General features: G+C 50.0%; 49 protein-coding genes, 2 pseudogenes and 1 other annotated feature (2 of these 52 only partly in view). Of the genes and pseudogenes, 36 read left to right on the top strand and 15 right to left on the bottom strand.

Features of this window, described 5'->3' with window-relative positions:
* A protein-coding gene (locus ACL02P_RS03350; RefSeq protein ID WP_260071629.1) for a YktB family protein crosses the window boundary here: on the bottom strand, positions 1-297 show its start. Its footprint begins 327 nt before the window's first position; only the first 297 of its 624 coding nucleotides appear in the window; its start codon is at positions 295-297; its stop codon lies beyond the left edge, outside the window.
* A 175-nt stretch (positions 298-472) separates the two neighbouring features.
* Between ACL02P_RS03350 and ACL02P_RS03355 the strand changes: the two genes are divergently transcribed.
* From ACL02P_RS03355 to ptsP, 6 genes are all read left to right on the top strand, one after another.
* Positions 473-1,069 (top strand): hypothetical protein, encoded by a 597-nt coding sequence (locus tag ACL02P_RS03355; protein ID WP_412836824.1) that lies wholly within the window; start codon positions 473-475, stop codon positions 1,067-1,069.
* A 173-nt stretch (positions 1,070-1,242) separates the two neighbouring features.
* Entirely contained in the window at positions 1,243-2,652 is a 1,410-nt protein-coding gene (gene gndA, locus ACL02P_RS03360; protein ID WP_412836825.1) for an NADP-dependent phosphogluconate dehydrogenase, read from the top strand.
* A gap of 155 nt (positions 2,653-2,807) precedes the next feature.
* The gene (locus ACL02P_RS03365) at positions 2,808-3,317 is read left to right on the top strand and encodes a shikimate kinase (RefSeq protein ID WP_412836826.1); all 510 of its coding nucleotides are present in this window, start codon (positions 2,808-2,810) and stop codon (positions 3,315-3,317) included.
* Positions 3,318-3,347: 30 nt separating this feature from the next.
* Entirely contained in the window at positions 3,348-4,640 is a 1,293-nt protein-coding gene (gene aroA / locus ACL02P_RS03370) for a 3-phosphoshikimate 1-carboxyvinyltransferase (protein ID WP_009225198.1), read from the top strand.
* Between the two features lie 59 nt (positions 4,641-4,699).
* A complete protein-coding gene (locus ACL02P_RS03375; protein WP_009225199.1) occupies positions 4,700-5,128 on the top strand; it encodes a CoA-binding protein in 429 nt (142 codons plus the stop codon).
* Positions 5,129-5,316: 188 nt separating this feature from the next.
* Complete coding sequence (ptsP, locus tag ACL02P_RS03380; protein WP_009225200.1) at positions 5,317-7,059, top strand: phosphoenolpyruvate--protein phosphotransferase; 1,743 nt, start codon at positions 5,317-5,319, stop codon at positions 7,057-7,059.
* 56 nt (positions 7,060-7,115) lie between these two features.
* On the opposite strand, the gene ACL02P_RS03385 is transcribed toward ptsP, so the two are convergent.
* A complete protein-coding gene (locus tag ACL02P_RS03385; protein WP_157273436.1) occupies positions 7,116-7,256 on the bottom strand; it encodes a hypothetical protein in 141 nt (46 codons plus the stop codon).
* A 519-nt stretch (positions 7,257-7,775) separates the two neighbouring features.
* Complete coding sequence (locus ACL02P_RS03390) at positions 7,776-8,303, bottom strand: type 1 glutamine amidotransferase domain-containing protein (RefSeq protein ID WP_036645242.1); 528 nt, start codon at positions 8,301-8,303, stop codon at positions 7,776-7,778.
* A 347-nt stretch (positions 8,304-8,650) separates the two neighbouring features.
* Between ACL02P_RS03390 and ACL02P_RS03395 the strand changes: the two genes are divergently transcribed.
* The 4 genes from ACL02P_RS03395 (at position 8,651) to ACL02P_RS03410 (ending at position 11,579) form a co-directional block, all read left to right on the top strand.
* Positions 8,651-9,094 (top strand): hypothetical protein, encoded by a 444-nt coding sequence (locus ACL02P_RS03395; RefSeq protein ID WP_009225202.1) that lies wholly within the window; start codon positions 8,651-8,653, stop codon positions 9,092-9,094.
* A gap of 122 nt (positions 9,095-9,216) precedes the next feature.
* Positions 9,217-9,558 (top strand): bacillithiol system redox-active protein YtxJ, encoded by a 342-nt coding sequence (gene ytxJ, locus ACL02P_RS03400; protein WP_009225203.1) that lies wholly within the window; start codon positions 9,217-9,219, stop codon positions 9,556-9,558.
* A gap of 113 nt (positions 9,559-9,671) precedes the next feature.
* Positions 9,672-10,676 carry a catabolite control protein A gene (ccpA, locus tag ACL02P_RS03405; protein ID WP_009225204.1) on the top strand — a complete coding sequence of 335 codons (1,005 nt, stop codon included), beginning with the start codon at positions 9,672-9,674 and terminating at the stop codon, positions 10,674-10,676.
* A gap of 183 nt (positions 10,677-10,859) precedes the next feature.
* On the top strand, positions 10,860-11,579 hold the full coding sequence (locus tag ACL02P_RS03410) for a 5'-methylthioadenosine/adenosylhomocysteine nucleosidase (RefSeq protein ID WP_009225205.1): 720 nt from the start codon (positions 10,860-10,862) through the stop codon (positions 11,577-11,579).
* 36 nt (positions 11,580-11,615) lie between these two features.
* Here the strand turns inward: ACL02P_RS03410 and ACL02P_RS03415 are convergent, their stop codons facing one another.
* Both ACL02P_RS03415 and ACL02P_RS03420 read right to left on the bottom strand, forming a co-directional pair.
* On the bottom strand, positions 11,616-12,794 hold the full coding sequence (locus ACL02P_RS03415) for an acetoin utilization protein AcuC (protein WP_412836827.1): 1,179 nt from the start codon (positions 12,792-12,794) through the stop codon (positions 11,616-11,618).
* 28 nt (positions 12,795-12,822) lie between these two features.
* Entirely contained in the window at positions 12,823-13,455 is a 633-nt protein-coding gene (locus ACL02P_RS03420) for a GNAT family N-acetyltransferase (RefSeq protein WP_009225207.1), read from the bottom strand.
* A 312-nt stretch (positions 13,456-13,767) separates the two neighbouring features.
* On the opposite strand from ACL02P_RS03420, the gene acsA reads away from it, so the two are divergent.
* A complete protein-coding gene (acsA, locus tag ACL02P_RS03425; RefSeq protein ID WP_036645245.1) occupies positions 13,768-15,492 on the top strand; it encodes an acetate--CoA ligase in 1,725 nt (574 codons plus the stop codon).
* Positions 15,493-15,833: 341 nt separating this feature from the next.
* Here acsA and ACL02P_RS03430 read toward each other — a convergent pair whose 3' ends face one another.
* Positions 15,834-16,955 carry an IS4 family transposase gene (locus ACL02P_RS03430; RefSeq protein WP_412836828.1) on the bottom strand — a complete coding sequence of 374 codons (1,122 nt, stop codon included), beginning with the start codon at positions 16,953-16,955 and terminating at the stop codon, positions 15,834-15,836.
* Positions 16,956-17,746: 791 nt separating this feature from the next.
* Here ACL02P_RS03430 and ACL02P_RS03435 point away from each other — a divergent pair.
* Both ACL02P_RS03435 and ACL02P_RS03440 read left to right on the top strand, forming a co-directional pair.
* Positions 17,747-17,809 (top strand): hypothetical protein, encoded by a 63-nt coding sequence (locus ACL02P_RS03435; protein WP_371859541.1) that lies wholly within the window; start codon positions 17,747-17,749, stop codon positions 17,807-17,809.
* A pseudogene (locus tag ACL02P_RS03440) lies at positions 17,784-17,909 on the top strand (IS630 family transposase); the annotation flags it as partial. The gene ACL02P_RS03435 and the pseudogene ACL02P_RS03440, both read left to right, overlap by 26 nt.
* An 18-nt stretch (positions 17,910-17,927) precedes the next feature.
* Here ACL02P_RS03440 and ACL02P_RS03445 read toward each other — a convergent pair.
* Positions 17,928-18,133 (bottom strand): annotated as a pseudogene (locus ACL02P_RS03445) (DUF423 domain-containing protein); the annotation flags it as partial.
* Between the two features lie 175 nt (positions 18,134-18,308).
* Between ACL02P_RS03445 and ACL02P_RS03450 the strand changes: the two are divergent.
* The 7 genes from ACL02P_RS03450 (at position 18,309) to ACL02P_RS03480 (ending at position 25,041) form a co-directional block, all read left to right on the top strand.
* Positions 18,309-19,436 carry an ABC transporter substrate-binding protein gene (locus tag ACL02P_RS03450; protein WP_412836829.1) on the top strand — a complete coding sequence of 376 codons (1,128 nt, stop codon included), beginning with the start codon at positions 18,309-18,311 and terminating at the stop codon, positions 19,434-19,436.
* Positions 19,437-19,505: 69 nt separating this feature from the next.
* Complete coding sequence (locus ACL02P_RS03455; RefSeq protein WP_412836830.1) at positions 19,506-20,378, top strand: branched-chain amino acid ABC transporter permease; 873 nt, start codon at positions 19,506-19,508, stop codon at positions 20,376-20,378.
* A gap of 9 nt (positions 20,379-20,387) precedes the next feature.
* Positions 20,388-21,347 (top strand): branched-chain amino acid ABC transporter permease, encoded by a 960-nt coding sequence (locus tag ACL02P_RS03460; RefSeq protein ID WP_028539446.1) that lies wholly within the window; start codon positions 20,388-20,390, stop codon positions 21,345-21,347.
* Complete coding sequence (locus tag ACL02P_RS03465; protein ID WP_412837314.1) at positions 21,347-22,126, top strand: ABC transporter ATP-binding protein; 780 nt, start codon at positions 21,347-21,349, stop codon at positions 22,124-22,126. Before ACL02P_RS03460 ends, ACL02P_RS03465 begins: the two co-directional genes overlap by 1 nt.
* Positions 22,127-22,161: 35 nt before the next feature.
* Positions 22,162-22,875, top strand: a complete 714-nt coding sequence (locus ACL02P_RS03470) for an ABC transporter ATP-binding protein (protein ID WP_323079102.1) — start codon at positions 22,162-22,164, stop codon at positions 22,873-22,875.
* Positions 22,876-23,243: 368 nt separating this feature from the next.
* Entirely contained in the window at positions 23,244-23,819 is a 576-nt protein-coding gene (locus tag ACL02P_RS03475) for an L-2-amino-thiazoline-4-carboxylic acid hydrolase (RefSeq protein ID WP_009225215.1), read from the top strand.
* Complete coding sequence (locus tag ACL02P_RS03480) at positions 23,809-25,041, top strand: Zn-dependent hydrolase (RefSeq protein ID WP_260071633.1); 1,233 nt, start codon at positions 23,809-23,811, stop codon at positions 25,039-25,041. The genes ACL02P_RS03475 and ACL02P_RS03480 overlap by 11 nt, the downstream gene beginning before the upstream one ends.
* A 74-nt stretch (positions 25,042-25,115) precedes the next feature.
* Here ACL02P_RS03480 and ACL02P_RS03485 read toward each other — a convergent pair whose 3' ends face one another.
* Positions 25,116-25,310 carry a hypothetical protein gene (locus ACL02P_RS03485; protein WP_412836831.1) on the bottom strand — a complete coding sequence of 65 codons (195 nt, stop codon included), beginning with the start codon at positions 25,308-25,310 and terminating at the stop codon, positions 25,116-25,118.
* A gap of 266 nt (positions 25,311-25,576) precedes the next feature.
* Entirely contained in the window at positions 25,577-26,365 is a 789-nt protein-coding gene (locus ACL02P_RS03490; RefSeq protein WP_009225218.1) for an IclR family transcriptional regulator, read from the bottom strand.
* A gap of 802 nt (positions 26,366-27,167) precedes the next feature.
* Here ACL02P_RS03490 and ACL02P_RS03495 point away from each other — a divergent pair.
* From ACL02P_RS03495 to ACL02P_RS03510, 4 genes are read left to right on the top strand one after another with little or no spacing between them, the layout of a single operon-like run.
* The gene (locus tag ACL02P_RS03495; protein WP_412836832.1) at positions 27,168-28,937 is read left to right on the top strand and encodes a fibronectin type III domain-containing protein; all 1,770 of its coding nucleotides are present in this window, start codon (positions 27,168-27,170) and stop codon (positions 28,935-28,937) included.
* A 15-nt stretch (positions 28,938-28,952) separates the two neighbouring features.
* Positions 28,953-29,834 carry a hypothetical protein gene (locus ACL02P_RS03500; protein WP_127576417.1) on the top strand — a complete coding sequence of 294 codons (882 nt, stop codon included), beginning with the start codon at positions 28,953-28,955 and terminating at the stop codon, positions 29,832-29,834.
* Positions 29,835-29,844: 10 nt separating this feature from the next.
* Entirely contained in the window at positions 29,845-35,055 is a 5,211-nt protein-coding gene (locus ACL02P_RS03505) for an RHS repeat-associated core domain-containing protein (protein ID WP_412836833.1), read from the top strand.
* 41 nt (positions 35,056-35,096) lie between these two features.
* Positions 35,097-35,486: a DUF5071 domain-containing protein gene (locus tag ACL02P_RS03510; protein ID WP_028539437.1), complete on the top strand. Its 390-nt coding sequence runs from the start codon at positions 35,097-35,099 to the stop codon at positions 35,484-35,486.
* Positions 35,487-36,305: 819 nt separating this feature from the next.
* Here ACL02P_RS03510 and ACL02P_RS03515 read toward each other — a convergent pair.
* Positions 36,306-37,670 carry an ISNCY family transposase gene (locus ACL02P_RS03515; protein WP_019007868.1) on the bottom strand — a complete coding sequence of 455 codons (1,365 nt, stop codon included), beginning with the start codon at positions 37,668-37,670 and terminating at the stop codon, positions 36,306-36,308.
* Between the two features lie 503 nt (positions 37,671-38,173).
* Between ACL02P_RS03515 and ACL02P_RS03520 the strand changes: the two genes are divergently transcribed.
* Together ACL02P_RS03520 and ACL02P_RS03525 are read left to right on the top strand one after the other, a co-directional pair.
* Positions 38,174-38,890: a hypothetical protein gene (locus ACL02P_RS03520; RefSeq protein WP_127576415.1), complete on the top strand. Its 717-nt coding sequence runs from the start codon at positions 38,174-38,176 to the stop codon at positions 38,888-38,890.
* Positions 38,891-39,480: 590 nt separating this feature from the next.
* Positions 39,481-40,038 (top strand): NADAR family protein, encoded by a 558-nt coding sequence (locus ACL02P_RS03525; RefSeq protein WP_232228354.1) that lies wholly within the window; start codon positions 39,481-39,483, stop codon positions 40,036-40,038.
* A gap of 399 nt (positions 40,039-40,437) precedes the next feature.
* Here ACL02P_RS03525 and ACL02P_RS03530 read toward each other — a convergent pair whose 3' ends face one another.
* Entirely contained in the window at positions 40,438-43,557 is a 3,120-nt protein-coding gene (locus ACL02P_RS03530; protein WP_412836834.1) for a transglycosylase domain-containing protein, read from the bottom strand.
* 171 nt (positions 43,558-43,728) lie between these two features.
* Positions 43,729-43,997, top strand: a binding site (T-box leader).
* A 69-nt stretch (positions 43,998-44,066) separates the two neighbouring features.
* On the opposite strand from ACL02P_RS03530, the gene tyrS reads away from it, so the two are divergent.
* The gene (gene tyrS / locus ACL02P_RS03535; protein WP_323076900.1) at positions 44,067-45,320 is read left to right on the top strand and encodes a tyrosine--tRNA ligase; all 1,254 of its coding nucleotides are present in this window, start codon (positions 44,067-44,069) and stop codon (positions 45,318-45,320) included.
* A gap of 115 nt (positions 45,321-45,435) precedes the next feature.
* A complete protein-coding gene (locus ACL02P_RS03540) occupies positions 45,436-45,648 on the top strand; it encodes an HIT family protein (RefSeq protein ID WP_412837315.1) in 213 nt (70 codons plus the stop codon).
* A gap of 113 nt (positions 45,649-45,761) precedes the next feature.
* On the opposite strand, the gene rpsD is transcribed toward ACL02P_RS03540, so the two are convergent.
* Positions 45,762-46,361, bottom strand: a complete 600-nt coding sequence (rpsD, locus tag ACL02P_RS03545) for a 30S ribosomal protein S4 (RefSeq protein ID WP_009225221.1) — start codon at positions 46,359-46,361, stop codon at positions 45,762-45,764.
* A 468-nt stretch (positions 46,362-46,829) separates the two neighbouring features.
* Here rpsD and ACL02P_RS03550 point away from each other — a divergent pair, with 468 nt between their 5' ends.
* The 5 genes from ACL02P_RS03550 (at position 46,830) to ACL02P_RS03570 (ending at position 51,955) form a co-directional block, all read left to right on the top strand.
* The gene (locus tag ACL02P_RS03550; RefSeq protein ID WP_412836835.1) at positions 46,830-48,824 is read left to right on the top strand and encodes a sensor domain-containing diguanylate cyclase; all 1,995 of its coding nucleotides are present in this window, start codon (positions 46,830-46,832) and stop codon (positions 48,822-48,824) included.
* 184 nt (positions 48,825-49,008) lie between these two features.
* Entirely contained in the window at positions 49,009-49,881 is an 873-nt protein-coding gene (locus tag ACL02P_RS03555; protein WP_412836836.1) for a hypothetical protein, read from the top strand.
* Between the two features lie 157 nt (positions 49,882-50,038).
* On the top strand, positions 50,039-51,154 hold the full coding sequence (locus ACL02P_RS03560) for an aminopeptidase (RefSeq protein WP_009225224.1): 1,116 nt from the start codon (positions 50,039-50,041) through the stop codon (positions 51,152-51,154).
* A gap of 82 nt (positions 51,155-51,236) precedes the next feature.
* A complete protein-coding gene (locus ACL02P_RS03565; RefSeq protein WP_009225225.1) occupies positions 51,237-51,482 on the top strand; it encodes an HPr family phosphocarrier protein in 246 nt (81 codons plus the stop codon).
* 182 nt (positions 51,483-51,664) lie between these two features.
* The gene (locus ACL02P_RS03570) at positions 51,665-51,955 is read left to right on the top strand and encodes a YlaN family protein (RefSeq protein WP_009225226.1); all 291 of its coding nucleotides are present in this window, start codon (positions 51,665-51,667) and stop codon (positions 51,953-51,955) included.
* Positions 51,956-52,036: 81 nt separating this feature from the next.
* Here ACL02P_RS03570 and cax read toward each other — a convergent pair whose 3' ends face one another.
* Entirely contained in the window at positions 52,037-53,107 is a 1,071-nt protein-coding gene (gene cax, locus ACL02P_RS03575) for a calcium/proton exchanger (RefSeq protein ID WP_009225227.1), read from the bottom strand.
* Between the two features lie 138 nt (positions 53,108-53,245).
* On the opposite strand from cax, the gene ACL02P_RS03580 reads away from it, so the two are divergent.
* Together ACL02P_RS03580 and ltrA are read left to right on the top strand one after the other, a co-directional pair.
* A complete protein-coding gene (locus tag ACL02P_RS03580; protein WP_036645252.1) occupies positions 53,246-53,608 on the top strand; it encodes an Asp23/Gls24 family envelope stress response protein in 363 nt (120 codons plus the stop codon).
* A 677-nt stretch (positions 53,609-54,285) separates the two neighbouring features.
* Positions 54,286-55,542 carry a group II intron reverse transcriptase/maturase gene (gene ltrA / locus ACL02P_RS03585; RefSeq protein WP_412836837.1) on the top strand — a complete coding sequence of 419 codons (1,257 nt, stop codon included), beginning with the start codon at positions 54,286-54,288 and terminating at the stop codon, positions 55,540-55,542.
* A gap of 86 nt (positions 55,543-55,628) precedes the next feature.
* Here ltrA and ftsW read toward each other — a convergent pair whose 3' ends face one another.
* The gene (gene ftsW / locus ACL02P_RS03590) at positions 55,629-56,882 is read right to left on the bottom strand and encodes a putative lipid II flippase FtsW (protein ID WP_412836838.1); all 1,254 of its coding nucleotides are present in this window, start codon (positions 56,880-56,882) and stop codon (positions 55,629-55,631) included.
* A gap of 11 nt (positions 56,883-56,893) precedes the next feature.
* Positions 56,894-57,235 (bottom strand): YugN family protein, encoded by a 342-nt coding sequence (locus ACL02P_RS03595; RefSeq protein WP_412836839.1) that lies wholly within the window; start codon positions 57,233-57,235, stop codon positions 56,894-56,896.
* A gap of 230 nt (positions 57,236-57,465) precedes the next feature.
* On the opposite strand from ACL02P_RS03595, the gene ACL02P_RS03600 reads away from it, so the two are divergent.
* A protein-coding gene (locus ACL02P_RS03600) for a M20 family metallopeptidase (RefSeq protein ID WP_260071660.1) crosses the window boundary here: on the top strand, positions 57,466-57,671 show its 5' portion. The gene runs 964 nt beyond the window's last position; the window shows 206 of its 1,170 coding nt (coding positions 1-206); its start codon is at positions 57,466-57,468; the stop codon falls past the right edge of the window.

Consider the following 57,671-nt stretch of genomic DNA (forward strand, 5'->3'; position numbering starts at 1 on the left):
GATAAACAGGTGCGTGGAGAACATCCCGACCTGAAAATGCGGCAACGCTTTATACCCGCGCTTGCTGGCCGCCCAGGCGACCCACGTGTCATTCGGCGGGTTCACCGTCCGGCGGGCATGCTTGGCCACATGCGGGAACATCTCTTCTCCGCATAAAGCGGACAGGTAGGGGGCCATCTCCGCACCCAGCGTCTCCAATTTAGGTCTAATGTGACTAATAATCGCTTCCATTCGGGACTCCAGACCCGGGACGGTAAGGGCGTCGAAATCTTGTGTCGTAAATCCTTCAAAGGCCATCGTGCAGTACCTCCAACTTTCGGCATGGATCTGATTAGGTTCGATGTGCAACGGTACTAGTATATCATATTTTCCGCGGCAACTCCGGCCTGAACGAGGCAAAAATAATCAATAAACCAAGTTCCATTACATAAGATGAAGTATAAGATATGGTAAACCGTTAGGAGGGAGTGCCGTGAACAAAAGTTACGAAGTGGAATACTGCAACCTGGAACTCCGATTCGACCGCCGGCACATACAACAATTGATCCGCGACTTGATCCAAGACGGGTATTCTTTATATTGGAGCGAAAACGAATCGCTCTTCATCATCTCCGTTCGCACCGGACGCAAGCTGACCAAGCTGCGGTTTCAGCGTCTCGCCAAAGGATACAAGCTGGTAGGCGATTATGTCATCCGGGATGTCAAGCTGGCGGAATGGCTGGAGAAGCTGATCGGCGACCTGCGCGGTCATGCGGTGGTCAAACGGATTAGGGATCGTCAGATCTTAGTCGAGAACATTTTATTTGGAGAAGTGATTCGGCTGGTAGAAATTTCGGGGATGGAGCATCGGGTTATTTTTCAAAAAGGGCCCATCGTCGACATGGCGCAAATGGCCGAGATGTTTGCATCCGAAGCGGCAGAGGAGCGGCTGGCACAGCTGCAGAAGGAGCTGGACACCGAGCTGGAGCGGTTGTTCGAGGCCATCCAACAGGGGGACACCGAAGCTTCGGAGGCTTGCAAAGAGCGGCTGCGCAAGCTGAGAATGGAACTAATGCAGCTTGAATGGTAATGATGGAAACGGCTCATCCTAAAGGAATACCCACAACCTAAAATCGAATGGCAAGCCCTTGGCTCCCACGGCGTTGGGGGTTGTTTTTTGGGCTAACGGCCAGGGTTCACTTCTGTACACAAAAGAGTTAAAATGATAATATTGAAAAAAATAGTGTGCAAAGGATGGAGACCATGTCAAAACAACAAATCGGCGTCATCGGCTTGGCCGTCATGGGCAAGAACTTGGCCCTGAATATTGAAAGCCGGGGCTTTACTGTGTCCGTATATAACCGTTCCCCTGAGAAGACGCATGACCTGCTTAACAACGAGGGCAAGGGGAAAAACCTCGTCGGCACGTTTTCCGTTGAAGAGTTCGTGAACTCGTTGGAATCGCCGCGTAAAATTTTAATTATGGTACAAGCTGGTCCGGCGACCGATGCTACGATTGAACAGCTGCTGCCTTACCTGGATCAAGGCGACATCATCATCGACGGGGGCAATGCGCACTTCCCAGATACGCAACGCCGCAGCAAAGAGCTGGAAGCCAAAGGATTCCGCTTCATCGGCACCGGGGTATCCGGCGGTGAAGAAGGCGCTTTGAAAGGGCCTGCGATCATGCCGGGTGGACAAGAATCCGCTTATAGGCTGGTTGAACCGATTTTGACGGCGATTTCCGCAAAAGTAAACGGCGATCCTTGCTGTACATATATTGGTCCGGACGGAGCCGGCCATTACGTAAAAATGGTGCATAACGGCATTGAATACGGCGATATGCAGCTGATCTGCGAAGCTTATCATCTGTTGAAAGACGTGCTGGGCGTGGATGCCAAGGAACTGCACGAAATTTTCAGCGAATGGAACAAAGGCGAGCTGGACAGCTATCTGATCGAAATTACCGCCGACATCTTCTCTCAATACGATGAAGAAACCGGCAAACCGATGGTCGACGTGATTCTGGATGCTGCCGGTCAAAAAGGTACTGGAAAATGGACAAGCCAAAGCGCCCTCGACCTTGGCGTACCGCTCTCGATGATCACCGAATCGGTATTCTCCCGTTTCCTCTCGGCGATGAAAGAAGAGCGCGTAGCCGCCAGCAAAATCCTGAGCGGACCAGCGAAACCGGCGTTCAGCGGCGACAAGAAGGAATTTATCGAGAACGTGCGCAAAGCGCTGTTCGCTTCGAAGATCGTTTCGTATGCCCAAGGGTTTGCGCAAATGCGCGCCGCTTCCGAAGAATACGGCTGGGATTTGAAATATGGCAACATCGCAATGATCTTCCGCGGCGGCTGCATCATTCGCTCCCAGTTCCTGCATAACATCAAGGAAGCGTATGACCGTGACCCGGCGCTGAAGAACCTGCTGCTCGACCCTTACTTCAAAAATATCGTGGAAAGCTATCAGGACGCATGGCGCAACGTGGTTTCCACCGCCGTGGCGTACGGAATTCCGGTTCCTGGCTTTGCCAGCGCGCTGTCCTACTATGACAGCTACCGTACGGAACGCCTGCCGGCGAACCTGCTGCAAGCGCAACGCGATTACTTCGGCGCGCACACGTTCAAACGCGTGGACAAGGAAGGCGTCTTCCACCATCAATGGTTCTAAACTACAGGTTAGGTTCAACCCGAGGCCGGAGGGACGAAAGCGTTCCTTCCGGCTTCTTTTTTCATGGTGAAAATAGGACAGCCTGTGTTATGATATGAAAAAGTTTACTCTGAGCGAGTGCCTTTAGGATCTATGCAGAGCAAGCAGGTGATAAAATGTTGCATTATAACATCGTGCTCATCGGCATGATGGGAACGGGGAAGACAACCGTCGGCTCCCTGCTGGCCGCCGAAACCGGCTTAAAGCTCGTTGATCTCGATCAGCGGATTGCCATGGAGGCCGGGCGGTCGATTCCGGATATTTTTGCGGCCGAAGGAGAAGCTTATTTCCGTGATCTTGAGACCGCGGCGCTGCGGAGAACGCTGCAGGAGCAAGGGATTGTGCTGGCCACCGGCGGCGGTGCGGTACTGCGCGAGGAGAATCGCCTGGCGATGCGGGACGGCGGTCTGGTGGTGGCGCTTCAAGCGACGGCCGACGAGATTCTCGTGCGGGTCGGGGAGGATCCGGGCCGGCCACTCTTGGCCGGAGGCGCGAAGGAGCGGATCACCGCGCTGCTGGAGGAACGGAAGGATGCTTATGCTTTTGCCCATCTGACCGTAGACACTTCGGGGAAAAGCGCGGAGCAAGTGGCGGCTGAAATTTTAACGCATTACCGCGGTTCTTGATTAATCACAACAAAGGGGAATGTGAACACTATGGACGTTATCGTTAGGCCTACGCCGGAGTTAAAGGGCGAAATCGGAGCATTATCCTCCAAAAACTATACAACCCGCTACCTGCTGGTTGCGGCTTTGGCGGAAGGGACAAGCACGGTTTATTACCCGGCGCACAGCGAGGACAGCGACGCCATGCGACGCTGCATCGCCGATTTGGGCGCGGTGCTGGAAGAGGACGAGGAGAAGATCGTCATCACCGGCTTTGGACGGCGGCCGAAGGACGTCAAGGAGCTGAACGTTGGGAATGCCGGGGCGGTACTCCGTTTCCTGATGGCAATCGCGTCGCTCTGCCCGGAGGTGACGTTCGTGAACACGTATCCGGATTCGCTGGGCAAACGGCCGCATGATGACCTGATCGACGCCTTGGGGCAGCTTGGAGTGGAAGTTAGCCATAACGAAGGGAAATTGCCGATTACCATTCGCGGCGGCGCGCCAAAGGGCGGGAAGATCCGCGTATCCGGATCGGTCAGCTCGCAGTACCTGAGCGCTTTGCTGTTCCTGACGCCGCTGCTTGATGAAGACAGCGAAATCGAGGTGCTCAACGATCTGAAATCGAAGGTCGTTGTAGGGCAAACGCTGGAAGTGCTGGAGCAAGCCGGGATCGTGATCCATGCCAGCGACGATTATATGCATTTCCGCGTGCCAGGACGGCAAAGCTATCAGGCGAAGACGTATACCGTGCAGGGCGACTATCCCGGCTCGGCGGCGATTTTGGCTGCGGCAGCCGTGACGAAGTCGGACGTGAAGGTTCACCGGCTGGCGGAGCACAGCAAGCAGGGCGAGCGTGCCGTGGTGGACGTGCTGCAGATGATGGACGTGCCGCTGACGCATCAGGACGGTACGGTGCACGTTCAAGGGAATGGCCGTCTGCGGCCGGTGGAATTTGACGGCGACGCGGCAACCGACGCTGTGCTGGCGATGGTAGCGGCTGCGGTGTTCGCCGATGGGACGTCCCGTTTCTATAACGTGGAAAATTTACGCTACAAGGAATGCGACCGGATCACCGACTTTTTGACCGAGTTGAAAAAAGCCGGCGCGAACGTCGAAGAACGCCAGTCGGAAATTATCGTACACGGGCGTCCGTCAGGCCTCGAAGGCGGCGTGACAATCAATGCGCATTATGACCATCGCGTCATTATGGCGTTGACCGTCGTAGGCCTTCGCTGCCGGGAGCCGCTGGTGATTAAGGATGCGCATCATGTGGCGAAATCGTATCCGCAATTTTTTGATCACATCACTTCGCTTGGTGCATCTATCGAACGGGTAGAATAAACTTGAACTAAGAGGCAAGGCGCTGGCTGGGCCGGCGCCGACAAAGGAGGATGGCCAAAATGGCATTTGCGAATCCAAGCCGTGAGGAAATCAAGGAGATTCTGTTAAACGCCGGTAACATTGCCGTCGTGGGTCTGTCAGACAAACCTGACCGGACTTCGTATATGGTTGCTCAAGCATTACAGCAGAATGGTTACCGCATTATCCCGGTGAATCCGATGGTCAGCGGTGAAATTCTGGGGGAGAAGGTATACCCGAGCTTGTCGGATATCCCGGAGCCGGTTGATATTGTCAACGTATTCCGCCGCAGTGAGCAGACGCCGCCGGTCGCGGAGGAAGCAGTGAAGATCGGGGCCCGCGTACTTTGGCTGCAGCTGGGGATCTTCAGCGAAGAAGCTTATGAGATCGCCTCGAAAGGCGGACTGACCGTCATTATGGACCGCTGCATCAAGGTCGAAGATAGCATTCTGATCGGAAAACGCAGTTAAGCTAAGCCTATCCAAGAGGACCCGTCCGAGTTCGGAGGGCCCTTTTTGGGCTGCGCGTTTTTTCTTTGACAAATTTAAGGGGCTAGGATTACCATAATGAAATAGATAGAGGGCATCCTATAGAGAAAGTTCAAGAATGAACAGTGCCTTGGGTTAGGAACTTACAAGCAGGACTAGGGGGTCACTACATGATACAGGGGATCGGAGCAGCAGGGGGAGTCGCCATCGGCAAAGCTTTTGTGCTGCCCGCCTGGGAATGGGACGTACCGGATCGCCGAATGGAGAAGGTGGATCTCGCCAAGGAATTCGAGCGGTTGTACGAAGGTATTCGCACGTCCAAAACCGAAATCGAAGTGATGAAGAACGAGATTAAGGAGACGGTGGGTGCGGAGGAATCCGGTATCTTTGATGCCCATCTGGCGATCCTGGAGGATCCCGTATTTATGAGCGAGATCCAGGGGATTATCGAACGCCAATACAAGGCGGCGGAGGTCGCCGTCAAGGAAGCGATCGATCATTTTGTCACGATGTTTGACCTGCTGGATGACGAATATATGAAAGAACGGGCGCTCGACATCAAGGATGTCGGCAATCGCCTGCTGAAGCATCTGCTGGGGACGCCGGACATCACCTTGCCGGCGGATACGCAGCCGTATATTTTGGTGGCGAAGGAGCTTTCCCCCTCCCAATTGGTCCATTTGAACCCGGACAACGTCTTGGGTATGGTCACGATGGCCGGCGGGAAAACGTCGCACTCGGCGATCATGGCGCGGGCCCTTGGCATTCCGCTTGTGTCGGGGCTGGAGAACAAGCTGACCGAGCCGTTACAAACGGGCGATCTGCTGGTGATCGACGGCGACGAAGGATGCGTATATCTGAATCCAGAGCCGGAGATCATCGCCCGGTATACGGAGCTGGCGGAGAAGCAGCGCCGCCGCAAAGAACAGCTGCAGCTGCTGGCTGCAGTGGAAGCGGTGACCAAGGACGGCGTACGCATGCGGCTCGCCGGCAATATCAGCTCCGTGAAGGACTTGGAGCTGGCTTTAAAGCACGGCGCGGAAGGCGTTGGCTTGTTCCGCACGGAATTTTTATATATGGACCGGTCCACTTTCCCTGGGGAAGATGAGCAATTTGAAGTGTACCGGCAGGTCGCGGAGAAGGCAGGTCCGCATCCGGTCGTCATCCGGACGCTCGACATCGGCGGCGACAAGCAGCTGGAATATTTCGAGCTGCAGGAAGAGGAGAACCCGGTGCTGGGTTATCGCGGAATCCGCATCAGTTTGGATAGCCGCGAGCTGTTTCAAACTCAACTTGCCGCTATTTTGCGCGCCAGCGCTTACGGCAAAATGAAAATCCTGTATCCGATGATCTCCTCGCTGGAGGAAATCCGCAAGGCGAATGCGATCCTGGAGGAAGCCAAGCAGGATTTAACCCGGCGAGGAATCGCTTACGACCCCGATATTCAGGTCGGCATTATGATTGAAATTCCGGCCGCGGCGGCGATTGCCGATCTGCTGGCCCAAGAGGTGGACTTCTTCAGTATCGGCACCAACGATCTGGTACAGTACGTGCTCGCCGTTGACCGGATGAACGAGCAGATCGCCCACATGTATCATCCGTTCCATCCGGCCGTCTTGCGACTGCTGCGTCAAACGGTACAAGCGGCCAAGGATGCCGGGATCACCGTGAGCGTCTGCGGCGAAATGGCCGGGGACGAGAAAGCGGTGCCGTTATGGTTGTACCTTGGCGTCACCGATCTAAGCATGTCGCCGCAGGCGCTGCTGCGGGTGAAGCACCGCATCTTGAACTCCGATTCGCGGGAGAGCAAAGAAGTGGGCGCAGCCTGCTACCGCTTACCGACCAGCGATCAGGTCGAAGCCGAGCTGGTCCGCTACGCGCACGAGCTGGAGCAAGAGCGTTTGGGCAAATAAACAATACAGGCCGTCCCTTCGGGTCAGGATCGACACCAGGGACGGCCTTGTTTTGTTTATGCTGCGCCTTGGCGTGCGGTTGCGCTGCAATGCTTCGCGCTCGCTTCGGCGATGGCTTCGCTCGCTTTGCGCTGGCTCTGCTCGCATCGTGCTCGTTTCGCGCTCGATTCGCTTGTTTGCACTAGCTTCGCACTCACTCCGCACTAACTTCCCTCGCTGAGATGTAAAAGTGCAGGCGGTTTTTGTCGAACATGCCCCGAACGGCTAGTTGAAATGCAAAAGTGCAGTAGATATTGAGGAAATCGGGCCTAATATGAGCTTTTAAGCCGATCTGAACTGCACTTTTGCATTTGAATCTCGAAATTCGGGAAGTTCGAAGGGATTAGACTGCACTTTTACACTTGGCGGAAGCAGGCGAAGGTTAGTTGCAGGCGAAGGTTAGTTGCAGTATCCTTCCGCCACTAGCTGCTGCTCCGTGCTTGGTGCCACAGCTCCCAACTGCTTAACCATAGTAGGGTGCCGGCGGGGAGCGGCACATCACTGCCGCACGCCACTACCGCTCACCGCACCGCACGCCGTTCCACACACGGCATCTACACGCCACTTCGGCGCACCGTTAGCGCACGTGGCTCCCGTACGCCGTCACCGCACACCGCACCGCACCACACGCTTCTACCTCACACCGCACCCGCTCACTCACTGCCTCACACACACCGTTACCGCTGCCTCACCACCGCATCCACGAACGCTTTGCCGTAAGCCGGCAAGTCCGGCGGGCGGCGCGCTGAGATGATGTGTCCGTCCACGACGACGGGCTCGTCGACCCAAATCGCGCCAGCGTTTCGCATATCGTCGCGGATGCCTGGCGTGGACGTTACGGTCACGCCTTTCAAGATCCCGGCGGAGATGAGCACCCAGCCGGCGTGGCAGATTTGCCCGATCGGCTTCTTCGCTTGGTGCAGCTCGCGGACGAGCTGGAGCACCTTGTCGTAGCGGCGAAGCTTGTCCGGCGCCCAGCCGCCGGGGACAAGAATCCCGTCATATGCGCTGGCATCGATTTCCTCGAAGGCAAATTCCGCTTCGGCGGGGACGCCATATTTGCCGATGTATTTTTTGCCTTTCACCGGGCCGGCCAAATGCACCTCCGCTCCCTCTTCGCGAACGCGGTAAATAGGGTACCATAGCTCCAAATCCTCGAACTCTTCATCTACTAAGGCAACGATCTTTTTGCCAATTAATCTCAAATCCAACTCCTCCTGTCTTTTATGGTACTTGACGAAAATTCGATTCAATATTTTAATTGTATCAAAAATGATGACTATTCCTATGCCCGGCGGCTTCTGAAAGCCTTCCAAATATGGCAATTTAAAGTACTTTTTGCTAACAGAAGGAGATTCTCGCAGACGGGTCGAATAAGAACCATATCCTATCAAAAACGTCTATCGGTGCACGTCAAAAGTCACGAGCTGCAAAGAGCGGTGTGGAATATTCTAGCAATCTAAGGCAGCGGAGGCTCCGATACGAAGGGCTTACTTATATCTAACAAAATCATCGGAACTAAAAATGCAGAGGACTAAGATGAGGTGGTACTGTGCGTAAGCACTGTCAGTGCGGGAAAATGATGAACCTGGGCTTCAGGCTGGTCATTTTTGAAGGAATCTATGAAATCGAGCGCGTTCCAATTTACGAGTGTGAAGACTGCGACTTCTACGAGGTGCTTCCCGAGGTGAAGTCGAATTTGACGGACCTGCTGACCGAGCTCAAGAAGGAGCCGCCGAGCGGCCGCATTTATTTTACCGAGCGGAACGAGCTGGCTGACTTGATCTTCAGCATCTATCGTCAGTGGGACGGGACGGATAACGAATCCTTTGAAGGTCTGCTGGAGCAGCAATGCGAAGAACGAATCAACATGCTGCTGGATCTGTACGGCGGAGCCAAGAACCTGGGCGATCTGGACTGGATGAACGAAATCTCCAAACGTCTATCCCAATTGTCTAAATATGTCAAGAATCGACAACTTTCCAAGGCTAATTGACGATTTTACTCGATTTTTGCAAATCATTTTGTAAATAAAAGTTGTATTTTCATTTCTCTTTTTGTTAAGATATCAACAGAACATCTGGAGATTCTTATTCGAACAAAAAGGGATGAGTTGTCATGTCCAAATGGATGAGAATACAATCGATCCAGGAGCTGAACGATGCTTTGGAACGCTCCTCAAACCAGCCGTTGTTGCTATTCAAGCACAGTACCCGCTGCCCGATCAGTGCCGGGGCGCATAAGGAAGCGGAGGCTTATTTAAACGGGACTCCGCGCGAAGACGTTACATACGGGCTGATTTACGTCATCGAGAACCGAGACGTATCTAACGAGGCAGCCGAGCGGCTTGGCGTCAAGCATGAATCCCCACAAGCGATCCTGATTAAAGATGGACAAGCCGTTTGGCACACGTCCCATTCCAAGATCACGAAGTCGGCGTTGGAAGAGATTTTGCGCTGAGTGAAGCGTTATCATTGCATTAAGTAGTATTTTGTCGTATCATAAATTTAATTGAAGCTCTGGATCTTTACCGGATGAATGAGTGAAAATCTATTGGCAATGGAGAGAAGAATGTGACGGTTACCATTTATGATGTGGCACGTGAAGCAGGCGTCTCGATGGCCACGGTTTCCCGGGTTGTCAATAACAATCCGAATGTGAAACCGCAGACCCGGAAAAAGGTTTACGAAGCGATAGAACGGTTAGGCTACCGGCCCAATGCCGTAGCCAGGGGGCTTGCCAGCAAGAAGACCACCACTGTAGGCGTGGTTATCCCCGATATTTCGAATTCGATTTTTGCAGAAATCGCTCGGGGCATCGAAGATATTGCGAACATGTATCACTATAACATTATTTTGTGTAATGCCGACAAACGGAAAGAGAAGGAGATTCGCGTCATCAACACCTTGCTCGAGAAGCAAGTGGACGGGCTCCTGTTCATGGGCGGAACCGTAACGGAGGAGCATATTCAAGCGTTCCAGACGTCTGCGGTACCCATTGTGCTGTGCGCAACGAGTGACGAGAACGGCCAATATCCATCCGTGGATATTGATCATGAAGCCGCAGCGTTTGACGCAGTTAGCACGCTGATCCGCCATGGGCACCGCGAAATCGCGATGATTAGCGGAACGTTGCAGGATCCGGCGAACGGCTATGCCAGATTCCAGGGGTACAAGCGTGCGTTGGAAACAGCGGGCATTCGGTACCAAGAGGATCTGGTGCGGATCGGCAACTATCGTTATGAATCCGGCGTGGAAGCGATGAAGTATTTCCTGGGGCTGAAGAAACGGCCGACAGCGATCTTCGCCGCAACGGATGAAATGGCGATTGGCGCCATCCACAGCATTCAGGACGAAGGCTTGAAGGTGCCGGATGATTTCTCGATCATCAGCGTGGATAACATCCGTATGGCTTCGATGGTGCGTCCTCAGCTGACGACGGTCGCTCAGCCGATGTACGACCTTGGTGCGGTAGCGATGCGTTTACTGACGAAGCTGATGAAGAAGGAAACGGTTGAGAACCCTCGGGTGATTTTGCCGCACGAGACGATCTTACGCTTGTCTGTTAGCCACCTGTAAGGCTTCGGTTGCTATAGGTGTTTCGGCTTAGAGAGATATGTAACACATAGATATATATGAAAAAGGTTAACAACGGACAAAAAGCTCCTTGCATAAGGAGCTTTTTTGAGCATTTTGAGGAAATACAGGGCGATACAACTTGTCCGCACGGATGAACGGGAGTATCGGAGGGAGTAATGAACCATGTACAATACGATTGGCCTGATGGGGGCCATGGATGAAGAAATTGCGTTGCTGCTCGAAAAGGTGGAGCACCAGGAGGCGGTTGACGCGGCTGGGGCACGTTTCGTCAAGGGCGTACTCCATGGGCAGGACGTGGTGGTGTGTAAATCCGGCGTCGGCAAAGTGAATGCCGCAGCCACAACGCAAGTCCTGATCGACCGTTTTGGAGCGGATACGATCTGGTTTACCGGGGTGGCTGGAGCAGTGCATCCCGAGCTGAACGTAGGTGACATCGTCATCTCTTCAACTTGCCAGCAGCACGATATGGACGTGCGGCCGCTGGGCTTTGCGCGCGGCATTACGCCGTACCAGGACGTCTCCGACTTTCCGGCTGACCCCGGGCTCATCCGCTTGGCAGATCAGGCCTGCGCCCGACAGTGCACGGACCATCAATATCGGGTCGGACGGGTGCTGTCCGGCGACCAGTTTATCGCGGATCCGGAATTTGTTAGCTCGGTTCTATACGGGGAGCTGGACGGCGCTTGCGTCGAAATGGAAGGGGCGGCGCTCGCCCAGGTATGCCAACGGAACGGGGTGCCGTTTATTGTACTCCGCTCCATTTCGGACAAGGCGGACGGCTCTGCGGATGTGAATTTTGCTGAGTTTACCGCGCTGGCGGCCCAGCGTTCGTTTGCTATTCTCAATGACATGGTCCAGCATGTGGGTGAGCTGAAAAAATAAAAACTCAGGCGGGGTTCAGCCAGCCCCACCTGAGTATTAGGGATAATCCTGTAAAGCGACCGCGAGACTCTCGCGGTTTTTTGCTGTAATTTCCGCCCGGCGGGGGATGCCCTCCCAATGGGACAGGTCGTCAAGCCAAGCGGCAGGAAGCTGGAACGGGGTCTGCGGCTGCCAGCGGTCGATCCAGGCTTGCGGCAGCGGAAGCAGCGGGTTGCGGCGCAGGGAAGCGATCAACGGATGATCGCTCATCTCCAGCCACAGCAAGCTCCACGCCCGCGGGACGACCCGCCATAAATCATAACCGCCGCCGCCCATCGCAACCCAGCGTCCCTCGCAATACGTATGGGCCAGCTCGTGCAGGATCGCCGGCATATCGCGGTAGATCGCCATGCTACAGTGCATATGCGACAGCGGGTCCAGCGCGTGGGCGTCGCAGCCGTGCAGGCTGACGATCACATCCGGCCGGAAATGCGCGGCTAATCGCCGGATCGACTCCTCGAAGCATTCCATCCAGGAGGCATCTTCCGTATAAGGCTGGAGCGGCAGATTCATGCAGGCGCCATAGCCTTGATGCTCGCCGCGCTCCGGCAGGAAGCCGGTGCCTGGGAATAAATATTTTCCCGTCTCATGGATGGAATAAGTGCAAACATCGGGGTCTGAATAGAAGCTCCACTGCACCCCGTCTCCGTGGTGGACGTCCGTATCGACGTACAGGACGCGTGCGCCGTACTTGCGGCGGGCATAGTCAATAGCCACTGCAGCATCGTTGTAGACGCAGAAGCCGGCGGCTTTAGCCGACAGGGCGTGATGCAGGCCGCCGCCGAGGTGCAGGGCGTGGGTTGTGGAGCCGGAGAGCACGGTCTCTACGGCTGTAATCGTTCCTCCGACGACCCAGGTTGCCGCTTCATGCATGCCGGGAAAATACGGCGTATCCTCGTCCAACAGCCCGAACTGCTCGCCGCGCGTGATCCAGTCCGCCTCAGGATTCGGGCGGCTCAGCTGCTTAACCGCTTCAACGTACGCCGGCTGATGGATCCATAGCAATTCCTCGTCGGTTGCCGGGCGCGACAGGTGCATTTGCTGCGGCGTTAGCGCGCCCAGATCCTGCAGCAAGTCCATCGTCAATTCCAGCCGGATCGGATGGAAAGGATGGCCGTCGTGAAACCGGTAGTTCATCGCCTGTTCATGGTGGACAAATAAAGCGCTTCCAGGCATGGATTCATCACGCCTTCCTTTTTAACTGTCAGTACATGAAACGCTGCTGAAAACGAATCCGGTCAAACTGCTCCTCGGAGGACAAAGGAACCTCCTTACCGATCCGCACCATCAGGCAGTTAGCCGGATGGGAGCAAATTTCCGGGTCGTCGGTAGCATACCAGACCATGTCGACCGTCTTCATCAGCCGTTCCATCATGCTGCGGTATTCCCATACGGATAGCCCGCTGTTTTTCAAATCCCAATGCCAATAATATTCGGTCGTAAAGACGATGTATTTCTCCATCTGTTCGTCTTCAAATGCCGTGCGGATCATTTTCGATCCGATTCCGAGCGACCGATAGTCGTCGGCCACTTCGATGGCTCCCAGCTCGATCAGGTCGGGCATATTGCCCTGGGACCACCTCTCCATCTCGTCGGGATAGTGAAAGGTGACGTATCCTACAATGGTCGAATCCTCCCGGGCCAGGATGATACGTCCCTCTGGAAGTCCGGCAATTTCCACCAGCGCGGCATGTTGATCTGCAGGCTTGCGGAATGCGTCCAGATCGGGATGCATTTTTAAGGTTTGGAGATGGGAAGGGGATACGGGTCCTTCCACAACAATCTCACGTTGCTGATGGGGCAGGGTGTGGCGGATATACGTTTTTTTATGTTCCATGGAACCGCCTCCTTTGCTCGTTCCCCTCACTTATAACAGAAAAAAGAAAAAATGAAAAGTGTAGCCTGTGCGCGAAAACGTGTGCTATAATGTTCTCCGACATAAAATTTTCACATTTTCAGTCCGCTGATGTGATCGTTGTCCTCGAAAACCACCTCAATCGTTTAAGTTCTGTCGTTGCTTTTTCGATCAAAACGGATGCCCTCACCCATGACGCTGAACAAAGCTTTCAACTTACGTTGCTATGTATCCGTTTTCATAAACTTTGATCTATTGCTTGGAGATTTCCAAAGATTAAGGGAGGATGAAACGATGAGTCAACTGCAAGGGGAAGTCATTTCATCGGGCGTTCCGTCGTCCAATATGGGCAACTACGAAGAGGCGTATAAGAACTTTAAGTGGGAGGATGTCGAGAAGAAGTTCTCCTGGTACGTCACTGGCAAAGTCAACATGGCTTACGAGGCGATCGACCGCCATGTCGATGCGGGCAAGGGCTCGCGCGTAGCGCTGTTGTTCAGCGATCCGACACGCGAGGAGTCGTATACGTACGAGGACATGCAGGGGCTGACGAACCGATTTGCTAACGTGCTGCGCAAATACGGAATCACGAAGGGGGATCGGGTCTTCGTCTTTATGCCGCGGACGCCGGAGCTCTATGTGAGTGTATTGGGCACGCTTAAAGTTGGTGCGGTTGTTGGTCCGTTGTTTGAGGCGTTTATGGAAACGGCGGTCAAGGATCGCTTGGAGGACAGCGGCGCGGTTGTGCTCGTCACGACGTCGGCGTTGCTGCCGCGGGTGAAGCGTGAAGAGCTGCCGACGCTGCGGACGATCATCGTTGTAGGCGACGATGTGAAGGCTGGGGACGGTATTGTAGATTATAAGGCGGAGATGGAAGCCGCATCCCCTGAGGCTGAAATCGAGTGGGTGAACCGCGAAGATGGCTTAATTTTGCATTATACGTCGGGTTCAACCGGCAAACCTAAAGGCGTTTACCATGTGCATAACGCAATGATTCAGCATTATCATACCGGCAATGTCGTGTTGGACCTGAAAGAAGACGACATTTACTGGTGTACGGCGGACCCTGGATGGGTAACCGGCACATCTTACGGTATTTTTGCCCCGTGGCTGCATGGGGTGACCAACGTCGTGCGCGGCGGTCGCTTCAGCCCGGCGGATTGGTACGAAACGATTCAGAAGTACAAAGTCACCGTTTGGTACAGCGCGCCTACTGCGTTCCGGATGCTGATGGGTGCAGGACAGGATATCATTAAGCAATATGATCTGTCGTCGCTGCGTCACGTATTGTCGGTCGGTGAGCCGTTAAATCCAGAAGTTGTTCGCTGGGGGATGAAGGTGTACAACCGGCGCATCCACGACACCTGGTGGATGACGGAAACGGGCGGCCAGCTCATCTGCAACTATCCGTCGATGCCAATCAAACCGGGGTCTATGGGCAGACCGGTGCCGGGCATTCAGGCGGCGATTATCGACGATAATGGGAAGGAGTTGCCGCCGTATCGGATGGGGAACCTGGCGATTCGCACCCCATGGCCGTCGGTGATGCGGCTCATCTGGAACAACGCGCCGAAGTATGAGGAGTATTTCCGCATCCCGGGCTGGTATATTTCCGGCGATACGGCCTACATGGACGAGGACGGGTACTTCTGGTTCCAGGGCCGGATCGACGACGTGATCAACTCCTCCGGCGAACGGATTGGTCCGTTTGAGGTCGAGAGCAAGCTCGTTGAGCACCCAGCTGTAGCGGAAGCAGGGGTTATCGGCAAGCCGGATCCGGTGCGCGGAGAGATCATCAAGGCGTTTATCTCGCTGCGCGAGGGCTTCACACCGTCCGAGGAACTGAAGGCGGAAATCGTCAAATTCGTCAAGGAAGGGCTGTCCGCCCACGCCGCTCCGCGCGAAATCGAATTCAAAGACAAACTGCCCAAGACCCGCTCCGGCAAGATCATGCGCCGCGTGCTCAAAGCCTGGGAGCTCAACCTCCCAGCCGGCGATTTGTCGACGATTGAGGATTAAGGATAGAAATAGAAAGTCCCTTCAAGCTGAGGCTTGAGGGGACTTTTGTGTTTGAGAAGGAGAGGGGATTCGCTCTTGGGTTGGGTTCGGTTGGGGGCGCGACCTCTCTCGACGAAACAGAAATATATATGAAAAATCGAATATATTCGCTCAAATATGGCTGATTTGGCACTAGCGTTGCATTAAGACTTCTTTCTGCTTTGATTCAGACAAATACAGAACAACGATATAGTATATATAAACCATATTAGTATATATTTTACAGACACACTTTGCTTAAATTTGAAAAAGTTTAGAGGGGATTAAACCCGCACGTTACCCATTTTTTAAAATTTAAGTATTTAGTTCAATACTTCTACAATGATTCGTGGCTTCATCGATTTGTTCGCCTGCTTGGGGGGCCGACCGTTTCGCTTCGTTCGTCCTTTTGAACTCCGTGTGGGCTTTTTGAATAAGGCTTCATGCAGCCTAGTCCATGACCGATCGGCATAGAGTCGAATCAATCGAAGTAACTGCCAAACGGTTTGCTTGCACTCTAGCTTCAGGCGTAGCAACAGGCACAGAGCATAGGATATCAACGCGATATACATCTGGTTCCAGATGGCTTCTGCGGTGTACCCATGAGGCTTCACTAAACGGAGGTGTTGCTTAATCCATTTAAAGAATAGCTCGATTTGCCAACGATGCCGATATACATCTGCAATTTGGTGCACGGATAAATCCATGCGACTTGTCACAAGGCGATATAAACGACCTTGCTGATCCTGAAACTCAATGAGTCGCAACTTCATTTGCTGCCCTGGCAGAGTTACATCCGCATCCCGAATGAAATCTCCCCGCTTGGGAAGAGCCCGTTCCTTGAGGATCGTCAATCGGGTATTATCCTTAACCCGAGCCACAAACTTCATCCCTTGGTCCACCCAGGCTTGAAAATGCTTGTGCACCTGATAGCCCCGGTCCATCACATAGGTCACTTCTTTATCGACCGTAAAGTTTGGGGCAACTTCGTGGTCTGCGACATCTTTGGTTGAGGCGATGATTTTATCTGGAACCATCGTCTTCGCGTCGACGACTAGAAGTGAAGTGTGCATTTTCACGCCGTGATTGGATGCAGAGCAGTAAGCCCATTTGGAAAGAATCGCTGGCAAGGTGATTTGAGTAGAATCCATGATCGCGAGCTTTCCGATCTTAGTCGTGATTCCTGGCTTATTCTCCGTTAGTTGTTGGATTTGTCTCGTTACTTGCATGAAAAGCAGGTGAAGGTTCTCTAGGGGAAGCTTCTTCATTTTCCGCGAGAGTTGGGATGGGCTTATGCTTTCAAGTCCACCAAGTATCGCTTGAAAGTCTTCATTGGCTTCAAGATGCTCGGACATTTCAGCATAAGACTCTCGTTGCTGTAACTGGGCTTCAATGAACAGCAGTAGGGAAGAACCGACAAAAAGCTTGCGAGCACGATAATCCAAAACGCTATCTCGGGAAGAATTAATATTTAACATTTGTAGACATTGACATATGACACTTAAATTTGTACTGTTATCCATAGAAATCTCCTTTTGTTGAGAGGTTGATGGATAACCTTTGGATCAACTCAACATTAGGGGATTTCTTTATTTTTGTACATGAAAACCAGCCTATAATTTGCAAATTTAGTAAATTGTTGATTTGAAATATCGTTTGAAAAGTTAATGCAACGCGAGTGCTGATTTGGCCCAATCTATATGAAATTTCATATAGAATCGCCCTCTTGAAGCCCAAAACTTGAGATTTTATATGAAAAATCGAATATATTTCCGCCAATCGAGTGGTTTGCAGTGAATTATGTTCGAAAAATCATATATATTTTGACGAGTTTTGTTTCCTACAAATGCTGGTGTTTAATAATTGAATTGCAAAATATTTATTCAATAGTAAATTTCTCCTACATAGATTCATTTGGATGGCAGATCATCTCAACCCCCGAAACGATTAAATTCTACGAGATTTATTGCAACGACCAGTTGGTCGGGATCGTTTCCGGTGACCAAAGCAAATTTACGGCAACGGGGTTGGCACCGGCAACTACATACGCATTTATGATCAGGGCGCAGGGGCAGGACAATTCCTTTTCAGATTATAGCGAGGCCTTATCATCTTCATCACTTCAGCAAGCAGTTACACCACTGACTCCACCCACTCAGCTTAGATCAGAAGTCCAATCGGATACGACGATCAATTGAAATTTGGTTATATCTATTCGCTTCGTGGTGTCTCGAAAATGATGCATCGTCAAGAGCTGAGCTATACGAAATCGACATACACCTTTACTCAACCTTGTTGAAGGTCTATGAAAATGGCTGAAATCCGATGTGATTAACAATGTGTTCTACCATACCGTTGCCGGGATCCGAAGTAATGTTCAGCAGTTTATGGACGAAATCATGTCCCTGGAATGCCTGTATGACCACCAGCAGCCAACCCGTGAGAAAGCAGAGGCCGCCAAGCGGCGTAATGGCCCCCAGTTTCCGGATGCCGGTCAAGCTTATGAATACAAGCTCCCAGAGAAGAGCACGATTCCTGCGAACAGAAGCCAACCGGCTGTTACGATCAGCGAAGCATTGTCGAGCTGGCTGGAAAGAAGGCTGAGCAGCAGCAGCCCGAGACTACAATCATCCAGATCATTCAATATGGCACTAAGGGCATTTGCAGCCCGCTGTATTATTTGACATTATCGAAACTTATATGACTATACAAAAATTTGTGTTGCAATTTCAAAACGATTCATTATAATAAAGCCATACTTAACTCATAGGATTAATTCATCTTTAAGGGGGATTACAATGAAACGATTTTTATCCGCACTTGCGATCACCGGCTTGGCAGCAGGGCTGCTGAGCGGATGTGGAGCAAGCGACGATTCCCAAGCTAACAGGGATACGATCCGGATCGGTCTAGCAGCACCGATCTCAGGCACGCAGGCCCAATATGGAACAGCATTCAAGAACGGCGCCGAGCTGGCGGCTGCACAGATCAATGAGACTGGCGGCATTGACGGCAAGCAAATCGAAATTGTAATTCAGGATGACAAGGGAGATTCGAACGAAGCGGTGAACGTCGCCAATAAATTCGTAACCGACAAGAGCATTCTAGGCGTGGTCGGCCATTTCAACAGCTCGGCGACGCTGGCAACGGCACCGATATACAACAAGAACAAAATTGTTCAAGTATCGCCTTCTTCCAGCGCTCCTGCTGTGACGAATGCCGGGGAATATACCTTCCGCGTTATTACGACCGATGCGTTCCAGGCCGACTACCTAGCCGGCTGGTCGAAGGAACTGGGCTACGGCAAGGTAGCTCTCATCTATGAACAATCTGACTTCGGACTCGGGCTGCTTGATGTTTACCAGCAATCGGCGCCGGAGAACGGCATCGAGGTTGTGGCTGCTGAGGCTTTCAATCCGGGCGATAAGGACTTCAGCACCGTGCTAACCAAGATCAAGGAGAAGCAGCCGGACGCCATCTTTATCGGCGGTTTCTATAATGAAGCGGCGCTGATCGCCCAGCAGGCGAAGAAGCTGAACCTGGACGTTGATTTCATCGGTGTCGACAGCCTGTATTCTGAAGCGCTGCTTGATCTGGGCAAGGAATCTGTGGAAGGCTTCAAGCTGATCGGATTCTTCTATCCGGGCGGCGACAATGCCGAAGCGACCCGATTTAATGAGGAGTACCAGGCCAAGTACAACAGCAAGCCGGATACGTATGCTGCTTACTCGTACGTGGCAACCTCGGTCATTATCAAGGCGATCCAGGAGCAGGGCGCAGATCGTGAAGCAATCAAGTCTTACCTGGAAACACTGAAAGATTACAACAGCGCCACGGGCGTTATCAGTTTTGATGAGAATGGGGACGTTATTACAGAGCCGTCCCGGCTGACGATTAAGGACGGCAAATTTGAACTTTATAAATAATAGTCATTACGTGAACCTGGAACAGGAAAGCTCGTTTTCCTGTTCCTCGGCTTTGAAGGGGTGTTACGCATGTTCCTCCAGCAATTGACCAACGGGCTGACCATCGGTGTCATTTATGCCTTGATCGCACTCGGATATACGATGGTGTACGGCATACTGAAAATCGTTAACTTTGCGCATGGCGACATCTTTATGATCGGCAGTTTTCTGGGACTCTTTTTTATGCAGGAATTTCAGCTTCCTATATATCTCGCTTTCTTATTATCCGCTGCCGTTACGGCGGGAATTGGCATGCTTATCGAGCGGCTCGCCTACCGGCCGCTGCGTCTGGCGGACCGGATCGTGCCGCTGATCAGCGCTCTCGGTGTGTCCACGCTCCTGGTCAGCCTGGCGCAGAAATTGTGGGGGACGGAGATGCATCCTTTCCCGACCGCTTTTGGCAGCCGGACTTACACATTCGGAAGCATCACATTTTCTGAAATCCAAATTTTGATATTGCTGCTGTCCATCTTGCTGATGCTGGGTCTGCAACTGTTCGTAACCCGGACCAAAACAGGGACGGCGATGCGGGCGACCTCGATGAGCTTGACCAACGCCGCACTGATGGGGATCAATACGAACCGGATGATCAGCCTTGCCTTCGCCATCGGCTCTTCGCTGGCAGCATGCGCCGGCATTATGGTCGGCATTTATTACAACGCGGTTTATCCGACAATGGGGTATATGGCAGGAATTAACGCATTTACGGCTGCGGTACTCGGAGGAATCGGAAACATCCCGGGCGCGATGCTGGGCGGCGTGCTGCTTGGTCTCGTCGAAACGCTCGGCGGCGCTTATATTTCGACCCAATACAAGAGCGTTATCTCATTTTCAATTTTGATCATTGTACTGCTGATCAGACCTTCGGGCATCCTTGGCAGCAAAGAGATCAACAAGGTATAGGTGATAGGTATGAACAAGAAAGCGGCCATGGCCGCCGCGGCTGTGCTGGCCATTGTCCTTCCGATTGTGCTTCAGCTGGTCAATGATTATTTGCTGCATGTTGTCATTATGATCGGTATTTTTTCCATGCTGTCCTTGAGCCTTAACGTCATTATCGGGTATGCGGGGCAGTTTGCGCTTGGGCATGCGGCCTTCTACGGGATCGGCGCGTATGCCGCTGCGCTGCTGATGCTGCATTTCCATCTGTCCTTCTGGATCGCGCTTCCCGCCTCGGCTGCCATTGCCGGGCTGTTCGGCTTCTTGCTTGGCAGTCCTGTCATCCGGCTGCGGGGGGACTATTTAGGGATCGTGACCCTCGGCTTCGGAGAAATTGTCCGGCTTATTTTTGTCGGCTGGGTCGATCTGACCCGTGGCCCGATGGGCCTGCCGGGCATTCCGGCGCCTTCGCTCTTCGGCTTTGTGTTCAGGGACAAGCTGGAGTTTTACTACTTGATTCTGCTGCTGGTGCTGATCACTTATGTTGTCATCCATAGACTGGTGCATTCGGGCGTCGGCCTCAGCCTGCTGACGGTACGCGAAGATGAAACGCTGGCTCAATCGGTCGGCATCCGTCCGAATTATTACAAGCTGCTGGCCTTTACCGTCGGGGGATTTTTCGCCGGTGCCGCCGGTGCATTTTGGGCGACCTATATTTCGTATGTCAGTCCAGATGCATTCCGGTATTTGGATTCTGTGAATATCCTTGCGATGGTCATATTAGGGGGAGCTGCAAGTCTGCCGGGCTCTGTGCTTGGTGCGGTCATTCTGGTGGCGGCACCCGAAATCTTGAGATATGTGAGCGATTATCGAATGATTCTGCTTGGCCTGGCCATCGTGCTAATGATGATATTCAAGCCTTCGGGATTCTGGGGCGAGCAATACCGGAAACGTAACTTTTACGGAAACGTGAAGAAGGTTGGGAACAAATGATGGAGAAGGTACTCGAACTGAACAACGTGTCGGTGAATTTCGGAGGCCTGACGGCTTTGAGCGACATTAACCTGGAGGTACGCCGCGGCGAGATTTTATCGATTATCGGCCCGAACGGGGCGGGAAAAACGACCCTGTTCAATCTGCTTACGGGCATCTATCGCCCGACCTCCGGCACGATTCGCTACAAGGATGCCGTGATTAACAAGCTCAAGCCCTACCGGAGAGTAGAGCTCGGTCTGGCAAGAACTTTTCAGAATACGAGACTGATCAAGAACATGACGGTGCTGGAGAACGTGCTGGTTGCCCATGCCGAGTGTAATAAAGAAGGGATGTTCTCGGCCATTTTCAAATCCCGGGCGGCACTCCAGCGCAGACGTGAGGCGATTGTGCAGGACTGTGTGGAGAAGCTGGCCATCGTCGGTCTGGAGCACAAGCTGGATATACTCGCAGGCGGTCTGCCATACGGTGAGCAGCGACTGCTTGAAATCGCCCGCGCGCTCGCGACTGGCTGCGAGGTGCTGCTGCTGGATGAGCCGGCGGCCGGAATGAACGCTGTCGAGAAGGCCGAGCTGATTCAGAAAATCAAGCGTCTGTCCAGCCAGTACAGCATCGAGATTATACTGATTGAGCATGACATGGGCCTGGTGATGGACATTTCCGATCGCATCGTTGTCCTGAATTATGGGGTGAAGATTGCGGAGGGAAATCCGGCGCAGATTCAGAACGACCCGAATGTTATCGAGGCATATCTGGGCGGGGAGGTCGAGGAACGATGACGGAGAGACAACATGCCGGCCAGAAGGGAAAAAAGATGCTGGAAATCCAGGGATTGCAGGTGAATTATGGCGTCATTCAGGCGGTGAAGCAGCTGAATCTGGATATATACAGCGGAGAAATTGTGGCGCTGATTGGAACGAACGGTTCCGGCAAAACAACGACGCTGCGCAGCATTTCCGGCTTGATCAAACGTGCGGAGGGAAGCATCCGGTTTGAAGGACGGGACATCACCAAGCTGGAGCCCCATCGCATTGTGGAGCTGGGCATTTCCCAGGTTCCCGAGGGGCGCGGCGTGTTTCCCGATCTGACCGTGCTGGAGAATTTGCGGCTTGGCGCTTATGTTCGGCGCGACAAGGCCGAGATTGCCGCCGATATTCAAAAAATGTACGGGCTGTTTCCGCGGCTGGAGGAACGGCAGAAGCAGCTGGCCGGAACGATGAGCGGCGGCGAGCAGCAGATGCTGGCGATTGCCCGCGCATTGATGGCCAGACCGAAGCTGCTGCTGCTGGATGAGCCGTCCATGGGACTGGCTCCCCTGATCGTGAAGGAGATTTTTGCCGCCATCCGGCAAATTAACGAAGAGGGCGTGTCCGTCCTGTTGGTAGAGCAGAATGCCCGCATGGCGCTGGCAACGGCTCATCGGGGCTATGTGATGGAGACGGGCCGGATCGTCGTGCATGGCGCAGCGGCGGACTTGAGAAACAACAACGTTGTCAAATCTGTGTACTTGGGGACGACAAAACATTAAGCTTGCAACTATATAACTTAACTTTTATCAGCACCTAAGTCAGCTTGAGCCTTTGTAGGACATAAATACTCGCTATTGCTGTATGCTTTGCACAATATCCCGTTTGATCAGGCAACAAGGAGACCGACAAACTCGGAAGAAGGACATTTCTTTGCATATGGAAGCAGCTCTCCAAGATGCGAGATCAATGGCGCGCCGGGAATGAGACACGAGAATCAAAGATGAGACACGAGTATCAAAGACAGGGGCGCCAGGAGAAGTGAAAAGACAGAGCTTGGCCTGCAACCTGATCATAAGGGATAATGGTGCTAAGGCTAAGGTAGAAGGTAGAGACACCGACACACTTTTGAACCTGGGAGGTATTCATAATGGGACAACAATCGACAGACAAGCAATCCAATACGACAATTGATCATGATGAAAGTCTGGAGCCGGTAGATCCGTATACTATTATGGCGAAACTGTTTGCTCATCTCTCGAAGGCGGTTGTTGACCGCTTCGGCGAAGAGGGCAAAGACGCCATTCGCGAAGGGGTTCGCACATTCGGTGAGGAGCGGGGCAGAGATATCGCCCGGCGTGCGGCTGCGGCCGGACAGCCTAATGACATTCACAGCTACCTGCCGAATTACGATATGGGACGCAGCGACCTGTTTGAATATGTGACGGAGTACCATCCGCTAGAGATCGAGCAGAACTTTACCCGCTGCGCGTTTGGCGACCAGTGGAAGAAGGACGGCATGGAGGAGTACGGCATTCTGTACTGCCAAATGATCGATCCGGCCATTGCGAGAGGATATAATCCGAATTTTGAAGTGGAGCATGATAAATATTTGCTCAAGGACGGGCACTGCCATTTCCGATTTAAAATGAATGAAGCAGACAACGAGAACAATACAGACGCCGATAAGAAGGAAAAGGCCGGAGGCGAGGGCGATGATCATTAATGCCGGACGCCTGTGGAAGCGGCTGATGGAGCTTGGCGAGATCGGCGCGCAGGAGAGCGGGGGAGTCACCCGCTTTTCGTTTACCGCCGAGGAGCGTGAGGCCAAGGAACAGGTTGCACGCTATATGAAGGAAGCGGGCCTTGCCGTGCGCGAGGATGCGGCAGGCAATCTGATCGGACGGCGGGAAGGAAGCGACCCGGCAGCGCCTGTTGTGCTGACAGGATCACATATCGATACGGTGCCGTCCGGGGGCAAGTTTGACGGTCCTTTGGGCGTGCTGGCCGCCATAGAGGCGCTTCAGACGATGCAGGAGCAGGGCATCGCTACCGCACATCCGATTGAGGTGATTGCCTTCACCGATGAGGAAGGCTCCCGATTCGGGTTCGGCATGATCGGCAGCCGCGCTGTCGCCGGCACCCTGCGTCCCGAAAATTTGAGACATGCGGATGCGGACGGCATTACGATTGCCGAGGCGATGAGGTCGGCCGGCCTGGCGCCTGAGCGGGTGCAGGAGGCGGCCAGAGAGCCGGATCAGGTCAAGGCATACGTCGAGCTTCATATTGAACAGGGGGTCGTGCTGGAGAGCCAGGGTCAGCCCGTCGGCCTCGTAACCGGAATTGCCGGACCGCTGTGGCAGCAGTTCACGATCAAAGGCCAGGCTGGTCATGCGGGCGCGACGCCGATGAACCTGCGCAGAGATCCGCTGCAGTCGGCAACGGAACTGATGAGCTACATCTATACGGAGACCCGGAAATTTCCGAATGCTGTCGCCACCGTGGGCAAAATTCAGGCCCAGCCCGGAGGCGTCAACGTTATACCGGGGCAGGTGCAGTTCTCGCTGGATCTGCGGGATGTGGGAGAGGCCGACCGGGATGTGCTGGAAGAGCGCATCCGGGATTACGCGGGCGAAGTGTGCCGAAAGCATGGCACGGAGCTCACCCTTGAGTTGCTGCAAAGAGTCGCGCCGGCTCCGAGCTCTCCGGAGGTAAAGGAAGCGATCGCTGCTGCCGGGAAGCTTGCCGGGCTGCCGGACCCTCTGCCGGAGCTGGTCAGCGGCGCCGGCCATGACGGGATGCAGTTTAGCGGCCTATGGCCGCTTGGGATGATCTTTGTGCGTTCCCGGAATGGAATCAGTCATCATCCGCAGGAGTGGAGCTCCAAGGAGGATTGCGGGCTGGGAGCCGAGGTGCTGTATCATGCTTTGCTGCTTCTCGCGAAGTAGATTCTCTATTCTGCCGTACCATCAAGACCTTTTGACCAGTCTGGCCGGAAGGTCTTTTTCAATGTTAACCGCCTTTAGCCGGCCGCAAACTCATGTACCGTCAGCAGCGAGGTGAGATCGTTGATCGGTGCGGTGATATGTTTGTTCTTGGATAATACAATCTGTGAATAAAATGGCTGCAGCTCTCCCCGAGCAACGGAGAAGCTGGATAGTGCATGCTGAATACGCTGATCCTTGACGGCGATTTTAGGAATCAGCGCAACGCCCATGCCATAGATGACGCACTGCTTGCGCGACTGAAAGAACGAAGTTCGAGGTAATCGAGGGATCCAGCCCGCTGATTGCCAAGTATGAAGCGCTCCTGGAGCAGAACGGGATCAGCTTCGCCGGAATTGAATGTATTACCGACGCGGTAGGCAAAACCGATACGTATGACATAAACACAAACACCAATTATAATCCGGACGCCGAGTCTCTGGCTGATGTATCCGGAATGCGGGAAATCGCAAGGGCTGCTTCTGCGCGTGTATGCTATTTATTCTGTAAAAGAATGAACACGGTACCCGAATTGGCCGGAGATCGCAGCTGCGGCTTCTAGCAGGTCGGCTCGAATCTCGCTCTCCTGCCCCTTGATTCGTGTGATCGAGCCCACTACACTGATCGTGCCGACGATGCGGTGTGAGGCATCCCGGATCGGAGCGGCGATACTGTAAGCGCCTGTTTCAATCTCTTCATTCTCAATTCCGAAGCCTTGCTCCCGAATTTGTTGCAGGTTGCTGAGGAGCTTTTTTTTGTCCGTAATGGTATGGTCGGTGAGCGCTGTCAGTTTGTTATTGCTCAGGAAATTTTGAAGTTCAGCCTCGGACATGTAGGCCAGGAACACTTTCCCTGAGGCAGAAGCATGGAGGGGCAGCTTATGGCCGGCTCTGGAACTGATGATGAAGTAATTGTTGGGCGATTCGACTTTATCCACGCAAAAAATCTGCTCATGCTGGTATATATATAAATGAGAGGTTTCGTGATATTTTTTTGTCAGGTCGGTTAAATAAGGATGTCCAATCTCCTTCAAATCCAGACTCTGTGATACCAGATTCGCCTTGAGCAAAAACTCCAGCCCCAGTCTGTATTTGCCATTGTCCGGATTTTTATCGATATATGAGTATGCGATTAACGTATTAATCAGGCCGTGTACCGTGCTGATGTTCAGATTCAGCTTCTGACTGATCTCCGTTAGCGACAGTTGGACGTGCAGGGAATCAAAGCAGTTGATGATATCCAGGGCGCGCTGGACGGATTGAATCATTCGAGGATTTTTTTGGCTCACAATAGGTGCCTCCTGTAAAAACAATAAATGGCTACAATACTATATTTCATTTATATTATGATCATGTCAATAGGACTTTGTTAATGTTGAATCGTTAAGCGGGATCAGTCAGATCCTGCTGACGCCAAGCGTATGGAGACATCGTTTTCGCGGTGCAATGACTTGGTTCAACCTGAGCCTAGAAGGCTTGCGCTTCACCAAATTCGTCGATGCGGATCGATTTGAATGTGGACTTAGTGGCCTATGAAATGAAATAGGACGTCGAAGAGCGCAGGAATACAAAAAAGAGCAGGCTAGCGCCGCCTTTAGGCGCAGTTTGGCAACAAGGGGTTATACCCCAAGAGCAAATTACCCGTTGGACGGGTGGTTATGATTTGAGGAGAGGGGTATACGCCTTTGGGTTGGGCTGGGCTGGGGGCGCGGCTCTGCCGCCGAAACGGAATTATATATGAAAAATCGAATATATTCGCTCAAATATGGCGGATTTGGCCCATTCTATATGAAATTTCATATATAATTGCTCCCTTGCAGCCCGAACTTTGAGATTTTATGTGAAAAATCGAATATATTTCCGCCAAATGGGTAGTTTGCAGCGAATTATGTTCGAAAAATCATATATATTTTGACGAGTTTTGTTTCCTACAAATGCAAATATTTTAACAATTGAAATACAAAATATTTATTAAATAGTGAAATTATCCCAAATTATTTAATATACACTATAACCCAATGAAAGAATAGTATTCTAAATAAAATATAATATGATATTATAGGAAATATATTACAGAAAGGGTGATGTTATTTGTCAGTATTTGCTAGGAGAATAGCTGTTGTTTTAGTTATCGTTCTATTGACGCTATCGTCCACCAGCGTATTTGCGGACAAGTCAAAAGTACGACAAATTACTACTATAGCAGCAAAAAGCCAGAAAGCAATTTCAGTGAAAGAGACGGGTACGCAGGAGCTGCCATTAGGTGAGGAGCGACTCGAATCCAATCCTCAGACCGAAAACGCGCCCGAGTTTCCTCAACAAAACCCGACTCAAAACCCTCAAGAAGCACAACCAGACATAAATCCACAAGATCCGCTCCCAGAAACTACAACAATCCCAACACCTACCCTACTTCACGCACGAACGATTTCGGATACAGAGATTCATTTGGAATGGCAGATCGTCTCAATCTCCGAAACAATTAAACTCTATGAGATTTTTTGTAACGACCAGTTAGTAGGGACAGCTACCGGTGATCAATACAACTTTACAGTCACCGGGTTGGCTCCAGCAACAACTTACATCTTTAAGATTAGGGCGCAGGGGCAGGACAATTCCTTATCAGATTATAGCGAGGCCTTATCAGCTTCAACCCTTCAGCCTGTAGCTATACCACTAAGTCCACCCACTCAGCTTAGATCAGATGTCCAATCGGATACAACGATCAATTTGTCTTGGAAAGTTTCGACAGATGTGCCTACCACCACAAGTGTAACCTATGAAATTTACATGAATGACGTATTAGCTGCTTCTGTTCCTGGAAATGAGACTTTTTATACCTTGACTGGGTTAACACCTGGTACTAGCTATTCGCTCAAAATGAGGACGGTTGCTGAGGACTCAGCTGTATCTGATTTTAGTGAAAGTATCATTGTAAGCACACTCTCAGGAAAAGTGGTGTACGAATTTGAAAATATGCCAGCTGTAACCAATACTGGCGAAGCCCCAAATTTGTTGGAAAACAGCCAATTTAGTGCGGGTTTGCTTGCTAACTATCCTGCCGATCAATTAGGTGACTTTGTGGAGTTTCCATTCACTGCAACACAAGGAATTTACGATCTAGAGCTAAGAATGGAGAAGTCTTCGGAAGGTGGAATCATCAAGATCCTGATTGATGGCGAGCCTGTAACGCAGACTTTGGATTTATATGAAATTGAGGAACGTACGGATTCGGTAGTAACTTTACCGATCAGATTAGATGATAAAGCGGAACATACGATACGTTTTGAAGTGACAGATAAAAATGCAAATAGTGCTGGTTATTCTTTGGGTCTTGACGCGATGTACCTTTCTGTATCGTCACTTGATACCTATGAACCAAACGATGCACCGGAAACAGCAACCGTCATGAATGTTTCCCAGCTCTATGAATCGTATATCTCAAGCTCTACTGATCGAGATTTTTATAAATTATCGGTTGGACAAAGCAATACTTATTTCTTGACATTGTTAGCGCCTAACGGAACTAAGTACAGACTGGACCTGTTCGATGCAAATTTGCAACCACTAGCCGTTAAGCAGATTGTTAATGGCCAAGACACCGATCTTTCGGTTTATTTGGTTCAGAATTCTGTGATATATCTCAAGGTTTCAGTGGCGGATGGAATGCCGATTAGCTCTGACCCTTACCGATTGCGTTGGAGTATTTCCCCCCTTAAACAATACACCTATGACGATGCGAACCGGCTAGTCCGGACGGAATATGAGCAAGGGCTCTATCGCTATCAAACTCAATATGATTACGACCGAAACGGGAATTTGCTCAAACGTACGACGGTAAAAACGCAGTTAAATCCATAAAGGGGTGAAAGAAGGATGAAGATGAACAAAGCAAATCGTAAATGGCTAGCACTGCCGCTTTGCGCGGGGTTAATGGCCTCCTTAATTGGCCCGGGAACGATCGGCTTTGCCGAGGAGGTCGTAGAACAATGGAATCAAGCTCTTCACGGGGGACCGTCTACTGAACACATCGTTCAGGTACCGAATCAAGAACCGTCAATCACAGTGGAGCTTAATAACGATCTATCCCCATTTGAGAATTTCCAAAGTGAAGAACAAGTTGTGTATGAAAGTGTGGAAATTCAGCCCAAGGTTAACCCAAGTATAACGAAGTCGTTGGCGGTGGATGTTGATGCCAAAGATCTTTATCAAGTAACTCAAGATCAGATGGAACAACTCCTTTCGGAGGGATACGCAATTGAAGATTTGTATCGATTAGATGAGTTAGCGAATAAGCAGTTCATAGATCCGATAGCACTGGCGAAACGCAAAGCAGACAGCGGACTAGATTGGGATGAGTTAGAGGTGATTTTGGTACAGGAGATGGAGCAGAAGCAACTTAACGAGTTAGCCAAAGCTCATCCTCAACCGTATGCGCAATTCAAAAAGGAACAATTAAAAGATGAGGATATCCTGAATTTGCTCATTGCATACGACACCGGAAAAGGAACAGTGGCTGAGTTGCTTGGTGCCTACAAAACCGGAGGGGAAAAAGCTGTCGCCAGTTATCAATCGAAATCGGAAAAACAACTGATGCAAACCAATAATGCTAAGACAATAACATCTTCTGTAGATACGGATACCCTTGAGCGAATTCGTTCATTATCCAAGGAAACAGGCATTTCTGAAACGGAGCTTCTCCGTCAGTTACAAGCTGCGAAAGAGGCTAGTAAACAAGCTTTGGCAGGGAAGGAGTAGGGGTATTTTGATGAGACAAGCCATATCATGCTTCAAGAATATTGTAGTGGCTATTTTGATTTTTATTATTGGCTCGCAAGTGAGTGCCCCCAGCGTTCATGCCCAAATCGATAATAAGCAACTGGAAAAGGTGCTTAACGGGCTTGTAACCCCAAAACTAGTCAATGAATCGAATAAACCAAATCTAGCTGACCGCAGCGGCGTCAGCGAAACCATTGATCCAGCGACTGGAACTCTTACGCTCTCTGAGATTGACTTAACTCTTCCTGGGAAGGATGGCCTGGATTTAACTTTGGGACGATTGTACAACTCCAGTCAGGCCGAAGTGGGTACAAAGCGAGTAACCGTTACTTCCGGTTCGTCCCAAACCGTCGGTTCCGGAGCAGGTTATTATGTAACGCTGCTCTATTGGGATATCGCGACAAATAAATACGCAACGTATTTTCCGGGTTATTATGCCGATCAAACCTCAGCGTATAACGTTGCAGATCATTATTTGAAAAATCAACCGGACAGCGGTAGAAGATACATTGACTATAACATCGAGTATAAAACGGTTCAGTATGTGCAGAACTCGTATACGACCACAACGAAAATTTATCCTGATGAAAACTCCTATAGCCGACAACGTTACGACTTAGGCGGAGGTTGGTCGATGGCATTCCCTTCTTTGCAAATCGAGGGGTCATATATTCATTACCATGATGGTACTGGTGCAGCCTATGTTGTGAAGTTTGACGCCAGTAATAAAGGCAAACTGGAGGACTACGGTCGTACTGATGTTGAGCTTTTAAGAGACTCAACTTATACGAACGGTCAAATGACTTCAACTTATGTGCTTGTGGATCAGAACAAAAAGAAAACCTACTTTGGCTCTGATGGAAGACTATTAGGAATTAAGGATCGTTTTGGAAACGAGATTAAATTCACACATGTCAATCGCTTGATGAACGGAAAAAATTACCCAGTAATATCGAAAATCGTGGATTCGATTGGACGCAATATTGATTTTGCTTATCAGAGTAACTTGAGTGATCCTAATTTCGACAAGCAGAATATGACCGAGAACATCACGATAACCGTTAGCCATCCCTCCACGACGGAGAAGAAAACAATCACTTATGCCAAGAAGAGGGAAGAAGTCAGCATTTTTGAAAACGGGACATTGATAGGTAAACGTTATGAACCTTACTTGTATCGAGTTACGGACTTAAATGGTTATAACACTTACTACAACTACTATTTGGCTTCTGAAAAATTCAGTGCGATAAGTAAATCATTAGGCGGTTCAGAGGCGGGGACTGCAGTTTATTTGCTGCAGTATGCGATGTACCCTCATTCTACATCCTTCTATGAATATCAGGTTATTACCCGGAACTGGGGTGGGGAAGGGGCATATCAAGCATTTCAAGTTACATCTAGATTTGATGGCTTGAACCGTTATAACTATGATGACCCAAGTAAAGGGATCTATGCTCAAGGGTTGTATAATAAATTGGATTACACGTATTTCGGTGATGTCACCGGTTACCCAACTTATAAAGTCGAAGAGGTTATCCCGGAGAGCTATCGTTTCGGTTCAGAGTCGTTGAATCAGGATGGCTTGAAAATTAGAACTACGTTTAACGGGAAGAAGCAGCTCTTGATGACCGAGCATACAGCATCAAACGGAGAGAAAATCACCGAAACTGTTCAATCCTATGATACAGCATTCAAGTATAAGCCAACGAAAGTTGAAACAAAAACAACCAGTGGAACCCGGGAGAACAAGCTGTACCAAACCTATAAATATTATAGTTGGGGCGACCTACAGAGCGAAACGCGTCCGTTAACGGCGACTCAGCTTAATGATGCTGCAATGGTCACACAACACACGACGACCTATGAGTATGATGCCAATTTCAAACTACCAACCAAGATCCAATACTATAAAGATGCCGGTACGGTATTAACCGAACTTTATACGTATGATGCTCAGGGCCGCCTAAAAACGGAGCAAAATGCAAATGGCGAAGTCACAACCTATAATTTCACGCAGGCTGCTGACGGTAGAACCTTGGAAACTTTAATCCCATTGGAAAATGGTAAAACAGCAAGAACTGTCGCTTATTACAGTCAGAGCGGTTCATATCAATTATTTCCGACTTCAATAAAATCCTATTATACCAATGATTCTGGGCAAATTACCGAAACAGCAGTTCAACGAACATATAACGTTTTACTTGGACTCATGACTTCAGAAACAAACGCAGATAACAAAACGACGCAATATCAATATGATGTGTATGGGCGTTTGACCAAAACGATTTATCCGGTGAATAACAATCAAAATGGTGAGCGTTATCAGATTGAAGACGTCATCGAATACCATGATCAAACTGTAGATAACAGCCCGGAATATTTTGACGATGAAAATAAATACCTGATCACGACTCGGATCGATTCTTATACGAGGTCGACACGCTTAAATGATAACGCGGTTAATTATGAAAACATTAAACACGAATTTTACGATGGGTTCGGAAATGCCGTATTAATCGGTCAACTTGACAACTATACGATGCGCGAGTTAGTTCTGGCCCAATACCACTATGATATTATGGCCCGGCCAGAATACGTGATCGACACCGTCGGCAATGTATCGACGGCAGACTATGATCCATGGGGACGTGCCTTTGAAGCGATTGACCCGTTCGGTAACTTGTATCGAAGCGATTACGACCTGATTGACCGGAAAACGACGTCCTATTTGGTTGCTGCCAGCGATCTCGCTGCCTTCCGCAGTAACCCCCAGGATACTTTGAAGCGGAATGTACTTGAGTCTTACACCGACCAATGGGGACGAGAGATAACATTAAAGGCATTTCCTAACTGGCCAAATCGTACGACAAGCGTAGTCCAAGAGGATTTAGCTTATGATCACTTGGGCAATGTAACGACGTATACAGATCCGAATCGCAATACGACCCGTTATCAATATGACAAGCTTAGCCGGTTGACTGCGGTGCAAGATGCATTAAATCAAACCACCAGCTATGCATACAACAAACTGGGGCAATTGCAATCAACCACACAGACCGACGGCACGAGAAATTGGACAACGACCAAAGCTTATGACGAGACGGGATTCCTGAAAACGAGTACTGATCCGGCTGCCAATCAGGATGCCTTTTCCCGTAATAAACTGGGGCAGATTACGCTCCGCAAGGACGCGAACAATAATCTGATCAACTACCTTTATGACGATATCGGCCGAAACATTGCGAAAGTCGCGGGTTCGACCACACTCAAGAATATATATCAATTTACGCTGTTTGGACCTTCACGGCAGGAAGAACAACGCAGCGGATCGAATTTCATGACCATATACAACAGTTACAACTTCTATGGTTCTCAGACCTACAAAGCCAACGTGTATGACGGTGTGGTTACCATCGTTCGCCACGAATACGACGATGCGAATCGTCTAAAAAACGTCGCTGACGCGTTTGATTACTTTACGCATTACAGCTACGATAAGACCAGGATCAATCGTGTTCAAACTAACGGTTCTTATCAAGTCACAGCCGCGGAAAATGCCAATGCGCAGTATACCTATGAACCGGACGGTAAACTGAAGCGAGTCACTTATCCTAGACTCTCGGATGGTAGCTATTTAATCACTGATTACACCTATGATGGAATTGGTAGACTGCTCAAAGTAACGAACAAAAAAGGCGCCACTTTGTTGTCTGAATTCCAGTATGCTTACGATGCAAATGGAAATATCATATCTGTGACGGATTCGACCGGGACAACCACTTACCAGTACGACAAGTTGGATCGGTTAACCCAAGTCAAACGCCCGTCTGGCCAAATGATCGTATATGCGTACGATGCACGCGGAAACCGCAAAACCTTGCAAGGTGACAGTCTTATTGAAGACACTAATGAGCAGACCTACACCTTTAATGTCTGGGATCAGCTGAAAAGTGTAACCAAAGAAAATGTTACAACCGAATTTGAGTATGAGATGCAAGGGCTGCGGTTATCTAAGACCACGACGTCAAGAGAACCTGCAGATGCTTCTGGTCAAACTCCTCCACCTGTGACAGAAAAAGTTCGGTATGCTTACAATAACAGTGGTAAGGTGATAACAGAAGCAAATGGTAACAATCAGGCTTTGGCGAACTATGTTTGGGGTCCGGACCGTCTGTTGGCCAAACGAGATGCTGTAACAAACAAAAAGTATTATTATGTTTACAACGGCCACGGTGACGTGGTGCAAATCGTTGACGAAGCAGGCAACACGGTTAACAGTTACCAATATGATGAGTGGGGAAATATCCTCCATCAGGAAGAACAAATCCAGAACGTCTTCAAGTACGCTGGAGAAATGCAGGATGAGGAAACTGGACTGTACTACCTGCGGGCAAGGTACTATGACCCTGCGACAGGACGGTTTATAAGTAAGGATACGTATGAAGGCAGCGTAACAAATCCGCTGAGCTTGAATTTGTATACGTATGTTGAGAATAAACCGTTGAATAATATTGATCCAACCGGCTATTGGTGTGAATCAGTAGTGAATGGAAAAACATATTCGCATGCAGGGCAATGTAGTAATCCAGCAAATAATAACAAATACGTACCGGATTCATTATATTATGCAAATAAAGGAAAGTCGTATTCGGAAATTATTAATATCTATAACAATCAAAAGCAGGCTGCAGTTAACTATGCTAACTCGATTTCTAAAGAAACCAATAATTTTATTACCATAATTAAAAATGAAGTCGCATTGCCGATAAGCGGTAATACATCATCTTTACTAAGTAAGGTTATCCAAGCAGCAGGATTAGCGACTATATTAGGGTTGGAAGCCACCTCTTCTTCTACTAAAACTAATAATGATAAACATTCTCTAATTTTTAGGAGTGGAAATGGCGGTGATGTAAACTTGACACCAAGGCCAGTAATAGATGCAAACGGGCTATCTTATTTTAAACAAGCAAGTAAAGATTGGAAAAGTTTCACTGTTACTTCTATAGAGTTGGTTAAAAAGACAGGAGTATTTACTGTAAAGAGTGATCCCAAAAACCCTAATCATATACTGATTCTTGCTAAAGATCCAATTGAACATCAAATTTGGATGTCTTCAAGAGACGCAGTAAAAAACAATGGTAGTGAACCCTACTACTTAACTAAAATACTACAGAGCATTTCAGTAAGATTAAAGTAGTGAAAAAAACAATATTTATAAGAAAGAGGATGTACTAATAAATGGATGTTGCAAATTATTTACCTAAAGACAAAAGTGATTACGATTCGATTAAATTACTAAAAACTTTATCTAAGGCTGAACTAAAGTTGATTTTACCGGAAATATTAGAATGGACTAAGGATATAAACTGGCCTGTAGCCCCCTTAATTATTGATGAATTGTTAATTCCACTAGGCCAAGACTTAATTCCATCATTAAAAGACATATTAGAATCTAATGATTACGACTGGATACAAAATATTTTGTGGCACTTAATTAGGAAACTTGACACCGGGATTATCTCTAGTTTAAAAGAGGAACTTTACAGGCTCGCTCAACTAAAAAATAAAGATCTCATTGAATACGACATACCCGAAATTGCCAAGGAATTACTCGCACAATCAAAATGACCACAGTTGGCCTTAACAATCCAGAATTGGCTGATGAGAACTTAATCCGTTGGATCTGTGGTAACAAATGAAACGGAACGTGATCACAATGATTGAACCAAACGATTGGCGCTTAAGAAACCAAACAAAGTACTTATTGGGTAAGAAGATGTTATTTCAAAATTACCTTTTTATGAATCAATCATGGGATCATAACCATTGTGAGTTCTGTTGGAAAAATTCCCCGAGGAATGTGATAGAGGTTACGCAACGGAAGAAAAATACTATTGGGTTTGTCCAAGCTGCTTCGAAGATTTTAAAGATATGTTCAATTGGAAAGTTAAATCAGAATAGGGGGACGACAACGGACAACCATCGATATTCTCAAAGCACCCTGGGAAAGAGCAGCAGGGACATAACCTGCTGCTCTTGTACTAATTACCTACTGTAGCTGTCATCACGCACTTCCTAAGTACTTTGCTAATCAGAGTGATGAGGTAAAGACATGGACGACATCCAAAGAATTGCACAGGAAATGTTAAAAAAGGCGGAGTCCATCCGAAATGAGTTGTTGATTTAATCCGATATTGGATCAAAGAAATCAGGTATATCTGTATACTGAAGTCAAGAAAAGAAAGCCAGAATCGTACATCTGGTGTTTGGATCAACACGGACAGCCTTTATGGAAACATCGTTTTCGTGGTGTAATGACTTGGTTCAACCTAAGCCTATAAGGCTTGCTATTAACTAGTTGCTCCTGAAAAAGTCGATTTTCAAAAATAGTTTCGGGTTGCTGGCTGGGTTGTGAGGGGGAACTTTCCCTAATGATCGGTTTCCATGTTAGTTTTGGAGCATTTTTGCCGCTCTTTGCAGGTTGTGGGTCAGAATCCCGAAGCCGACCCAGCATTTTGAGCCGACAAAGCCCCGATACCTGCTGCGGTTCAAACCGTACTTCCGCTTGAGAAGACTAATCTTCGCTTCTCCAGCTGCACGGTAACGCTGCAAGTCTTTGAACCATAATTCGTTTTCGTACTCGGATCGGGCAATGCCTTTTTTGCCCTTTCGCGGCAAGCTAGCTCGCTTCACACCAAGTTCGGTAATGGCCGTTTCGTTCTTCTTGCTTGAGAAACCGCGGTCGGTCGCTACAGCTTGCGGCGCTTTGCCGAATTGCTTGATATGCGCCTGTACAGCGGGAACGAGCAGTTCATCATCCGAGGGGTTCCCCTCGTAGACAGCGTAGCCGGTCACAAAGCCGCTTTCCGTCTCGTCGATTCGCACCTTGTAGCCGAACTCAGTTCCTTTGGCCAGCTTACCTTTCTTAATCGGTCTTGCTTCCGGGTCAAAGAAACTGACGATCCGATCTGCGATGATTCGATTGCCGGAAACGACCTGTTTGGCTTGTTCCAACAACTTGCCGGTTAGCGTGACCGCCTCGGTCAGTTTGGTTTTACTTTGTCGAAGAGCAGCTTTGCCCTTGTCTTGCAGTTTCTCGATAACGGCTTGCGCCTTGTTCACAACGTTCTCGGCTACTTCGATTACGCTCCCAGTGATCCGGTCAACTTCTTCCCAAGATTCACGGGTGCGGCGACGTAGAACTTTCGCGATGGACAGAATCTTTTCCTTGATTTCTGCCGTACGATCTTCAAAGCCTTGAACAGTGTGGGAGGCGACTTTCCGGATTTTCTGAATCGTTCGAGTGATGACTTTTACGCCATCTTGCAACAGCGTAGCGTCTGTCGGGTGATGGATGTCGGATTCCACAACCGTCGTATCCGTGCGCAATTTGCGGGTTTTCAGAACGGCTTTTTCCTCACACTGCTTTACGAGTGCGGCATTGATGTCTTCGACGATCTTGTCGCCGTAGCGTTTGCGGGCATAGATGAGCGTAGACGGGTCGGGCATCGGTTCGTCGATGGCAAACCGGCAGAACATTCGCCATGTGATGCTGTCACCGACTTCCTTCACGAGTGACTCGTAGCCCAAATTGTATTTATGCTTCAGGACCATAAGACGGATGTACTTTTCAATTGCAAGCGTAGGACGGCCGCTTTTCTTGCCTTTCGGGTGCAACTCAGTAAACGGTTGAAGAAAACGGTCGTCGTCCAGTAATTGATCTATGATTGCAAGCTCGACCGGCAACTTTCTAACAGATTCCGGGAGAATGGCATCCCAGATGGTCAATTGCTCGTCTCGAAGTTTCAACATTTTCTTCACCTCTTGGAAGGATTCCCGAGGGCTTCTGTTGAACTCCTATAGCAAAGGAATTCTTCCCTCGGGGTGTGGAACTTTGTTATCTCGTCAATAACAATTTCCATTTTGAGGTGCTGAATTCCTTTTAATTATGCTCAAAACACCCTGACTTTTTCAGGGGAAACTAACTAAATTTGTTGATGCGGATCGATATGATGTGGACTTAGTGGCTTATGAAATGCTCAGGATCACACAAAAAAGTAGCGTGAGTACACCTGCTGCTTTTTCATTACTTACTAACTTCATGGCGCCAACATCGCGAACTTATCCAGTACGATGACGATATGACAGTTATACAAGAGGTGATGAAGTAAACATGGAAGAAGTATACTATTGTCCGTAATTAGACAAAAGAGAAGAAACAGACCAGTGTTATGCAAAGTGTATTCATTTTTCTTTTCATAAATAATATCATCTACAAAATGCAAGTGTATCAATTCCAAGGGGGAAGTCATAATTTGAGTCAAAGTGTGAAAGGAAGCTGTAATTCCATTCATAGTGAAGAAGTGTGTTCCAAAATCACTCCGCTATTTTTGTTAAGACAAGAAGCTATGGTGCATTATTTAACGGAAGAACCTATCTTTATGTACTGTAAAGAGAATGAATTATCTGAAGAGAAAACCTTGGAACAGGTGTTAAGATGCAGAGTATGGACCGCAGACAGTATCATTTCATGGTCGTTTTTTTCCGAATACCGTAACTTTCTTGATGAGAGCGGGAAGGAGTCACCTCTTGTTATTAGAAAGGTGTATTGGAATAAAAATCAGGAATATTATTTAAACCTTCCTCCAAATGTGAGAGCAGATCTGATGACGAAATGGCCCGATGCCTTAATACAAAATGTATATGTGTACGCCGAGGATGCACTAGAGCTTATTAGAATGCTCATGAAATTGGATAGCATAATTCTAAAACTAAAAGTTCCAGGTGGAAGAGGAACGGAAGTTGTGTCGACTAAGCTTGAGACAGAAGTAAGACGTTTGTTTGATTGGGGCTTGTATCACCTTAGTTGGAATGAAACCCGTATCAATCCAAGTGTGGAGGGCTATTTTGAGGAATTATTCCGTTATGTTGAAGGCTTTATATCCCGTTATCAAAAGAGCATTCATACCATTAATCTGGATTATACGATTCCGCCGAAAATTTTTAAGAGCATAGTAGAGGGTAATCATTAAAGATTTCATAAAATAGCTAAGACACTTTTTCATGGTAAGCCTTGATACGGAGAATTATCCAAAGTGGGTGATGCAAATATTCACCTATACATGAGGAAAGTGATGATCATAGTGAGCCATCAGAACGATTGGCGCATAAGAAACCAAGCAAAGTACTTATTGGGTAAGAAGATGGTATTTCAAAATTACCTACTTATGAATCAATCATGGGATCATGACCATTGTGAGTTTTGTTGGAAAAAAATTCCCTGAGGAATGTGATAAAGGTTACGCAACGGAAGACAAATACTATTGGGTTTGTCCAAGCTGTTTCGAAGATTTTAAAGATATGTTCAATTGGAAAATTGAATCAGAATAGGGGCACGAAGGCTGACAACCATCGATATTCACCCCAGTACATTCTTTGCCGGAGAGATGAGGTGAAGACAGGGATGACATCCAAAGGATTGCACAGGAAATGTTAAAAAAGGCGGAGTCCATCCGAAATGAGTTGTTGAAAGTCCGTGCGGATCAGAAAGTGATCCGATTTTACGAAACAAATCGTCCCTATGGACAATTTACCAACTTTGCTCTTTATCCAATTGAGATAAATGATAAGGTCTGGCCAACGTCGGAGCATTATTTTTCAGGCACAGAAGTTTGCGGGGAGTGAACATGAGGAAGCGATTAGACAAGCGGAAACCCCTTTTCAAGCTGCACAGATGGGGAGAGATCGATCCCGGCCGCTTCTAAGTGATTGGGAGCAAGTGAAGTTGAAAATCATGCGACAAGCAGTGGAGGCGAAATTCCAACAGCATCCTGAACTGAGGGGATTGCTAGTATCTACGGGAGATTGCTTGCTAATTGAACATACGAGGAATGACCGCTTTTGGGGTGACAACGGCGATGGGTCTGGGGCAAATTGGCTCGGCAAAATCCTGATGGAAACTCGCGAAAAATTATCCGGCTCAGAAGAAGCATTGTTTATATTACCTCCTTGGGTGGCTTTTCCGGAAGAGGATCCAACCAGCTTATTTTGGCGAATGGGGAAGGGGGAAAGTTATCTGGATGAGTACTGGCAGTGGAAGGAGAAGTTAACGGACTTGGCGAAAGAGCAGTACGATGCTTACTTTATTCCTCCATTAGGTTGGGAAGAGCGAGAAGTCTAGGAGGTGTTCCCTTGTTTCCCACAAATAATAAAGGATTGTTATTATCCCAATTTGTCGTGTGGAATGGGGGTGTGAGTATTTCGCCGAAACGGAAATATATATGAAAAATCGAATATATTCGCTCAAATATGGCGGATTTGGCCCATTCTATATGAAATTTCATATATAATCGCTCCCTTGAAGCCCGAACTTTGAGATTTTATGTGAAAAATCGAATATATTTCCACCAAATGGGTAGTTTGCAGCGAATTATGTTCGAAAAATCATATATATTTATACGGACAGCCTTAAGGAAACATCGTTTCACGGTTCGATGAAATAGGAGCACCCACGAGCACAAGATCACACAAGAAAGAGCAGCACCCAAAAAGCAGCAGGCCCACACCTGCTGCTTTTATATTACTTACTATACTGCACCGGCGCCGACGGCGGGGATTCGCCCAGCACGTTGACGGCGGTGACCTGGATCCAGACGGAGCTGGAGTCGGTCTTGAACGAGAAGTGCGGGTCCGAGGTGGAAGCGACCTTCGTGTAGGTGCCGCCTTGGGCATCGGACACGTAGACGTTGTAGCTCGTCACCAGGTCGAGAGCACCGTTCGCGTCCCAGCTCACCGTGAATCCGCGGTCGTCCTTCTTCACGCTCACGTTAGCTGGTGATGCAGGAAGCGGACCGTTGTTGCCATTGTCGCCGATGATGCCGCCGTCGTTACCGCCCGGCGTCTCGTTTTGCGTATCCGGCGTCGAGCCGCCGCCCGGGAATACGCCGCCGCCAAAGACGTTGACGATCGCACTTGGCGCCGATTCCTTGCCGGCCACGTCAACGGCCGTGACGTAGTACGCGGTGGTGAAGCCAACGGATCGATCGTCTGTAATGACCGCCGGATCTCCAACCAGCGCTGCTTTCCCGGTATACTGGAACGTCACGCCGTCGTCTGCACGGTACAACCGGTAGCCGACCACGTCTTTTTCCGTATTTTCGCTAAACGTAATCGTAGCTGCTCCGCTGCCTGCAGACAAGGCGACATTCGCCGGAGGCGCAGGCGCCTGACCGTCATCGACGCGAGGATCTGGTTTGTAAGGCGCATCTTCCCCGGCATCCTTCGGCAGGTAGAAGCTCAGCGGTTTGTGGCTGCCGGACATTCCGGCGAACGCCTGCTCCAGCTGTTCCTTGAGCACTTCGATCGGCGTTTCGCGCTTCACCACAACCTTCTCACGCAGCATATCCGAAGGCGTCGTTTCGAGCGGCACGTAGTTGATGCCTTCGTACGTCACGTACTTAGCTCGAATCAGCACGTCGTCCGGTTCGGTTGGTACGTATTTAGCATTAAAAATATCCGTAACCAGCTTCCCGGCCTGTTGCGTCAACTGCGTTGGCAACTTCCCGCTATAGCCGGATACTGTTTTCGTTACGATACCGTCCGGTTTCGTGAACGCTTTGGTCGCAAACAATTCCGGTCTGCTCTCGGTGACTTCGTTCATAACGAGCGCCCAAATTTTGCGCGCCCGGGATTTACCGGCTTCCGACAACGTGTTCACCGGTTCGCGATACCCGATCCATACTCCCAGTGTGACGTCCGGCGAGTAACCCATAAACCAGACGTCGGCGTAGTTTTGCGTTGTTCCGGTCTTGCCGACAACCGGGATTTTGCCATATTTCTTGAAGTCGCTTTTGATCGATTTACCGGTGCCGTCCGTAATGACGGTGCGAAGCATATCGGTCATCAGGTAAGCCGTTTGCTCGGAGAAGACCCGCTGCGGCTTAACCTCATGCTTGTAGACGATGTTACCTTTCGCATCGGTAATCTTCTCGATCATATAAGCGTCGGTAAACTGCCCTCCGTTGGCGATGGCACTGTACGCATTGGTCAGTTCTTCAACGGTGACACCGTATTTCAAGCCGCCAAGCACGCCGGTTTGCGCGTTGTAGTCTTCATCTTCCAACGTAGTGATGCCCAGCTTCTTGGCAAAGTCCCAAGCTTTGTCGATGCCAACGATATTGTTAAACACCTTAAGCGCGGGGATATTCCGCGACTCATTCAAAGCTGTCCGCGCGGTCACAAGCCCTTTATAGCCGCCGCTGGAGTTTACAGGAATGTGGAAGCCTTTTTGGTAGTCCTTCAAAATAATCGGCGAATCATCAATGATCGAGGCAGGCTGAACTAACCCGGCTTCGAGGGCCGGCAAATAAGCGGCGATAGGCTTCATCGTAGAACCCGGCTGCCGTTTCATTTGCGTCGCATAGTTCATTTGCTCCGTGTAGAAGTCGCGCCCTTCGATCATGCCGAGGATCGCGCCGGTCTTGTTGTCGATCATCATCGAGGCGACCTGCTCCAGGCCCTTCTTCTCACTGTACGGAGAGAAATTGTCCGCGTTCTCCGATACCTTGTGCATGGCGTTGTAGACCTTCTTGTCGATGGTCGTGTACACCCGGTATCCCCCGGTCAGCAGCTCCTGCCGAGCTTCCTCGAGGATGGCCGAGTTGGCGGCAACCTCCTCTTTGGTCATCTCCGGATTGTTGAGCATCGCAAGGACGATCGCGCCTTGCCGTTCCGTCTCCAGCATCAGATACGGGTAGGTGTCATAAGCCTTCTTCGTTGGCTTGGCCAGCGATCCTTTAATATCGAAAGCCATCGCTTCTTCATATTGCGCTTGCGTAATTTTGTTCTCCTCAAGCATGCGCTGCAGCACCAGCTGCTGGCGTTTGACCGCCCGCCCGAATGCCTCCTCGTTAAATTCCCCTTTCCCGTTAAAAGCGGAATAGGTGGAGGGAAGCTGAGGCAGACCAGCCAAATAGGCCGCTTGCGCGATATTCAAATCCGACAGATTGCTGACGTTAAAGAGACCTTTGGCTGCGGCTTTGATGCCGTAAACCTGGTACCCATTCGAACCGTTGCCGAAGGGAACCTTATTCAAATAAGCCGTAATGATTTCTTCCTTGGATAAAAAACGCTCCAGCCGAAGTGCCAGCAGCATTTCCTTAACCTTCCGGTCTTCGGTCTTATCCAGGTTCAGGAACACGCGTCGCGCCAGCTGCTGGGTCAGCGTACTGCCGCCGGTCTGCACGTCCTCTTTAAGCACCCGCTGCTTAACCGCTCGCAACGTCCCTTTAAAGTCGATCCCGATGTGTTCCTCAAAGTGGTTGTCTTCGATGGCGATCACAGCATCGAGCACGATTTGCGGGATTTCCTTATAGGTGACAGGACGGCGATCCTCTTCCGAGCGAAGCTGGCCAATCGGCTGGCCGTCACGGAAATAGGCGAAACCTGTCATTTCATTATGATTGATTTTTGCTTGAATGTCGGCACGCGACCGTACCGGATCGTCCTTAACGATGGAGGATACGTATCCGAATACGGCTCCACCGGCAAACAGAACGCCGGCAAATCCAAACAGAACGAGCCAACCCACAATCGCCCAGGCTAATCTGCCTTTTTTGCGCTTCCGGGCGGGTTTTGAGTTTTTTTCGCTCCGGTTATTGCGCCGCAGCTTGCCGGAGTTCTTGTCGTTCTCATGATCCATGCATGATCCTCCTTTATAAACAGCAACATTATAGCATAAAAAAGGGGATTTGGATGTTTTTTCAGCGTATTTTGGCGTGTGATGGAGCCTAGTTCCTGCTCATGACCTAGCTTTCGTAGATTTGACTTTGGGAATGCATCTGTGTTATATAATATTTTAAATTGCAAATCGTCAAAGGCTTAGAAAGACTCAGTAGAAGGCGGAATCCCGTCGCTCAGAGAATCGGTGGTTGCTGCGAACCGAATGGGCGGATCCCTTTTGAATTACCGTCTGGAGCCGTCCGGGGGAACGCGCGTAGAATGCGCCAGTAGTCCGGTACCGGGAAATCCCGTTATGTGAATGAAGTGAAAACCGTCATCGGTTCGTCTGGCAATCCGCCGCAGGATCCGCAAACGGTTTTAATTAGGGTGGTAACGCGAGTGCTCCTTCTCGTCCCTTGGGATGGGAAGGAGCTTTTTTGCGTTCCGTTTTCTAAGCAGGACTAACGAATATGGAGGGAAAGAAGAGCAATGAAATGGGAAGAATTAAGCGCGGCCCAGCAAGCCGAGGTGGAACGCCAACTTCAGGTGATTTCCCGCGGTGTTGTGGAGATCGTGCCGGAGGATGAGCTGAAGCAAAAAGTGATCAAGTCGGTTGTGACCGGCAAGCCGCTGAAAGTTAAACTGGGGCTGGACCCTTCCGCGCCGGACATTCATATCGGCCATACGGTGGTTATGCAGAAGCTGCGGCAGTTTCAGGAGCTCGGCCATCAGGTGCAGCTGATCATCGGCGACTTTACGGGGCGGATCGGCGATCCGACCGGCAAATCGGAAACCCGCAAACAATTAACCGAAGAAGACGTACAACGGAATGCGGAAACGTACCGCCAGCAAATCTTTAAAATTCTGGACCCGGAAAAAACGCAAGTTAACTTTAACTCGGAATGGCTGGCACCGATGACGTTTGCCGACGTCGTGAAGCTGTCCGCGAAGGTGACCGTGGCACGTATGCTGGAACGCGACGATTTTACGAAGAGGTATACAAGCGGTCAGCCGATTAGCATCCACGAGTTTTTCTACCCGCTGATGCAAGGCATGGATTCGGTGGCGCTGGAAAGCGATATCGAGCTGGGGGGAACGGACCAGAAGTTTAACTTGCTCATGGGCCGGACCTTGCAGAAGGAATATGGCAAAGACACGCAAGTCGCGATCATGACCCCAATCATCGAAGGCTTGGACGGCGTGCAGAAGATGAGTAAAAGCCTTGGCAACTACATCGGCATCGATGAAGCGCCAAACGAAATCTACGGTAAAGCGATGTCTGTGCCGGACGAGCTGATGACGAAGTATTTTGAGCTGGTGACTGACCTGTCCCTCGAAGAATTGGCTGAACTCACCGAAGGCCTCAAATCGGGAGCCGTGCATCCGCGCGACGCCAAGATGAAACTGGCCCATACGCTCGTCCGGATGTACCATGGTCAAGAAGCTGCCGATGCAGCGCAGGAGCATTTCGTAACGGTGTTCCAGCAACGTGCGCTGCCGGAGGATATCGAGGAGAAAGAAATTCCTGCCGCTGAGCTGGTCAATGGGAAAATCCGTCTGATCAAGTTGCTGACGTTGCTAGGGTTCGCCGCATCAAATGGGGAGGCAAGACGCAGCATCCAGCAGGGTGCGGTTAAGCTGAACGAAGAGAAGATCAGCGACCCGAATGCGGAAGTAGAGCTGGCGGGCGGAGAGATCATCCAGGTCGGTAAACGCAAATTCGCCAAGTTGTCGGTAAAATAAGAGGAATGGACTATATAAAGATCCCTCGCCAATTTTTGCATATAATCATGCATAATCAGCTAAAAGAGGAACAGAACTTTACTGTTCCTCTTTTAGTCAGAGAAAGGGTCTAATGATGGTTGATTGTATACTTTGCAATGTATTAGAAACCCGAGAAGCTGTGGTTCTACACGAGTCAATACATGTTCTGTGTATTTTCGATCTATATCCGGCTACCAAGGGGCATTTATTGATTTTTCCGAAGCAGCATATTGAACGCTTGCACCTGATCGAAGATGATCGCTTACAAAATGAGCTGTTCCAAACGTTAGTGACCGTATGTAAGTGACTGGTGGAAAGTCAATTGTGTACGGATTACAGCATTATGACCAAATAGCCAAAGGTAGGCACAAAAAAACCGACCCAAGTTGAGAACAACTTGGGTCGGTTTGCTTCCGAATCTTAACGGTTGTAGAACTCGACGATTTGCTTCTCGTCGATGTCTTGCGACAGCTCGGAACGTTCTGGCAAACGGATGTATTTGCCTTCCAGAGTCGTGTCGTTGAATTCCAGGTAAGCCGGAACATGCGTACGGTTCTCCAGAGCTTCCTTCACGGAAGAGAGACCACGGCTTCTTTCACGAAGGCCGATTACGTCGCCAACGTTTACGCGGTAAGAAGCGATGTCTACTTTCTTGCCGTTAACCGTTACGTGACCGTGGGATACGAGCTGACGTGCACCAGCACGGGAGTTCGCGAAGCCCAGACGGTAAACAAGGTTGTCCAAACGGCTTTCAAGCAAGATCATAAACGTTTCGCCCGCGATACCAGGCATGTGCTGCGCTTTCTCGAACAGGGTGCGGAATTGCTTCTCACCCAAACCGTACATGTGGCGCAGTTTTTGTTTCTCGAGCAATTGTGCTCCGTAGTTACTTACTTTTCTGCGTTGGTTAGGACCGTGTTGCCCCGGAGGGAACGGACGTTTCAAATCTTTGCCAGTGCCGCTCAAGGAAATGCCAAGACGGCGGCTGAGTTTAAATTTAGGACCTGTGTAACGTGCCATTGTATAGGTAGACTCCTTTGTTAGTTAAATTTCGTCTAGGGTTCTACTTGCGCGGGTTTTGTTTGGTTGAGCGAAGGATAGATAATGATACGCTCCCTGACAGGAAAGTTCAGCCGCTGTCCCGTCAGCAACAAAAACCGAGAGGGTGCTCGCATGCGTTACGCCCTAAGTAAGACTCTATCCAGTCTTCATCAACAATATATATTATATGAATTGAGGTTATAAAGTCAATAAGTGATTTTGTAGAGATGGGTGGATTTTTGTCGATAGGGCTTTAGTCCCAAAAAAATACCTTAAACCTTAGGATTTATAATGCAAAACCCTAAGGAAGATAGTAAAATAGAGATATCAGACAAGATCGGATATGGCGGAGATGGACAAGCTTGAACTTCAGGACAAGAGCTTGTCCGTTTAATATTTATCGCAGAAGGGTTACAATTCCAACGCAGCATATAAAGGAGCTTTTTTATGGCCGATCAATCCTTGGGTCAGCCGATGCTGAACCTGAATAACGCTTCCGGCCTGCCGCGGCTTGATGATGTCAACGATTATACCGATTGGCTGCGGCAGCTAGATATTAACGCCCACGATTTTCCCTACATCGATTCCATATTACAACAGGGATTTGCGGAATGGCGCAAACAGATCAGCGATATGCCGGAACTCGGCGAGGCTGATTTCTTCCTTGCCGGCAGCCGCGGCGAGAAGCTGCTTGCCGATTCGTTGAACCCGCGGCAACCGCTGGAACGTTCCTGGCCTAGCGGAATGGAAGAGGTCATCAAGCAGAGCTTGTATGAGCGCAAAGCCATCGCAGCCCAGAAGGCCGACGGAGTTTATGCGGCTGTACCGGTGTATACACGCATTCATGGCGAGTTGTTTGCGGTGTTTGGCTGTCTCATGCGTGAGAGCTGCACTTCAGAGGCGATCTTGTTAGCCAAGATGGCGGCCCGGCTGTTTCAAACCTGTTTTTATCGTTGCTTTGAGGGAATGTTCATTACGGATTTGGTCCGCATCCAGCAGCAAGCCAAGCGGGAGGAGCAGCGCCGCTCTAAGCTTTTTCAAATGGTGCAGAAGCTTCATGATAAGATCGACGTGGATTCGGTCCTGACCGAGGTGTTCGAGCGGGTGTCCGGCATGTATCCGAATGCCCGTCTGGAGTTGCTTATGTCTCAGGATCATGTAAGTCTCGATCCGCGGGTTAAATCGTTTCAATTGCTTGGACAAGGCGATGAGCTGCTCGTGAGGGCTTTCATGGAGGGCAGAATGCAGGTCAGGGAAACCGTGGATCCGAAGGGAGAAGGCGAAAGAAATTTGGAAATCGCCGTACCTCTCAGTGGCAAACAAGGGGTGTACGGGGTTTTCCACTTGCGCATCCAGCGTGAGGAGATCGATGATGTGGATTTGCAGCTGATCGGCATGCTGGCCGATACGGCCGGCACGGCATTTGAGAACGCGAAGCTGTATGAACAATCGAATTTGCTGATCAACGAGCTGAGGCTGATCAATGAATTAACGAAACGGCTGAATCAAAGTCTGCGGCTCAAGGAAGTTTTCCAATTTGCAACCGAAGAGTTGCTATCGATTTTTCAGGCGGAGTATTGCTGTATTTCCCAATTAAACAATGAGACAGAAACGTTCGAGATTGTGTCCAGCAATGTTCCGGGGCTGTCGAAGGAGCATTTTCCGAAAAACTATGGATTCAGCGGACTGGTATATTCCACGCAGGAGCCGATCATTCTGTCGGACTTTCAAGCCTATGGGAAGGTATCCTCGAGATTTATGGAGGAGACGAACTCCCGCTCGCTGATCACCGCACCTTTGTTCGTCCGGGGAGAAGTGAACGGGGTGATCATGCTGGCGCACCGCAAGACCCGCTTTTTTTCTTATGATAATTACAAGCTGCTTCAGGTCTTATCCTCACACATCGGTCTTGCAATCGCCAACGCGTCGCTGCATGCGGAGGTACGCCGGATGGCCAATCGCGATATGCTGACTGGACTTTACGCCCGCCATTACGTCGATGATGCGATCCAGGAATTCCAGAAGAAAGACACGAACGGTTCCTTAATCATCGTGGATATTGATCAGTTTAAGCAGGTCAACGACACGTACGGGCACCAAACCGGGGATAAAATCCTGAAGCAGGTGTGCGCAATCGTCAAGAGCTCAATCCGCAAGACAGATATCGCCGCCCGCTGGGGAGGCGAAGAACTGGCGGTGTACCTGCCCGGTGCAAGCGCTGAGAACAGCTACCAAATCGCAGAAACGATTCGGCTGCGCGTCGCGATGGATACCGATCCGCCGGTGACCGTCTCATGCGGTATCGCTGAGTGGGTAAAGGGCGATGAGAAGCTTAGCGTGGAGTCGCTTTTCTATGAGGCGGATATGGCGCTGTATAAAGCCAAGAACAACGGGCGGAACCAGACGCAAGTCGGATCCAGAGAGGACGCCCCCTCCTCGTAAATGGTTGCTTTATTGGTATAGAACGCTCTCGACCGGACATATGGACGGCGGGAGCGTTCTTTTTTGGGTTGCCGGTCGAACCTGCGAATAGAGTGACCGTCCCTGTGGCAGGATACTGCTAGAACTAGCAAAAGGAATGATCCGGTGGGGAACCGGGTTTATTTTTTCAGGCGGGGGCTTGCATATGAAGGGGATATCACGGAGAAGGCCAACGTATAAATATCGGTTAGGGAAGATCATCTATGGCCTGCTAGTCACGCTAATCTTGGCGTCGTGCGGGATCAACGAAGCGAGGACGCCGGAGCAGTGGTTTGACTTCACCTGGTCCGGGCTGGCGGGATGTGACACGTTAACCTTTCGCGGCTTAGCTGCCCTGCAGCGCGGAAATGGGCAAGGGCTGGAGGAGAGTTTCAGTTATACGGGACGTCTTCAAGAGCATAGGGAATTAAGTATCCGAGCTGAACCGGTGGGTCAGCGGGCGGGAAACCCTGCAGGCCATCTGCAAACGGCGGGATTAGCAGAGCCGAATGGCTGGGAAGCCAAGCTCCGGTTAGAGCACGGGAACTGGCTGGTGCAATCCGATGACCACAATGCGCTGCTGCAAGGGGTGGTCCGTCTGAACCCGCTGGAACAACTAGAGGAGATTCGAATGGCCGCTAAGAAAACGATCACTTCCGAAAGCGGTGCTGCACGGGGGACGAAGGTGCTTCGGATCGAGATGGATCCAGCCGAAGCTACCATGCGGTTAAAGGATCGCTTGCTGTCGGAAATGGAGCTCACGCGTGAGGCCGGGCTGTCGCAATTAGAACAGGTGCCGGCTTCACAGAAGGAGCAGCTGCGAAACGAGTTGTCGCAGATCTGGACGACGGGCAGCAAGCAGTTAGCGGTCATGCTGAAGCAAATGAAAGCGACCGTCGTCTACCATTTGACGATTGACCGCAAATCGGGATTACCTTCCAGGCTGACCTCGGAGACGACGTTGAATTATTTGTCACCCAAAGGCGTGCCGCAGCGGGAGGTGCTGCGAACCGATAACCGGTTTGAGGGTTATCAGTAGGCGTGAGTGACATCCTAGGTTAGGCTGACTTTCCGACCCTATCGTGCTACAATAGCAGAAGAATTAACCAATGGTTAAACCAATGGGGTGTTTGGACGGCCGGCACGGGTTGTAATACCAAATCCCACAACGAATATTGAGGAGAGTGTGAAGCCAGATGCGAGATCCTAGAATTCAGAAGCTGGCGGAAAACCTGGTTGGTTATTCCGTAAATGTACAACCGGGAGAGAACGTCCTGGTCGAAATGATTGGCGATGAACGTGATTTGCTGAAAGCGGTCGTGGAAGAGGTTGGGAAGAAGGGCGGGAACGCCTTCGTTGAGATTACTGACCGGGCTGTACAACGTGCGCAATTGAAATACGCCACGGAAGACGGCATCAAAACCTGGGCGGAATACGATTTAAAACGGATGCAAATGATGGACTGTTACATCGGCATTCGTGCGGGTTCTAACGTCAACGATCTGTCCGACGTACCCGAAGATAAGATGAAGCTGTACAATTCGCTTTATTCCCACCCTGTACATAGCGAACAACGGGTGAAACGTACGAAATGGGTTGTGCTCCGTTATCCGAACGCCAGCATGGCCCAATTGGCCAATACGAGCACGGAAGCGTTCGAGGATTTCTATTTTGACGTATGTAACCTGGATTATGCCAAAATGGATCGGGCGCAAGATGCCTTGGCTGATCTGATGAACAGAACGGACAAAGTCCGGATCGTTGCTCCGGGCACCGACCTGACCTTCTCGATCAAAGACATTCCGGCGGTCAAGTGCTCCGGTCAAAGGAATATCCCGGATGGCGAAGTCTATACGGCTCCGGTCCGCGATTCCGTAAACGGCACGATCAGCTACAATACGGCTACGCTGTACAACGGAGTTACGTTCGAGAATATCAAATTCCGCTTCGAGAACGGTAAGATCGTTGAAGCTACGAGCAACGACACGAAACGGATGAACGAAATCCTGGATTCGGACGAAGGGGCTAGATATATCGGGGAGTTTGCGATCGGATTCAACCCGTATATTTTGCATCCGATGAAGGACATCTTGTTCGACGAGAAAATTGCGGGCAGCCTTCACTTTACCCCAGGTCAAGCTTATGAGGAAGCCGATAACGGCAACCGTTCCTCGATTCACTGGGATCTTGTGCTGATCCAGCGTCCGGATTACGGCGGCGGAGAAATTTATTTTGACGATGTACTGATCCGTAAGGATGGCATTTTTGTGCTGCCTGAGCTTGAGGGATTGAACCCGGAAAACCTGAAGTAATCAGAAATCCTCCTTGCTAGGAAAGCGGATTCAATGTATGATTGAAGTATGTTATTTCCAATGTTAAAGACGGAGGGATCCTATGGCCACGAACAATGAAGCGGTAGTCGAAATTGCCCAAACAGCAGGCAAGTTCACTTCTTCCATTGTGCTTCAAGCGGACAATAAGTACATCGATGTAAAAAGTATCCTCGGCCTCTTCACCACGCTCGTAAATACGAAGAGCTATGAGCTTCACGTTCACGGACCGGATGCGGAAGAAGCGAAGAAAGCCGTAACCGAAGTGTTTGCGAAACACGGGTTGGACGTCAAAGTTGTTGCCGATTAATGTCAATGAGAAACACTCCCGACTTAGGTCGGGGGTGTTTTTTAATGCCTGCGAACAGCGGTACTCAGCGGTTTTTCATAGATAGGTTAATTTAAGCAGGTTCTTGTATTGGCTTTCGATTTCGTCTAATATTAAGATTAGAGATGAATGGTAGGCGATTTTGGACATAGGGGGGAAGAAGCATGACTTCATCTGAGTTGCAGGAGCAACTAAACCTGAAGGCACTTAATCTTCTGAAAGAAGATGCAGATAAAATTGAGAAGCTGATCGAAGTACAGATGGAGAACTTGGCCACACGTTATTGCCCTCTCTATGAGGAAGTGCTGGATACCCAGATGTATGGATTCTCCAGACAAGTAGATTACGCAATTCGCGTCGGACTTATTCAAGAAACGGTAGGTAAACAAATCCTCAGCAGATTGGAACGTAATTTGGCCTCGCTGTATGAAGCCATGAACAATAGACAACAGTAAGGCATTTGCTGTTGCTGCTAAATAATACAAGCGTATGCTTCGGAAGTTGCCGAAGACATACGCTTGTTTTGTTGTTGAGGGTTATACGAGATAAAACGAAACGCCGAGAATCATATAGACCGCCAGCAGCAGTACCCCTTCAAACCAGTTGGTTTGGCCGTCCTGCGTGATGGATTTGGCGATAAATACCGAGACGCCAATCGCGGCCAACTCGATGACGGTAAATACGATATCCATCGGCTTGCCAAACAGATGGCTGACGAAGATGAGCACAGGAGCCACGAACAAAGCGATCTGCAAGCTAGAGCCGACGGCGATTTCTACGGCTGCCCCGATTTTGTTCTTCATCGCCAGCATGATGGCAGCGCTGTGTTCGGCGGCATTACCAACGATCGCAACGACAAAGGCACCGACGAACAACTCGCTCAGACCGAAATCGGCGGTCAGCGTGTCAAGCGTATGTACCAACCATTCGCTGACGAACGCAACCATAACGGTAGCGATCACCAGATATAAAATCGACTTCCCCTTGGACCAGGCCGGGGCATGTTCATGCGGAAGCTCTTCCGCGTCCTTCTCGCTAATATCTGCCAGATGGTTCTTGTGCGTGATCATGGAGAAGATCAGCCAGAGGATATAGGCGACAATCAGAACGCCGGCAACAACCAAACTGAGCGCGAAACGATCGTCCTCGTGCAGCACGTGGGTTTGCAGGAAGATCGCCGGGACGAACAATGCGATGATCGCTACGATCATCAGCGAGCCGTTCATGCCGGCTAACGTGACGTTATATTTTTGCACCTTGTGCTTTAAGCCTCCCGCAAACAAGCTGAGCCCCAGCACGAGCAGCAGGTTGCCGATGATGGACCCGGTAATACTGGCCTTCACCATGTCGAACAGCCCTTCGCGGACCAGCATGATGGCGATAATCAATTCGGCCGCATTACCGAAGGTGGCATTTAGGAAGCCGCCCAGGCGTTGACCCGCGTAATGCGCCACGCTCTCCGTTGCCCGGCCGAGAAAGCCCGCGACAAGAATGACGGCGATCGCGGAGATGACAAATTCTAACGTTGCTGACCAATGCGCGTAATGCCCCATGGCGCTAAGTGCAAAGAAAATCAGCAACAATGCGGGTGAAATAAACTTTTTCATGGAACACCTCGAGTTAGTCATTTTTTGGCAATAAACTGAATGTAACAATTTTACTCAAAATTAATCGAAAGGTCTACATTTGCTTTAATACGACTTCCGATTTACAATGAAATTAATGAGGTTGAAGGAGGAATGACCATGACCGAACAACTGCAGTTGGATAGCGGGCAAATTCGGATTTCAGATGATGTTGTCGCCAAAATCGCCGGAATGGCTGCTCTAGAGACACCGGGGATTGCCGCGATGTCCGGGGGGCTTTCCGAAGGTTGGGCTAAACGGTTAAGCGGCAAAAATGTGCAAAAGGGCGTCACGGTCGAAGTAGGTCAATTGGAGGCGGCAATCGACCTGCGAATTATCGTGTTATATGAGACCCCCATCCACGAAGTTTGCCGGATGCTTCAGCAAAATGTTCGAGAAGCGGTAGAGAGCATGACAGGACTAAAAATTGTAGAAGTGAATGTAAAAGTCGAGGGCGTGGCGTTTAAGGACGATGAAATCTGATCGCCCCATCCTTGACCTTCTGCAGCATACCTGAGTTTCGCTTTCGGCCTCGAATGACCGGATTGCTGGCATATGCTTAAGCATAAAGAAGACTACGGAGAATCCCTCCGTAGTCTTCTTTTATGTGCGCCCGGCATGGGCGTTATCTATAGGGTTCAAGTCCTGAATGGCGAAGGCAGTAGTAGCCATTAGCTTAAGGCAAGGGTCTCTATCGCGAGGTAGAATCTGAAGGAAGCCGGCGGCAAATCTCCGGCCCGAGGAACACGAACCTCATATGAGGCTGGCATTCGTTGGATGAGGCTGCATGACAAGTCAAAGTCCTTACTGCCGAAGGCGAATGAGAGTAAATGAGGCGGGTAGATGGAGAGGAAGATAACGCTCTTACCCGGGGAGGTCTGCGCGAAACGCGAAGTAAACTTCGTAACCCTGTTCGTGAGAGCAGGCTGAGCGTGCAGAAGTCAGCCGATGTCATAGTACACAGCTTGTCGCGAGGGCTGTGGAAGGACAGAACGTCAAGGAGAATGGAAACCAAGGCGTTCGGGATTATGCAATGAAAGCAGACAATCCGCAAGGACTTATCCGAAGGAGGAAGTGATGAATGCACGGGGGACTTCGGAAGGGCAGAGTGTAATCCCGGCACAAGATGGAGCTTTCATTCACGCAAGGAGAGATCAACCATGATGGAACGGGTCCTGTCACCGGACAACCTTAGAATCGCACTAAAGCGTGTGGAAAAGAACAAAGGGAGCCATGGAGTCGATGGAATGCCCGTCAAAGACCTGAGAAGGCACCTGCAGCTTCATTGGCAAGAAATCCGGCGTTCATTAGAGGAAGGCACCTATGAACCCCAACCGGTCCGAAGGGTCGAAATCCCGAAACCTAATGGCGGAGTGAGGTTGCTAGGTATACCTACGGTGACAGACCGTTTCATCCAGCAAGCGATCGCGCAGGTACTAAGCCCGATCTTCGAGCCGACGTTCTCCGAGCATAGTTATGGATTCCGCCCTAAGCGGAGCACCCATGATGCTGTTCGACAAGCAAAAGAATATGTGAGAGAAGGGTATCGATGGGTCGTCGATTTAGACTTGGAGAAATTCTTTGATCGCGTGAACCATGATCGACTAATGGCAAAGATTGCACAGCGAATCTCGGATAAAGCACTGCTAAAACTGATCCGGAAATACTTGCAATCAGGTGTCATGATCAATGGAGTCGTAGTGGAGACAGAGGAGGGAACCCCACAAGGAGGCCCGTTGAGCCCGTTATTATCCAACATCGTACTGGATGAGATGGATAAGGAGCTGGAGCAACGAGGACTGCGCTTTGTGAGATACGCAGACGATAGCAACATCTACGTGAAGTCCCGCAAAGCAGGTGAAAGGGTGAAATCCTCAATCACGAAGTTCATTGAGCAGACCCTAAAGCTTAAAGTAAACCATGGGAAAAGCGCAGTCGATCGCCCCTGGAAACGAAAGTTCCTAGGGTTCAGCTTCACCGTGAACAAAGACCCCAAAATCCGTATCGCGCCCCAATCGTTACAGAAGGCGAAGAAGAAAATTCGGGAGATCACTTCCAGAAGAAAATCCATTTCCATGGAACGCCGGATTCAGGAACTCAACCAATATCTCATCGGATGGTGCGGACACTTCGCACTGGCCGAAACACCGAGCGTATTCCAGAGGCTGGACGAATGGACGCGGCGAAGACTGCGAATGTGCATTTGGAAACACTGGAAGAATCCCAGAACGAAAGTAAAAAGGCTTCAATCTTTAGGAGTGCCTAAAGATAAAGCCTATGAATGGGGAAATTCCCGAAAGGGGTACTGGCGTATTGCATGCAGTCCGATTTTGCACAGACCTTTAGGAAAGAATTATTTCGACTCCTTAGGTCTGCGCAGTCTTTCGGAACGTTATTTCGACTTGCGGTCAACTTAGACGAACCGCCGTATACCGAACGGTACGTACGGTGGTGTAAGAGGGACGGAGGTTAGTCACCTCCCCCTATCTTCATTAGCTTTAAATTATAAGCCGCGCCGGGCTTCTCTGCGCAGTTCGAACGGCGTTGGTTCGCGAATGATCACCGATTTCGTGCGCTCCTGCTTCATCGGCAGAGAAGATTCGCGCGAAATGCTAAGCACAATGCCCATCGAGACCATCATAACGAGCAGCGAAGAGCCGCCGTAGCTAATGAAGGGCAAGGTGACGCCGGTCACCGGAATCGTGTTGGTGACGCCGCCGATGTTAACGAACGCCTGGATGGCGATCAAGCCCATAATCCCAACCCCAACTAACGTGCCAAACGTGCTTTGGCAGCGCAGCGACACGAGCAGCCCGCGCCAAATGAAATAAATATAAAACAGCAGGAAGATCAACGTACCGATAAACCCGAATTCTTCGCCGATGACGGAGAAAATAAAATCGTTATACGCATTCGGCAAATAATGCAGCTTCTGAATGCCTTGTCCGAATCCAGTACCGGTTAGTCCGCCATGGCCAATCGCGGTGAGCGATTGAATCAGGTTGTAGCCGGTTCCTTGCGTATCATGCCATGGGTCGAGGAAGGCTTCGATCCGGCCCATCCGATAATCGCTGCTCGCAGCGACGGTGGGATCGGGCGGATTGATCTTGTCCCACAACGCTTCGACGCCTAGCACGATGCTGGCACCTAATATGAGCAACCCAATGGAACCGAGAATGTGCTTCAAATTCGCGCCGCCGGCGAAAATAATCAGCCCGGCGGTAGCCACAAGAATCAGACAAGAGCCAAGGTCAGGCTGGAGCATGATCAAGCCGGCGACAAAACCAACGATGACCATGACCGGGATATACCCGGTTCTTAGATCCCGGAACCGCTCGCCTTTCTTGGAGATGAGGGCCGACAGGTACAAGATCGTCGTGATTTTAGCAAGCTCCGTCGGTTGAATCCCGAGCGTACCAATCGTGAACCAGCTGGTCGCGCCATTGATGCGTCCGCCGATAAATGGTACAAGCAGCAGCATAATGATGGCCAGGATGAACACAGGGATAAACAGCTTCTTATATTTCTCGTAAGGGATATTCATCGTCACGAACATGCCGACTAACCCGATTAAGGCGAATATAATCTGCCGTTTCGTAAAATACATCGGGTCATAACCAAATTTGGCATCAACCAGCGTGATGCTGGAGCTGGAGCTGAACACCATAACGATTCCGAAACCGGCCATCAGCAAGGTTAAGATGAGCAACTGAAAATCGGGGGCTCCGCGTCTTGGTTTCTCTGTGCCTTCTTTCATCGCGTTACCGATTAGGCCTCAAGAAGTTCCTTTAATTCCGTCAACTTATGATTGGCGGTCTTCATGACCATCGCAGGAATCTCCGATTCATACTCCAAGCCGTGCGGAAAAGTGGCCCGCCCCATATAGACCGCTTCGATGGCCAGTACCGTGTCTGGACGTTCCAGTTTGCCTTCTACCACCCGTGTATTGATGCGGAGGTAATAGTCGCTGTTATTATATTCAATTTTATAATCGTATGTAGCGCGGTAATATTCCCATTGCCAACGGATGAAGCCTACCTTCTCCGCAGCTTCGTCTAAGTAAGCCAAATCGCTTCGCAGTCCGTCCAATCCGGTATTTTCTACGATCATTGTAAAGAGTGCCCCCTTCAAAATATTGGTCCAAAGTTCACGGATCGATTCAAATGTGAACTTTTTTCATCAAAGTTATCACACTTATCCCCATGATATTATGTTTCCATCGGTTGTGCAAGCATGGGAAAACCTCGCAAATCGGCGGCTTTCCTTAAGGTAAATCTGAACGAGTCACCCGTTTTCTGCTACAATAAGCTAAACGAGATCGTGGAAAGAGGAGTGGGACGATGGAGGAGAAGCTGTTAAGCGATTTGTTTCCATCCATGGTGGAGCGGCGGCGTCATTTTCACCGCTATCCGGAGCTTTCCTTCATGGAAAAGGAGACTTCAACGCTGGTCGCCGATAAGTTGCGGGAGCTGGGGATCGAAACGACAACTAATGTCGGCGGGTTTGGCCTTGTAGCCCGCATCCGGGGAGAGCTTCCCGGCAAAAC

The organism is Paenibacillus sp. MB22_1, assembly GCF_047200555.1.
Lineage (GTDB): Bacteria > Bacillota > Bacilli > Paenibacillales > Paenibacillaceae > Fontibacillus > Fontibacillus phoenicis.

Bases quoted from the DNA above. Each gene is read 5' to 3' on its own strand.
- ACL02P_RS03455 (WP_412836830.1), top strand. From the start codon at position 19,506: ATGTTCCTCCAGCAATTGACCAACGGGCTGACCATCGGTGTCATTTAT.
- aroA (WP_009225198.1), top strand. From the start codon at position 3,348: ATGGACGTTATCGTTAGGCCTACGCCGGAGTTAAAGGGCGAAATCGGA.
- ACL02P_RS03485 (WP_412836831.1), bottom strand. From the start codon at position 25,310: ATGGGCGTTGCGCTGATTCCTAAAATCGCCGTCAAGGATCAGCGTATT.
- ACL02P_RS03460 (WP_028539446.1), top strand. From the start codon at position 20,388: ATGAACAAGAAAGCGGCCATGGCCGCCGCGGCTGTGCTGGCCATTGTC.
- ACL02P_RS03410 (WP_009225205.1), top strand. From the start codon at position 10,860: ATGTACAATACGATTGGCCTGATGGGGGCCATGGATGAAGAAATTGCG.
- ltrA (WP_412836837.1), top strand. From the start codon at position 54,286: ATGATGGAACGGGTCCTGTCACCGGACAACCTTAGAATCGCACTAAAG.
- ACL02P_RS03420 (WP_009225207.1), bottom strand. From the start codon at position 13,455: ATGGAACATAAAAAAACGTATATCCGCCACACCCTGCCCCATCAGCAA.
- ACL02P_RS03500 (WP_127576417.1), top strand. From the start codon at position 28,953: ATGAAGATGAACAAAGCAAATCGTAAATGGCTAGCACTGCCGCTTTGC.
- ACL02P_RS03555 (WP_412836836.1), top strand. From the start codon at position 49,009: ATGAAGGGGATATCACGGAGAAGGCCAACGTATAAATATCGGTTAGGG.
- ACL02P_RS03465 (WP_412837314.1), top strand. From the start codon at position 21,347: ATGGAGAAGGTACTCGAACTGAACAACGTGTCGGTGAATTTCGGAGGC.
- ACL02P_RS03375 (WP_009225199.1), top strand. From the start codon at position 4,700: ATGGCATTTGCGAATCCAAGCCGTGAGGAAATCAAGGAGATTCTGTTA.
- ACL02P_RS03525 (WP_232228354.1), top strand. From the start codon at position 39,481: ATGATAAGGTCTGGCCAACGTCGGAGCATTATTTTTCAGGCACAGAAG.
- ACL02P_RS03570 (WP_009225226.1), top strand. From the start codon at position 51,665: ATGACTTCATCTGAGTTGCAGGAGCAACTAAACCTGAAGGCACTTAAT.
- ACL02P_RS03450 (WP_412836829.1), top strand. From the start codon at position 18,309: ATGAAACGATTTTTATCCGCACTTGCGATCACCGGCTTGGCAGCAGGG.
- ftsW (WP_412836838.1), bottom strand. From the start codon at position 56,882: ATGAAAGAAGGCACAGAGAAACCAAGACGCGGAGCCCCCGATTTTCAG.
- cax (WP_009225227.1), bottom strand. From the start codon at position 53,107: ATGAAAAAGTTTATTTCACCCGCATTGTTGCTGATTTTCTTTGCACTT.
- ACL02P_RS03365 (WP_412836826.1), top strand. From the start codon at position 2,808: ATGTTGCATTATAACATCGTGCTCATCGGCATGATGGGAACGGGGAAG.
- ptsP (WP_009225200.1), top strand. From the start codon at position 5,317: ATGATACAGGGGATCGGAGCAGCAGGGGGAGTCGCCATCGGCAAAGCT.
- acsA (WP_036645245.1), top strand. From the start codon at position 13,768: ATGAGTCAACTGCAAGGGGAAGTCATTTCATCGGGCGTTCCGTCGTCC.
- gndA (WP_412836825.1), top strand. From the start codon at position 1,243: ATGTCAAAACAACAAATCGGCGTCATCGGCTTGGCCGTCATGGGCAAG.
- rpsD (WP_009225221.1), bottom strand. From the start codon at position 46,361: ATGGCACGTTACACAGGTCCTAAATTTAAACTCAGCCGCCGTCTTGGC.
- ACL02P_RS03540 (WP_412837315.1), top strand. From the start codon at position 45,436: ATGGTTGATTGTATACTTTGCAATGTATTAGAAACCCGAGAAGCTGTG.
- ACL02P_RS03475 (WP_009225215.1), top strand. From the start codon at position 23,244: ATGGGACAACAATCGACAGACAAGCAATCCAATACGACAATTGATCAT.
- ACL02P_RS03470 (WP_323079102.1), top strand. From the start codon at position 22,162: ATGCTGGAAATCCAGGGATTGCAGGTGAATTATGGCGTCATTCAGGCG.
- ACL02P_RS03505 (WP_412836833.1), top strand. From the start codon at position 29,845: ATGAGACAAGCCATATCATGCTTCAAGAATATTGTAGTGGCTATTTTG.
- ACL02P_RS03580 (WP_036645252.1), top strand. From the start codon at position 53,246: ATGACCGAACAACTGCAGTTGGATAGCGGGCAAATTCGGATTTCAGAT.
- ACL02P_RS03565 (WP_009225225.1), top strand. From the start codon at position 51,237: ATGGCCACGAACAATGAAGCGGTAGTCGAAATTGCCCAAACAGCAGGC.
- tyrS (WP_323076900.1), top strand. From the start codon at position 44,067: ATGAAATGGGAAGAATTAAGCGCGGCCCAGCAAGCCGAGGTGGAACGC.
- ACL02P_RS03510 (WP_028539437.1), top strand. From the start codon at position 35,097: ATGGATGTTGCAAATTATTTACCTAAAGACAAAAGTGATTACGATTCG.
- ytxJ (WP_009225203.1), top strand. From the start codon at position 9,217: ATGTCCAAATGGATGAGAATACAATCGATCCAGGAGCTGAACGATGCT.
- ACL02P_RS03480 (WP_260071633.1), top strand. From the start codon at position 23,809: ATGATCATTAATGCCGGACGCCTGTGGAAGCGGCTGATGGAGCTTGGC.
- ACL02P_RS03550 (WP_412836835.1), top strand. From the start codon at position 46,830: ATGGCCGATCAATCCTTGGGTCAGCCGATGCTGAACCTGAATAACGCT.
- ACL02P_RS03415 (WP_412836827.1), bottom strand. From the start codon at position 12,794: ATGCCTGGAAGCGCTTTATTTGTCCACCATGAACAGGCGATGAACTAC.
- ACL02P_RS03530 (WP_412836834.1), bottom strand. From the start codon at position 43,557: ATGGATCATGAGAACGACAAGAACTCCGGCAAGCTGCGGCGCAATAAC.
- ACL02P_RS03595 (WP_412836839.1), bottom strand. From the start codon at position 57,235: ATGATCGTAGAAAATACCGGATTGGACGGACTGCGAAGCGATTTGGCT.
- ACL02P_RS03515 (WP_019007868.1), bottom strand. From the start codon at position 37,670: ATGTTGAAACTTCGAGACGAGCAATTGACCATCTGGGATGCCATTCTC.
- ACL02P_RS03560 (WP_009225224.1), top strand. From the start codon at position 50,039: ATGCGAGATCCTAGAATTCAGAAGCTGGCGGAAAACCTGGTTGGTTAT.